This is a genomic window from Myxacorys sp., assembly GCF_059501405.1.
Genome location: NZ_JCACCM010000195.1, coordinates 1 through 57,671, shown reverse-complemented (window position 1 = coordinate 57,671; position 57,671 = coordinate 1). Strand labels below are relative to the sequence as shown.

General features: G+C 48.2%; 51 protein-coding genes and 1 tRNA gene. 20 read left to right on the top strand and 32 right to left on the bottom strand.

The genetic code is table 11. The annotated features are described in order from the left end of the window. Window positions 1-43: 43 nt before the first annotated feature. Together AC5I6P_RS28180 and AC5I6P_RS28175 are read left to right on the top strand one after the other, a co-directional pair. The gene (locus AC5I6P_RS28180; protein WP_495697100.1) at window positions 44-1,078 is read left to right on the top strand and encodes a hypothetical protein; all 1,035 of its coding nucleotides are present in this window, start codon (window positions 44-46) and stop codon (window positions 1,076-1,078) included. Between the two features lie 126 nt (window positions 1,079-1,204). Then, window positions 1,205-2,359: a pyridoxal-phosphate-dependent aminotransferase family protein gene (locus tag AC5I6P_RS28175; RefSeq protein WP_495697099.1), complete on the top strand. Its 1,155-nt coding sequence runs from the start codon at window positions 1,205-1,207 to the stop codon at window positions 2,357-2,359. Between the two features lie 178 nt (window positions 2,360-2,537). On the opposite strand, the gene AC5I6P_RS28170 is transcribed toward AC5I6P_RS28175, so the two are convergent. From AC5I6P_RS28170 to AC5I6P_RS28120, 11 genes are all read right to left on the bottom strand, one after another. Further along, a complete protein-coding gene (locus tag AC5I6P_RS28170) occupies window positions 2,538-3,077 on the bottom strand; it encodes a hypothetical protein (RefSeq protein ID WP_495697098.1) in 540 nt (179 codons plus the stop codon). 135 nt (window positions 3,078-3,212) lie between these two features. After that, window positions 3,213-3,977: a class I SAM-dependent methyltransferase gene (locus AC5I6P_RS28165; protein WP_495697097.1), complete on the bottom strand. Its 765-nt coding sequence runs from the start codon at window positions 3,975-3,977 to the stop codon at window positions 3,213-3,215. A 270-nt stretch (window positions 3,978-4,247) separates the two neighbouring features. Next, the gene (locus tag AC5I6P_RS28160) at window positions 4,248-5,678 is read right to left on the bottom strand and encodes an O-antigen ligase domain-containing protein (RefSeq protein WP_495697096.1); all 1,431 of its coding nucleotides are present in this window, start codon (window positions 5,676-5,678) and stop codon (window positions 4,248-4,250) included. Window positions 5,679-5,716: 38 nt separating this feature from the next. Beyond that, window positions 5,717-6,862 carry a glycosyltransferase family 4 protein gene (locus tag AC5I6P_RS28155; RefSeq protein WP_495697095.1) on the bottom strand — a complete coding sequence of 382 codons (1,146 nt, stop codon included), beginning with the start codon at window positions 6,860-6,862 and terminating at the stop codon, window positions 5,717-5,719. Then, window positions 6,859-8,040, bottom strand: coding sequence for a glycosyltransferase family 4 protein (locus AC5I6P_RS28150; protein WP_495697094.1), 1,182 nt, complete (start codon window positions 8,038-8,040; stop codon window positions 6,859-6,861). Before AC5I6P_RS28150 ends, AC5I6P_RS28155 begins: the two co-directional genes overlap by 4 nt. Beyond that, window positions 8,037-9,239 (bottom strand): glycosyltransferase family 4 protein, encoded by a 1,203-nt coding sequence (locus AC5I6P_RS28145; RefSeq protein ID WP_495697093.1) that lies wholly within the window; start codon window positions 9,237-9,239, stop codon window positions 8,037-8,039. The genes AC5I6P_RS28150 and AC5I6P_RS28145 overlap by 4 nt, the downstream gene beginning before the upstream one ends. 51 nt (window positions 9,240-9,290) lie before the next feature. Then, window positions 9,291-11,144: a heterocyst formation ABC transporter subunit HepA gene (gene hepA, locus AC5I6P_RS28140; RefSeq protein WP_495697092.1), complete on the bottom strand. Its 1,854-nt coding sequence runs from the start codon at window positions 11,142-11,144 to the stop codon at window positions 9,291-9,293. Between the two features lie 133 nt (window positions 11,145-11,277). Then, window positions 11,278-12,228 carry a heterocyst development glycosyltransferase HepC gene (hepC, locus tag AC5I6P_RS28135; RefSeq protein WP_495697091.1) on the bottom strand — a complete coding sequence of 317 codons (951 nt, stop codon included), beginning with the start codon at window positions 12,226-12,228 and terminating at the stop codon, window positions 11,278-11,280. An 815-nt stretch (window positions 12,229-13,043) separates the two neighbouring features. Continuing rightward, window positions 13,044-15,266 carry a GumC family protein gene (locus AC5I6P_RS28130; RefSeq protein WP_495697090.1) on the bottom strand — a complete coding sequence of 741 codons (2,223 nt, stop codon included), beginning with the start codon at window positions 15,264-15,266 and terminating at the stop codon, window positions 13,044-13,046. Window positions 15,267-15,345: 79 nt separating this feature from the next. Next, window positions 15,346-16,434: a glycosyltransferase gene (locus tag AC5I6P_RS28125; RefSeq protein WP_495697089.1), complete on the bottom strand. Its 1,089-nt coding sequence runs from the start codon at window positions 16,432-16,434 to the stop codon at window positions 15,346-15,348. 771 nt (window positions 16,435-17,205) lie between these two features. Further along, window positions 17,206-17,721 (bottom strand): phosphoribosyltransferase, encoded by a 516-nt coding sequence (locus AC5I6P_RS28120; protein WP_495697088.1) that lies wholly within the window; start codon window positions 17,719-17,721, stop codon window positions 17,206-17,208. Between the two features lie 102 nt (window positions 17,722-17,823). Here AC5I6P_RS28120 and AC5I6P_RS28115 point away from each other — a divergent pair, with 102 nt between their 5' ends. Further along, window positions 17,824-19,254, top strand: a complete 1,431-nt coding sequence (locus AC5I6P_RS28115; protein ID WP_495697087.1) for an MFS transporter — start codon at window positions 17,824-17,826, stop codon at window positions 19,252-19,254. 215 nt (window positions 19,255-19,469) lie between these two features. On the opposite strand, the gene AC5I6P_RS28110 is transcribed toward AC5I6P_RS28115, so the two are convergent. The 4 genes from AC5I6P_RS28110 to AC5I6P_RS28095 form a co-directional block, all read right to left on the bottom strand. After that, window positions 19,470-19,718: a type II toxin-antitoxin system HicA family toxin gene (locus AC5I6P_RS28110; RefSeq protein WP_495697086.1), complete on the bottom strand. Its 249-nt coding sequence runs from the start codon at window positions 19,716-19,718 to the stop codon at window positions 19,470-19,472. Then, complete coding sequence (locus AC5I6P_RS28105) at window positions 19,715-19,924, bottom strand: 2-oxoisovalerate dehydrogenase (protein WP_495697085.1); 210 nt, start codon at window positions 19,922-19,924, stop codon at window positions 19,715-19,717. Before AC5I6P_RS28105 ends, AC5I6P_RS28110 begins: the two co-directional genes overlap by 4 nt. A 26-nt stretch (window positions 19,925-19,950) precedes the next feature. Then, the gene (locus tag AC5I6P_RS28100; protein ID WP_495697084.1) at window positions 19,951-22,059 is read right to left on the bottom strand and encodes an NACHT domain-containing protein; all 2,109 of its coding nucleotides are present in this window, start codon (window positions 22,057-22,059) and stop codon (window positions 19,951-19,953) included. An 86-nt stretch (window positions 22,060-22,145) separates the two neighbouring features. After that, window positions 22,146-22,397, bottom strand: coding sequence for a hypothetical protein (locus AC5I6P_RS28095; protein WP_495697083.1), 252 nt, complete (start codon window positions 22,395-22,397; stop codon window positions 22,146-22,148). A 104-nt stretch (window positions 22,398-22,501) separates the two neighbouring features. On the opposite strand from AC5I6P_RS28095, the gene AC5I6P_RS28090 reads away from it, so the two are divergent. From AC5I6P_RS28090 to AC5I6P_RS28080, 3 genes are all read left to right on the top strand, one after another. Beyond that, the gene (locus AC5I6P_RS28090) at window positions 22,502-22,765 is read left to right on the top strand and encodes a hypothetical protein (protein ID WP_495697082.1); all 264 of its coding nucleotides are present in this window, start codon (window positions 22,502-22,504) and stop codon (window positions 22,763-22,765) included. A gap of 151 nt (window positions 22,766-22,916) precedes the next feature. Then, window positions 22,917-23,780, top strand: coding sequence for a KPN_02809 family neutral zinc metallopeptidase (gene ypfJ / locus AC5I6P_RS28085; RefSeq protein WP_495697081.1), 864 nt, complete (start codon window positions 22,917-22,919; stop codon window positions 23,778-23,780). A 137-nt stretch (window positions 23,781-23,917) separates the two neighbouring features. After that, window positions 23,918-24,319, top strand: a complete 402-nt coding sequence (locus AC5I6P_RS28080) for a fasciclin domain-containing protein (protein ID WP_495697080.1) — start codon at window positions 23,918-23,920, stop codon at window positions 24,317-24,319. A 97-nt stretch (window positions 24,320-24,416) separates the two neighbouring features. Here AC5I6P_RS28080 and AC5I6P_RS28075 read toward each other — a convergent pair whose 3' ends face one another. From AC5I6P_RS28075 to AC5I6P_RS28050, 6 genes are all read right to left on the bottom strand, one after another. After that, the gene (locus AC5I6P_RS28075) at window positions 24,417-24,647 is read right to left on the bottom strand and encodes a hypothetical protein (RefSeq protein WP_495697079.1); all 231 of its coding nucleotides are present in this window, start codon (window positions 24,645-24,647) and stop codon (window positions 24,417-24,419) included. Between the two features lie 255 nt (window positions 24,648-24,902). Beyond that, the gene (gene rbp / locus AC5I6P_RS28070; RefSeq protein WP_495697078.1) at window positions 24,903-25,187 is read right to left on the bottom strand and encodes an RNA-binding regulator; all 285 of its coding nucleotides are present in this window, start codon (window positions 25,185-25,187) and stop codon (window positions 24,903-24,905) included. Between the two features lie 457 nt (window positions 25,188-25,644). Next, window positions 25,645-25,857 (bottom strand): hypothetical protein, encoded by a 213-nt coding sequence (locus tag AC5I6P_RS28065; RefSeq protein WP_495697077.1) that lies wholly within the window; start codon window positions 25,855-25,857, stop codon window positions 25,645-25,647. A gap of 506 nt (window positions 25,858-26,363) precedes the next feature. After that, window positions 26,364-26,448: transfer RNA gene (locus AC5I6P_RS28060), tRNA-Ser, on the bottom strand. A gap of 45 nt (window positions 26,449-26,493) precedes the next feature. After that, entirely contained in the window at window positions 26,494-28,722 is a 2,229-nt protein-coding gene (locus tag AC5I6P_RS28055; RefSeq protein WP_495697076.1) for a ComEC/Rec2 family competence protein, read from the bottom strand. Between the two features lie 163 nt (window positions 28,723-28,885). Further along, complete coding sequence (locus AC5I6P_RS28050; RefSeq protein ID WP_495697075.1) at window positions 28,886-29,368, bottom strand: DUF4079 domain-containing protein; 483 nt, start codon at window positions 29,366-29,368, stop codon at window positions 28,886-28,888. A 178-nt stretch (window positions 29,369-29,546) separates the two neighbouring features. On the opposite strand from AC5I6P_RS28050, the gene AC5I6P_RS28045 reads away from it, so the two are divergent. Beyond that, window positions 29,547-29,891 (top strand): hypothetical protein, encoded by a 345-nt coding sequence (locus AC5I6P_RS28045; RefSeq protein ID WP_495697074.1) that lies wholly within the window; start codon window positions 29,547-29,549, stop codon window positions 29,889-29,891. A 186-nt stretch (window positions 29,892-30,077) separates the two neighbouring features. On the opposite strand, the gene glyQ is transcribed toward AC5I6P_RS28045, so the two are convergent. Together glyQ and AC5I6P_RS28035 are read right to left on the bottom strand one after the other, a co-directional pair. Next, window positions 30,078-30,965, bottom strand: coding sequence for a glycine--tRNA ligase subunit alpha (gene glyQ, locus AC5I6P_RS28040; RefSeq protein ID WP_495697073.1), 888 nt, complete (start codon window positions 30,963-30,965; stop codon window positions 30,078-30,080). A 7-nt stretch (window positions 30,966-30,972) separates the two neighbouring features. Further along, a complete protein-coding gene (locus tag AC5I6P_RS28035) occupies window positions 30,973-31,575 on the bottom strand; it encodes a Uma2 family endonuclease (protein ID WP_495697072.1) in 603 nt (200 codons plus the stop codon). 82 nt (window positions 31,576-31,657) lie between these two features. Here AC5I6P_RS28035 and AC5I6P_RS28030 point away from each other — a divergent pair, with 82 nt between their 5' ends. After that, window positions 31,658-32,437, top strand: a complete 780-nt coding sequence (locus tag AC5I6P_RS28030; protein ID WP_495697071.1) for a photosystem II electron transport protein, Sll1252 family — start codon at window positions 31,658-31,660, stop codon at window positions 32,435-32,437. Between the two features lie 123 nt (window positions 32,438-32,560). On the opposite strand, the gene AC5I6P_RS28025 is transcribed toward AC5I6P_RS28030, so the two are convergent. Then, a complete protein-coding gene (locus tag AC5I6P_RS28025; protein WP_495697070.1) occupies window positions 32,561-34,843 on the bottom strand; it encodes a glycoside hydrolase family 65 protein in 2,283 nt (760 codons plus the stop codon). 398 nt (window positions 34,844-35,241) lie between these two features. Here AC5I6P_RS28025 and AC5I6P_RS28020 point away from each other — a divergent pair, with 398 nt between their 5' ends. After that, window positions 35,242-36,873 (top strand): B12-binding domain-containing radical SAM protein, encoded by a 1,632-nt coding sequence (locus tag AC5I6P_RS28020; protein ID WP_495697069.1) that lies wholly within the window; start codon window positions 35,242-35,244, stop codon window positions 36,871-36,873. A gap of 145 nt (window positions 36,874-37,018) precedes the next feature. Continuing rightward, on the top strand, window positions 37,019-37,825 hold the full coding sequence (locus tag AC5I6P_RS28015; protein WP_495697068.1) for a GH25 family lysozyme: 807 nt from the start codon (window positions 37,019-37,021) through the stop codon (window positions 37,823-37,825). Between the two features lie 203 nt (window positions 37,826-38,028). Here AC5I6P_RS28015 and AC5I6P_RS28010 read toward each other — a convergent pair whose 3' ends face one another. The 6 genes from AC5I6P_RS28010 to upp form a co-directional block, all read right to left on the bottom strand. Continuing rightward, complete coding sequence (locus AC5I6P_RS28010; protein ID WP_495697067.1) at window positions 38,029-38,181, bottom strand: hypothetical protein; 153 nt, start codon at window positions 38,179-38,181, stop codon at window positions 38,029-38,031. A gap of 118 nt (window positions 38,182-38,299) precedes the next feature. Continuing rightward, window positions 38,300-40,003, bottom strand: coding sequence for an AAA-like domain-containing protein (locus tag AC5I6P_RS28005; RefSeq protein ID WP_495697066.1), 1,704 nt, complete (start codon window positions 40,001-40,003; stop codon window positions 38,300-38,302). A gap of 404 nt (window positions 40,004-40,407) precedes the next feature. Then, window positions 40,408-41,901 carry a DASH family cryptochrome gene (locus AC5I6P_RS28000; protein ID WP_495697065.1) on the bottom strand — a complete coding sequence of 498 codons (1,494 nt, stop codon included), beginning with the start codon at window positions 41,899-41,901 and terminating at the stop codon, window positions 40,408-40,410. A 165-nt stretch (window positions 41,902-42,066) separates the two neighbouring features. Beyond that, window positions 42,067-42,372, bottom strand: coding sequence for a YggT family protein (locus AC5I6P_RS27995; RefSeq protein WP_495697064.1), 306 nt, complete (start codon window positions 42,370-42,372; stop codon window positions 42,067-42,069). Window positions 42,373-42,454: 82 nt separating this feature from the next. Further along, complete coding sequence (locus AC5I6P_RS27990) at window positions 42,455-42,820, bottom strand: ssl2009 family thylakoid membrane protein (protein WP_495697063.1); 366 nt, start codon at window positions 42,818-42,820, stop codon at window positions 42,455-42,457. Window positions 42,821-42,919: 99 nt separating this feature from the next. Next, window positions 42,920-43,576: a uracil phosphoribosyltransferase gene (gene upp, locus AC5I6P_RS27985; protein ID WP_495697062.1), complete on the bottom strand. Its 657-nt coding sequence runs from the start codon at window positions 43,574-43,576 to the stop codon at window positions 42,920-42,922. 326 nt (window positions 43,577-43,902) lie between these two features. Between upp and AC5I6P_RS27980 the strand changes: the two genes are divergently transcribed. Both AC5I6P_RS27980 and AC5I6P_RS27975 read left to right on the top strand, forming a co-directional pair. Further along, the gene (locus AC5I6P_RS27980; RefSeq protein ID WP_495697061.1) at window positions 43,903-44,046 is read left to right on the top strand and encodes a hypothetical protein; all 144 of its coding nucleotides are present in this window, start codon (window positions 43,903-43,905) and stop codon (window positions 44,044-44,046) included. Window positions 44,047-44,418: 372 nt separating this feature from the next. Beyond that, the gene (locus AC5I6P_RS27975) at window positions 44,419-45,849 is read left to right on the top strand and encodes an IS110 family RNA-guided transposase (protein WP_495697060.1); all 1,431 of its coding nucleotides are present in this window, start codon (window positions 44,419-44,421) and stop codon (window positions 45,847-45,849) included. A gap of 542 nt (window positions 45,850-46,391) precedes the next feature. Here the strand turns inward: AC5I6P_RS27975 and AC5I6P_RS27970 are convergent. Next, window positions 46,392-46,568 (bottom strand): hypothetical protein, encoded by a 177-nt coding sequence (locus AC5I6P_RS27970; RefSeq protein WP_495697059.1) that lies wholly within the window; start codon window positions 46,566-46,568, stop codon window positions 46,392-46,394. Between the two features lie 210 nt (window positions 46,569-46,778). Beyond that, window positions 46,779-47,021: a hypothetical protein gene (locus AC5I6P_RS27965; RefSeq protein WP_495697058.1), complete on the bottom strand. Its 243-nt coding sequence runs from the start codon at window positions 47,019-47,021 to the stop codon at window positions 46,779-46,781. Between the two features lie 28 nt (window positions 47,022-47,049). On the opposite strand from AC5I6P_RS27965, the gene AC5I6P_RS27960 reads away from it, so the two are divergent. The 8 genes from AC5I6P_RS27960 (at window position 47,050) to AC5I6P_RS27925 (ending at window position 57,609) form a co-directional block, all read left to right on the top strand. Beyond that, window positions 47,050-48,090, top strand: a complete 1,041-nt coding sequence (locus AC5I6P_RS27960; protein WP_495697057.1) for an alpha/beta hydrolase — start codon at window positions 47,050-47,052, stop codon at window positions 48,088-48,090. An 88-nt stretch (window positions 48,091-48,178) separates the two neighbouring features. Continuing rightward, window positions 48,179-49,888, top strand: coding sequence for a phosphatidylglycerol lysyltransferase domain-containing protein (locus AC5I6P_RS27955; protein ID WP_495697056.1), 1,710 nt, complete (start codon window positions 48,179-48,181; stop codon window positions 49,886-49,888). Between the two features lie 266 nt (window positions 49,889-50,154). Beyond that, a complete protein-coding gene (locus tag AC5I6P_RS27950) occupies window positions 50,155-51,228 on the top strand; it encodes a 30S ribosomal protein S1 (protein ID WP_495697055.1) in 1,074 nt (357 codons plus the stop codon). A gap of 199 nt (window positions 51,229-51,427) precedes the next feature. Continuing rightward, complete coding sequence (hflX, locus tag AC5I6P_RS27945; RefSeq protein ID WP_495697054.1) at window positions 51,428-53,122, top strand: GTPase HflX; 1,695 nt, start codon at window positions 51,428-51,430, stop codon at window positions 53,120-53,122. Continuing rightward, window positions 53,119-53,730: a 2OG-Fe(II) oxygenase gene (locus AC5I6P_RS27940; protein ID WP_495697053.1), complete on the top strand. Its 612-nt coding sequence runs from the start codon at window positions 53,119-53,121 to the stop codon at window positions 53,728-53,730. Before hflX ends, AC5I6P_RS27940 begins: the two co-directional genes overlap by 4 nt. Window positions 53,731-53,766: 36 nt before the next feature. Then, window positions 53,767-54,033, top strand: a complete 267-nt coding sequence (gene grxC / locus AC5I6P_RS27935; protein ID WP_495697052.1) for a glutaredoxin 3 — start codon at window positions 53,767-53,769, stop codon at window positions 54,031-54,033. A gap of 122 nt (window positions 54,034-54,155) precedes the next feature. Beyond that, entirely contained in the window at window positions 54,156-55,118 is a 963-nt protein-coding gene (gene gshB, locus AC5I6P_RS27930) for a glutathione synthase (RefSeq protein ID WP_495697051.1), read from the top strand. Between the two features lie 292 nt (window positions 55,119-55,410). Next, window positions 55,411-57,609 (top strand): CHASE2 domain-containing protein, encoded by a 2,199-nt coding sequence (locus AC5I6P_RS27925; RefSeq protein WP_495697050.1) that lies wholly within the window; start codon window positions 55,411-55,413, stop codon window positions 57,607-57,609. The last annotated feature ends 62 nt before the right edge of the window (window positions 57,610-57,671 follow it).

Sequence of the window (57,671 nt, the reverse complement as noted above, 5' to 3'; positions counted from 1 at the left end):
GCTGGGTGTCCGGGAGGATCGTTTTGAGGAGGGATCGATCGAAGTGGCTGAGCCAAATCATGCAAAGCAGGCTGAGTTTGAGGCAGATGTCCTCGAACTAGCTGTGCCTGCCAGCGCACTGGTTCAACCCCAGGTCAGTCCAGAGAACACATCGGAGGACACGAGGGATTTGACGCAGATGCAAGAGTGTGTGCAGCGTCAGATTAATCGCATTCGAGATTTAGAACATGCGTTAGATCAGTCGCTTGCCAGTTTGGATGAGTTGCGCCTGCAAATTGTCGATCAAAACTTTTTAGAGCATCAGTTGGCTTCGACAGAAGAGTATGCCAATGTGCAAGAGCAGGCGATTCATCAGTTACGGCTGCAATTTGAGAGTCAAAAAGCTGAGCTAGAAGCGCAGATTCGGCAAACTCAAGACCAGTTGGGAGCCGCCGAAGCCCTAGCGCAAACGCAGCAACTTGAGCTAGAACGACTCCGCACCCGTAGCATCCCGCTCCCGGAAGACGCACCAGAGCAACTGGGCAAGAATGCAACTGAGACAGAACCAAAGCCACGGGGGTTGCAAAAAGCAAAGCCTCATGAGTGGCTGACGCCAAAAGACTGGCTGCGTCACACGCCAAAAGAGCGAGTGGTCGAGCTGGAAAACCAGGTTCAAGAATTAGAAGTTCAAGTTGCCAAGCAGATTACAACCCAAGCGATGTTGCAGCAGGCCTGTCAGGAATTAGAGCGCGATCGCGAACATAGCCAGCATCGCATCGCTGAACTAGAACAGTATGCCGCCGAGATGCAGGAACAAATTTTGAGCCAAGCGCAGCAGGCAAGTGAGTATGAAACGGCAGTTCAGCACTGGAAGAATCGGTTTTATGACATTCAGGATCAGGCGCTGGCGCTGAAAAAATGGCTGGAAGAGCAGGGCTCAGCGCTACCCGAGGAAATAACGGAGTTTTTGGCGTCGCTAGAAGAGGTGCCGACAGCGGAACCTCAATCGACTCCGCGCCGAAATCCGTTTAATGAAGATCTCAAAATTGATTTGCCGGACTTTCTAGCCCGTCGCCGCAATCGAAAATTCGGTTCGTAATGTTCCATTCGTCGCCCTGAGGACGGGTACGAATTACAAAGTACGAATTACGAATTTCAGATATTGTGTAATCCTGGATCATGCACAACAAACTGAACTTTCGTACCTAAAAAAGGACGCATTCTCATGGACGATAAGCTAATGCTGATGATTCCGGGTCCAACGCCCGTGCCCGAACAAGTTTTGTTAGCAATGGCAAAGCATCCCATCGGGCATCGGAGCGGCGATTTTAGCAAGATTCAAGCTGAAATTGTGGAGAACTTGAAGTGGCTGCACCAGACGCAGAATGATGTGCTGATTTTGGCAGCAAGCGGCACGGGAGCGATGGAAGCCGGAATTATCAATTTTCTGAGTGCGGGCGATCGCGTGCTGGTTGGCTGTAATGGTAAGTTTGGCGACCGCTGGGCAGAAGTGTGCGACGCCTATGGCGTGCAAGCAGAACGAATTACTGCCGAATGGGGAAAGCCCCTCGATCCCGAACAGTTTCGCGAGAAATTAGAGAGCGATCGCGACAAGCAAATCAAAGCGGTGATTATCACTCACAGCGAAACGTCGGCAGGGGTAATTAACGATCTAGAAACGATTAACCGCCATGTCAAAGCGCATGGAGAAGCGTTGATCATGGTGGATACAGTAACTAGTTTGGGCGCAACGAACGTTCCGGTTGACGAGTGGGGCTTGGATGTCGTCGGGTCGGGTTCTCAGAAAGGCTACATGATTCCGCCCGGATTGGGATTTGTGAGCGTCAGCGCCAAGGCGTGGGAAGCGTATAAGACCGCTAAACTGCCCCGGTATTATTTGGATTTGGGCAAGTATCGCAAATCTGCGGCTAAAGATACGACCCCATTTACGCCTGCCATTAATATGTTCTTTGCTCTGCAAGCGGCATTGCGGATGATGAAAGCGGAAGGATTGGAGAATATCTTTGCGCGGCATCATCGGCAGTCGAAGGCAACTCGCGCCGCGATCGCGGCATTGGGTTTGCCGCTGTTTACTGCCGACGAATGTTCTAGTCCGGCGATCACGGCCGTTGCGCCAGATCGGGTAGAGGCTGAGCAAATCCGCTCGATTATGCGGAAGCGGTTTGATATTGCCTTAGCGGGCGGACAAGATCATCTTAAAGGAAAGATCTTCCGCATTGGGCATCTGGGTTTTGTGGCAGACCGAGATATTTTGAGCGCGATCGGGGCCTTAGAAGTGACGCTCCAAGAGTTGGGTTACGAGAGCTTTAGTCCAGGTGCAGGGGTTGCAGCGGCAGCAAAAGCGTTCAGCACGCTGTAATTTTTCTACGCTGCACTTCTGTACAAGGGTTCTGCCTTCTCGCACGTTGAGGGCAGAACCATCAGGACTTACACAAAGTCACTTAAACGAAGTTCACTGGCACAAAAGCGTCTCGCTGCCAATGTGTCAGTCCTGACCTTTTTGCCCCTATCTTCAAACCAATAAGCCCATCTTCAAACTAACGAGTACTTGCCAGCTCTCGTTCTTCAACACGTCCCTCCTGATCCCATCGCAGCAGCCGAGGAAGTTGGATTAAATTGAAGCTGTAATTCACAATCCAAATTCCAATTTCGAGCAACAAAAGATTCCGAAACCATCCTAAATCTTCTATGGAAGTTGCACCGATGCCTTGATATAGTTGCCAAACTCGGTAGGGCAGATATAAATAGGGAATCGCGATCCAGGCAACTGTCCGAAACTGGCGCAGGAGAACAATTTCAGTAACAATCTGTAATCCTAACATCAACAGATACGACAACAGAATCGGCAACACAGGTGCATCTGCCGATGAAAATCCAGCCCAAACACTAATTCCAATGGGAACTAATACCCCAAACACTTGAACCGTGAAAAACCAAACCTTGAGCCAAGTCGGTAAAGGAAGCGGAATCTCAAACGGTTTTGTGTGACGCCAAACCCACGTCAGAAACGCGAGAAAGGACGTTGCGATCGCAAAAAAGATCAGATTTTCAGTCCAGATGAATCCAACATCACTCATGATTTTGATTGCAGGCTGAAGAGGGCAAGATTGGCGCGATCGTAAGTTACCTTTCTGAGTCTCACCTCTAGCTAAGGAGGGGTAGCCTTCCTGGTTGCGAATCGTTACCGCAAGGCGTCTCTCATGCCGCTCAAGCTATTTTGTGAAGATAAAATCTGCACTGCAAGGCAGAAGATAGCGCAACCCAGGAACAGCACTTAGCACCGCAAAATAGACAGTTTGGTTCAATCCTCGATTAGTGACAGTCGGATCAAATCGAATCTCAGTTTTTAGCCCTGCTTCTGTCGCCAGTTCCTTAATCTTGGGATAAATCAAAACATCTTCTGGCACTTCAGGACGCTTACTATTGACTCGTGCATACGCCAACGGGTGAATAAACGAGCGGCAGACCGGCTCATGCAGATATAGACAGACACCGCCTTTCTTTAGCACTCGCTGGACTTCGGCAAGCGTCTGTCGATGCTTGACAAAATGATGCGCCGCCTCGAAACAGAAGATCAAATCAACGCTCGCATCTTCCATTGGAATTTCGTAAGAGCGACAATGAGTCGTCTGATCGAGCCGAGTTTGAAAAATGTGTTCCCACTTGTGAGCAGACGCGATCGCATAGGGACTAATATCGGTTGCGATCAGTTGCTTTCCGCCAAACTGCCGCTTGACCAAACACGACGCCCAACCTTGACCCGCTCCCAGCTCTAAAATTGAGCTTGCCTGCTCAAACAGAGCGCGATGATAGTCTAGTTTCTCTAGCAAAACCTTGGCTTCACAGAATTTGTTAACCAAGTTCTCAACCGCCTCAGATTCTGGATTCTCAATCGGAGAATGTTGCCAAAACTGAATCTCGATTTGCTCTTTGTCAGCGATGTCTAAACCTACTTTTTTACGATTTGAGTATTGCATAGACGCATTAAATAATTGATCTGGAAATAATTAATCTGGGCGGCGAGTTGCTGAAAATTCACTATATATAGAGGGTTAGCACTAGGAAATAATCAAAAGACAGAAATAATCTTCGTGATGTCTGAATTGATACCTGAACGGTGGAGTGAAAATGAGGGCACTCCCTATGCTGCGCTTCCTTTAGAGCCGTGCCCACGCAATTTCGATCACCTATGTCTTTAGATCTATGCATCTTCGATCTCAATGCCGCTGCCGCGCTCTGAAGCATCGCTATCCATTAAACGGATTGATGCGTTCTGATAAATGCTGCTGAGCGGCTTGATATTGCTGAGCGTAATACACACGGGCTGCGATCGATAACCCAATGAACCCCCAAAGCACCATGCCAAACGAAGATAACATCACATTGTTCAGACTAAACTGCGAGAACGTCGCGATCGCGATCGCCCGTGCCGCGCTCACCACTGGATCAAACGTTGCCTCTCGGCTCTGCAAAATGCTGATGATTAACAAGAGCAAGCCGCCGACATAGGGCAACGTTCCCACCCAACCTAGATTCAGCAACATCGTCAGCACGCCACTATCGTTACTACCAATCGAAACATCTTCGATCTCGTACCCCAGTCCTTGCCCTTTCACTTCTGCCAGCGCTTGGCTTAAAAGCCTGTTATAGCCGTCTTGTCGCTCAGCCACACTAATATCATCTCCCCCTGATCCAAACGTTTGAATTCGAGACGCAATTACGGTTGAGAATGGTTCAATTGTCGCCAAGGGCAACACAATTAACATCATGGCCAGCAACGTCGTGACTAACCGCATTTGCAATTTTGGCTTGAGTGACGGTAGAAGCACCAAAATGCCAACAAACCAACTGAGCCAAGCAGACCGCGCTAACGACAGGAGTAACGCCAAATATCCGACGGCGGAGGCTGGAAATTTGAGGGGAGTTTTGGCGGCAAATAGGAGAAATAATCCAGCGACCATTGTTGCCGCGAACGGCTGCGGCGATTGCATCGTGCTAAATACTCGAATGCCAAATGGAGTAGGAGTTCCGAACGACTGATCGGGAATGTTTTGCAGCCAAAACCGATCCCACGGCGGCGCGATCAGAAACTGCACGACTCCATACAGTCCCATCACCAGAACGCCCCAGACAAAAACGCGCTGGGTGATTTGGCGATAGGCTGGAAATTGCCGCCAGTTTGCAAATAAGTGAAACCCAAACAGGATCGGGGGCAACCAGTTCAAGAGGGCAACGATGACAGATTTAGCGGAAAGCCCTACAACTCCAATAAAGGCACCGTAGAGAACGCTAGCGATGCACAAGATAAACGGGAGCCCGTTGCCGTAGAGCGCCACGGGCAGTTGGCGAGCTAGCGTGATGCCAGAAATAATCGTGACGAAAAAGGGCGCGAGGAGGACGGGACTGGGATCACTGAGTCCGATCGGCATTTCGATGACGCGCCGCAAAAATGCAGTGAGAAACCAGATCCACCAGGTAAACCCCACATACAAAACGGGATATCGAAAATAGAGAAATGCTCCCACCCCAAAGCAAGCGACTGGATAGGCCAGCACTAAAAGTCTGCCAAAGCTCAAGGCAATTCCCATTGTGACAAACAAGGAAAACCCGAGGATCACAAGCCACGCGATCGCAGGCTGAAACAGTTTGGTGTTAGAAACGGGTTGAGACGTAGACATAGGCAATAGCCAGTAGAGTAAAGAATCTTCGTCGCGATCTAGCGTTTGCTGGCCTCAGCTTTTTCGTAGTAGCGCAGGTTGTCTTGGGCAATGTGTGACCAACCAAACCGTTGTGCTGTTCGATAAGCACTGTGGCGCAACCGATCGAGTAAGGCGCGATCGTGAATCAGTCTTTCTAACGCTTTTTCTAGCGCGGCCTGATCGCCTACGGGAACCACGAGGGCATCCTCCCCATCTTGAACGATTCCCAGTGGCCCTGGAGTATTGGTTGTAATTGGGGCGAGTCCACACGCCATCGCTTCAACTAAGGCAATGCCAAATCCTTCTGAGACGGTCGGGAAGAATTTGATGTGATGTCCTTTGAGCAGGTTAGGCAAGGTGTCGTTGACGTAGTAGGGAATAACCTTAACGCGATCGCGCACCTCGGGCGCAAAATCAGCGTAGACCTGCTGAGCTGGACATTCGGTTCCGAGTAAACTGAGTTCGACGTGGGGATAACGGCTGAGAATTGCATTGAGTGCAGGCGTGCCGTACTGAATGCCTTTGCGAATAATATAGCTGCTGACTTGCGCGATTCGCAGTGGTTCCCCGGCGGCGGGCGTTGGCTCAAAGGGCAGATTCAGCATCGTATCTGAAATGCCATTGGCAACAATGTGAGCGCGATCGGGATGAACGCCTAATTGCTCAACGGCATAGTCGCGATCGCGCTGATTGAGCAACAAGACTAGATCGGCGCAGCGCATGGAGGTGGCGGCTTCCCATAAACGAACACTGCCGCGATACATTGAGTATTTCCAGCCTAGCTCTAGGTTGCCGCGCCTAGCTTCTTCTAAAAAATCTAGATGCTGAATGTGTTCGAGTCCATGAGATCGCGCGACGAGCAGTGGTCGTGGCTGAGATGTTTGGTGAAATCTTTGCATCAGCGTTGCCCAGATCCAGGCATCGCCTGTGCAAGTGTCAATTACATCAATGGGGTTGTGCTGAAGCTGTCGTGAAATGTGACGCGCCACAAACGCTGGAAACGACATAAACTTCAACAACGGATGCAACTTAGGTAAATCGTTTAGCGAATAGAACTCAACCTCGTGCCCTAACTGTTTAAATTCTTGCCCCAACCGCCATGTTACGCCTGCGGCTCCTGAGTTTGGATCAAACGGATACTGACAGGTAAACAATGTTTTCATCGTGGGGCTACATCTGATGTTAAGCGGTCTTTGTTCAACGCAGTTTTGCGAACGGCGGTGTTAAATAACCGTTCAAGCTGCTCAAAGTGGGTTCGGTAATTGAACTTCTGCTCTGCAACCAGCCGCCCTTTTGCACCCATAGTTCGTCTCAGATCAGGATTGTGGAGCAATCGTCTCATGCCATCGGCTAACGCGGTGCGATCGCCCGGTTCAATCAATAATCCTGTCTCCTCTTCGGCAACGATTTCAGGAATCGCATTTAAGCGAGTAGCCACGATGGGCAAGCCTGCCGCCATCGCCTCAATAAACACCCATCCAAACGGCTCAGAATAGGTTGGCATGACGAATAGATCTGCCTGCTGATAAAGCTCTAGCCATTCAGCGGTGTATGCTTTGATGTTGGTATAAATGTGAACATTCGTGTGACTGCAAGTGATCGACGCTTGAGTCACAAGATGCAGCTTAGCTTGATTTGAAAAATGTTTCAAGAACACTTCTAAAACGTCGTATCCTCCTTTGCGCTCAAAATCGCCTCCTATAAATAAAATATTGCATGGCGTTTGAGAATCAGTAACCGTTTGACGACACGGCGTGATGTGCTTAACATTCACACCAGGGTAAACCAAATCTACTTTGTCTGGTTTAATTCCATAGTCCTCAATCACAGAGCGACGAGCAGATTCTGAAAAGCTAACAATGCTCTGAGCGGCTTCAAATACTTTTTTTTCTAACCTAATGTTGGGTTGAAACGTCCAGTAGAACAAAGCGCTAGTGCGCTCTCTAGCCGCTTGCACGGTAGTGCGATCGAGACTGACGATCGCCGGTAGTTCTCGCATCAGATCGAGGCAGAAAAACGCCAAGGGCTGCGTGTGAAAATGCAGAGCGGAATATTGAGCTTGCGCTAACTTTCGGATCACCAAACGGCGCGCCATGTAAGCAAAGCCAATCTGAAATCGAAACAAATGCAGATCGACATTATTTTGCTGCACCCATCGATTGGATGAATAGTAGCTCAGCAAGCGGTTCAAAATGCGAGTATGCAGTTCCCGCTCTTCGTTAAACCAGTAGAAGTCAACCGCACAGGACTCCACCTGCTGAAAATACTCGCGCATCAGACATCCATAGGTTTGATGTCCAATATAGGCTTCGATCACAGAAAGAATGCGAGGACGATTCATGGTGATGCCTGACGAATGCGGGTACTTGCCTGACCGAACGGAACCGTTTTGAGAATGGATCGTTCCACTCCCTCGATCATACTGGTATGACTAAAATGCTTGACGACGTGATGGCGGGCGCGATCGCGCAGTTGGGGGTCGCGATCGCGCCAGTCCAACACTTGGGCAAACCGAATCGCCAAATCTTTGGCGTCGCCTGGTTCAAACAAATGCGCCGCAAACTCACCCGTCAACACTTCGGGAATGCCACCAATTCGGCTAGCCACAACTGGGGTTCCACAGGCGAGAGACTCGATCAAGCTGCGTCCAAACGGCTCTGACCACACGCTTGGTAATACGGTAACGTCGCTCGCTTGATAGAGCGAAACCGGATTGGCGAGATGTCCTAAAAAGGTGATCCGATCGCTGACTCCCAGTTGTTGCGCCAACGCTTCGAGTGATCGCTGATACTTCATGCCTTCTTGCTCGCACAGTTGCCCCTTGGAATGGCTGTAATGCACTACAGGCTTACCCGCTAGGCAGACGTGAACATCGGTTCCCTGCTCGCGCAGAATGGCGATCGCGTTGATCAGCGTTTCCAAGCCCTTCTCCGTATCGATTCTGCCAACATAGGAAATGAGTTTGGTGTGTTCTGCAATTCCCCATTGATGCCGCAACGCACCGTTATCGATCTTTAACTGAAATTTTTCGAGCGCAACTCCGTTATGAACTACATCGATTTGATCTGGGCAATAGCCCGCCTCTACCCAGTCGCGTTTGGTTTGGTGAGAAACAGCAATGAAGCGATCCACACCGCTCAAGCCTAGTTTTCGCTGTCGGTTGAAATCACACGGTGGAATTTGTAGATAACACAAATAAGGAAGGTTGCGGAACTGCGAAAGCGCATAGCCAAACAATGAAAAATGATAGTCATTGCTAAAGACAACGCTATCAGATGATGTAGAGATGGACAACGCTTGAACCAAACTTGGAAGAAACTTAAGCGTATCTTTCAGGCTACGCCGATCAAATCCAAAAGAACGAATTTTGATCATGCGATCGCAAAAGCGGCGATATGGCTCCAGCAAATTGCCCGCTTCTAGGTAGAGCAAACTGATAGAATGCCCGCGATGCGCTAATCCTTGGCAAACCTCAAACAAGTTTAATTCTTGTCCGCCGCGCAGCGACGTTAGCTCATTTTCTAGAACAATCAGGTGCATAATCTAGCCTGTCCGCAGTCCCAATACTGGGAGTTCTCCCTCGCTCAATCTTTAACCCTTAACCCTCGTTTCGTGCTGCATCTGATGATAATTCCACAGCCGACCCCGGAGGTTAAGCAGCTCTTGGTAGGTTCCCTGTTCTGCAATTTGACCCTGCTCTAGCACGACAACTTTATCTGCCCGGACAATGGTCGAGAGTCGATGCGCGATCGCAATCACCGTCCTGCCTTCAGACAACTGCTCTAGCGATTCCTGAATCAGCCGCTCCGAGACAGAATCGAGGGCGCTGGTGGCTTCATCGAGAATCAGAATTTCTGGATCGCGCAAGAGGGCGCGGGCGATGGCTAAGCGCTGCCGTTGTCCTCCAGAAAGCCGAACTCCGCGATCGCCGAGTGGCGTTTCAAACTGCTCTGGCAAATCTAGAATAAACTCCAGCGCGTTAGCTTGCTGAGCAGCTTTCCAAACCATCTCGTCGGTCACGTCGTCTAGTCCATACGCAATGTTGTAGCGTACCGACGCATTGAACACAAACGTATCCTGACTGACGATCGCCATCTTGCGCCGCAGAGATTTGATCGCAAACGATCGCACGTCTACGCCGTCAAACAATACCTGTCCAAGGGTGGGATCATAAAATCGGGGAATCAAGTCTACAAGAGTTGTTTTTCCAGCTCCCGACCCTCCCACAATTGCCGTCATTTTGCCTTTAGGAATGGTCAAGGTCACGTCCTTTAAAACCACTTGACCAGGTGCGTAGCCGAACTCGACAGCAACCAAATCGATCGCCCACTCCAAGCTCGTGTACTCGCGATCGCCATCTTGAAAGTAAGGCTTATTATCCTCGCGTAGCACTTCACTAATATTGGCAAATGCTCCACTATAACTGCTTAATTGAGCGCGATTCCCATTGATTTCGTGCAACGCTGGAACCAAACGGAACAACAGAAACAGAAACGTTAAGAGAGAAGCCGTCTGCAACGTTCCATTCGCAACAAACACCGTAATCGCCAGAATGATCATGCTAATCAAAACAGTCGTCGCTAACCCTTCTGCCATGGGTCGCACGATCGCCCAGCGTCGCGCCGCTTTCATTCCGGTTTTCAAGACGTTAGAACTCGCTTGATAGAAGCGCTTCCGCTCATAGTCCTGGGTGGCAAACGCTTGCACGGTGCGAATTCCGTTGACAAACTCCAGCGCGATCGTGGTGAACTTTCCACTAGCCGCCGTGACTGCAAAACTGCTCTCTCGCACTCGTCGGTTGAGTTTTGTTAGCCCAGCAATCACCAGCCCAAATAGCACAACCGATACAATCGTCAACTTCCAGGAGATGGCAAACAGCAAGAAGGTATAGACCAGTAGCGTTAGCCCTTTGGTGACGATGTATGCCAACAATCCAAAGGCGATTTGAATCTTGCCAATTTCTCCGGTGAGGGTATTGATCAGTTCGCCAGAATGAGTTTGGCCAAAGTAGCTGAGGTTTACCGCTTGCAGACGCTCAAACGTTTGCTTGCGCAAGCGATCGATCAGCTTTTGCTGGGATAGTTCAGTATAAATTTGGGTTAAGTAGTTAAACGCCGCTCGAATCCAGGTTGCAGATAGAATCAGAGCAGAAATTCGGTAAAGCTGCTCGGTTTTAGAGCGATCAATGCCAAGAATCTGCACATCGAACCAATCAATTCCCGTCTCGAACGGGAGAGCGGATGGGTCTCCCACCAGACTTTGCAAAAACGCTAGCAGTAATCCGAATCCAAATCCTTCAAACGCGGCTGACGCCAATGCAAAGGTAACTGCTGCGGTGACCACCCAGGGGAAGTGTTTAAACTCTCGTAGAATTAGGCGATTTTCTCGCCAAACGCTAGTTGATTTCAACACACTCCTCATCACATTGGGAAGCTTCGATCGCATGAACAGGCATACCTCTTAATTATTAGCTCTTAGGGTCAACGGGCAATCTGAGAATAAGAATATACGCGACTAGATCATTCCTAATATAGGCGCATTGACAGCCACCGTGCGTCCATCACTTAGCGTACTAAACTTAGTAGGCTCCGAATCCAGATAACACCTTAGGAACTGTCCGCAGCAGAATTTTCAAATCTCCGCTAAATGACCAGTTGCGAAGATACTCCAGATCTCGACGGTTGACGCTATCGAGATCGAGCAGCGTTGATCGAGCTTCGACTTGCCAAGCCCCTGTAATTCCGGGAAGTGCATTGAGCCGCGATCGCATGTCTGGGCGAATCCGAACGGCATCGTAAAGGGCCCAAGGGCGAGGTCCGACCAAGCTCATTTCGCCGCGCAACACGTTGAACAACTGAGGCAGTTCGTCTAGGCTATAACGGCGCAGCCACCGACCTAAGGGCGTGATGCGCGGATCGTCTTCGCGTTTGTGCAAGCAATTTTTGGCTTGACCTGCCATGACTTGGTGATGATGCTGTTCAGCGTTCACAGCCATTGTACGGAACTTCATCACCCGAAACAGTTTGCCTCGCTGCCCCACGCGCCACTGCTGAAAGAAAAGAGGACCTGGCGTATAAAGGCGCATCAGAACAATAATGGTCAGAATCACGGGACTGAGCAGGATTACCATCAAGGCAGCTATGCCCCAATCCAGCAGTCGCTTCAGCCACCAAAGATGATTAGACTGAGGAAGCTGTGCGGCTGTCGGGAGACGCAGATGAATCGCCTTGTTCGCCGCCTCGCACGCATCTGCCCACACCCGGATGTCTGCTTCGTCCAAGCTGGAGTCCACGCGTACTAACCGCACGGGTGAACGCTTCAAACGCTCAGCAATTTGAAATGGGTCTGAAGACACGGAAAGACAGCATAGCGGGTGGAGCTGCTTCGCAGTTTCCCCTTGAGGAAACCGCAACACCAGTAGCTGCTTTTGCCGCCAGTAGAGAACATATGCAGATGAATGAGGACTTCGCCGCCTCTCACGAGGAAATCGGTCTTCCTGCACGACACGAGGATTGAAAGAAGTTGTCATGGGTATTCGACTGTAAATCACTAAATAGAGCCAAGCGTGCGAACTAAAACTAAGCCAACTACGCTAGAAATTTGATGATTTCCTCTACATAATTTTGTCCCAACACTTAGGTGATCACTTTAGGTGATTGTTAGAGCCGTTTAACCATCATTTGAATAACATTTGAATCATCGAATAACCTTGAGTAACTCTAATATAGAGGGTCAATCAGGAAAGGACTCTTCAGAAAGTTAGATTCATTAATTTAAGTTTAAGTCTAGCCGTTTCAATTTCAAAATGAGTCCTTTGTCTGAAATCTGAGTAGTAATAATTGCACCCTATATAGATAGTTGTCCAAATCATCACTTAGTGGGATAGGTATGAAAAATTGCTTTGCTTTCAAGAGCGGATAGTCGAGAACTAGGAGCGCCTTGGGGAGCGGAATTTCAACCTAGTCAGCACTTTAGAAGTATTAATCCAGATCTGTGGTTACTCATATTCATAACTTCTAAGCTATTAATTTATCTGATTAGTGAGAAAACAGATTGTTTCAGTACTAAGATACGAACAATCTGCGTGTACTTTAAAGCACAAAGGCGGAGTTAAAAAGCGATTCTGACGACTTAATTAAACTGTTCAAGGTTAAAAAAAACAGCTATTTTTGCATAGGCGACAATAACCATATTCACGTCTTGACATCTATCTGAATACGGATATGCTTTAATAATTCAAATGACGGACTTAAAATAATTTGTGTAGAACAACCGCGCGATCGCACTTCACAGATTTCTCTTAGAGCGATCGCGCAGATTAGAAAGAGCTAGCGAGAGTGACGATCAGGCAATGCGATCGTAGTAATAATTGCTAGGGTTACTTGCTCCATTGGCTACAATCCCCAGCAGATTTAAACGGCTCAGCGTATTTGCTGCTTCTGTGACCTCGTGACGAGTCACACGACCCATTCGACCTACCAACAGTGCCCCATCACAGAACGATGCTGCCAAAATTGCATCCACAATCCCCAAAGTTGGTGGCGCGTCTACAATCACCAAGTCATAGCTCTGCTCAAACATGCTCATCAAGTCGCGCATCCGTTTTGAGCTGAGCAGTTTGACAGAATCCGTCGGAGTTGGGCCAGCTGTGAGTACCGATATGGGCAGGTCACTATAAGTATTGGCATTTTGTACCGCGTTTGTGCCTAAGAAGCGATCGCTCATCAGGAGGGTCGAAAGTCCTTGCTCGTTGGGCAAATCTAACTGTTTGTGGAGTCCCGGACGACGCAGATCCGCGTCGATCAGCAGCACTCGTTGATGCAGCCGCGCAGCGCTAATCGCTAGTCCTAGTGCCACCGTTGATTTTCCTTCTCCTGCCAAGGCAGACGTAATCACCAACGAATTGATCGGTGCACCGTCCGTGATTAGTTGCAGGTTTTTGTAAATCAAATCTAACGATTCTCGGAACGGTGCCCAGTGCAAGACCTGCATCGTGGATGGGTCGAGTACGTCCGATTGTCGGAACGATAGACTACGAGATCCTAACGTTACTTCGGGTAATGGCAGTTCTGGAACCAGCCCCAGCAGAGGTACAGGTAGCTGTTTGGTGAGATCTTCTGAGGTGCGGACTGAATCATCGGATGATTCGCGCATCAGCGCGGCAGCGCCGCCTAGCATTAAGCCCAATACGCCTCCTGCTAACAGGTTTTTCAGCCAGCTAGGACCCACTTTCTTGCCCAACTTCGGCTGCTCTAAAGTCTGCCAGTCATAGGCTCCACGAGCGATTTCTAACCCAAGCTCTTGCTTTGCCTTGAGTAACTGCTCTAGCGTTTCACGGTTAATTTTGACGTTTGGCTGTAAACGATTGAACTCTGCTAGCAGTGCTGGAAAGCGTTGGAGTTCGCCCTTGAGTTGAGCTTGGTTGACCGCCAAGGTGCGATCGCGAGCTTGAGCGGCAAGAAAGCTCACCTGAGCTTCGACTAATCCGCTCGCAAACTTGAGGTCGTTTTCTCCCAATTGCCCAATTGAGACTAGGTTTCCGCCAGCCGATGCCAGTGCCCCGGCATCTGCCCCTAACACTCGCTGCGCTTCTTGTCGAAGCAGCACAGCTTGCTGCTGACGCTGCTCTAGCAAGGTTTGAACAAAGGGCGTTTTCTCCGTAAAGCGCAGTTTTTGCTGCACCAATGCGACTTCGGTTTTCTGAATCTCATTCAGTAGGGCCTGATAGCGAGACGATTGACTTAACCGAGCCGCGATCGAGGCTTGACGCGGATCACGATTCAGTTGGCTCTGCAACGCTAAATACTGCGTTCGAGCCGACGCTAGGGCTGCTTGGTTGGTTTGCTGATCTTTCTGTAATGCAGCTAGCGACTCGATCAATGATTTCGACTGAAGTTCTGGATCAATGAGATCTTGCGACTTCCGAAATCGCTCCAAGGCAGATTCTGCCTGACTCACTCGCGTTTCAGCCTGCGGAATTTGCTCGTTGATAAAGGCCAATCCACGGGTCAAGCGCTGCTTTTGTTGAGACACGTTGTACTGCTCATACACCGTTTGTAGTGCCATTAAGACATCCCGCGTCTTGGCACGATTGTTATCGGTGTACGTTACTTGAAAAATACTAGTGTTGACCTTCTCGTTGCCCTTCTGCTCTTGAATCGTGGAGACGGCTAGCTTCTTCTGGAGTTTCTCAACGGTTAAATCTGAGTAGCGGGGTTTGAGACTGTCGATCGCGCGTTGCAGCAGTTGAGCGCTTCGCATGACGTTTAGCTGTGTAGCATTGTCAATCTCAACGTTGGGGTCAGCGTAAGAAAAACTTGGGTTCTCCGGCGATGCTTGTCGAGTGCGATAGTTAGAGTCCACCATCAGTTGCATGGTGCTGCGGTAGGTCGGTCTCATTACGAGCGTCACGCCTGCGGTTGCTGCTAACGTGGCAATCAGAATTCCTAGCACCCAGTTCCGTCGCCGCACCAGCACATTTAGCAGATGACCGTAGCCAGGTTCGGTCTCCACCTGCTGAGGCGGGGATGGATTTCCGTTATAGAACGTTAAATTACTCTGAGCCACGTTGGTTACTCCCTAGACTGAATGACGAAAACAGGACAATTACACCTTGATCCATATCACTTGACCGATATCACTCCAGTTACCCGGTGCTACATACCTCCCCAATGACGCGATCGACCGACTGAAAAAAGACTTCTTCAGAGAAGTGGCTGAGTGCGTGATTCCGAATGGTTTGGTAGTCCCAGTTAATAGTGCAAGCCTGTAAAAGCGCCCGATAGAGGGCGTGAGGGGTTTGCGATTTGAAGAAGACCCCGGTTTTGCCAGGAACTTGAGTATCTAGCACACCGCCTTCACCAAAGGCGATCACGGGCGTTCCGCTTGCGTTTGCCTCAATCGGCACTAACCCGTAATCTTCTAAAGCGGTCACGATCACAGAGCGAGACTTTGCGAGCAGCCACTTGCGATCGCTATCGCTCACATGTCCTAGAAACTGCACGTTCTTCATGGCTCGTGCTTGCAGGGCTTCCCGCTCAGGGCCGTCGCCTGTTATCAGCAGCGACCAGCCCAACCAGTTGAACGCTTCAACAATCACATCAATACGCTTGTAGCTCAGCAGCCGCGCTGACGCCAGATAAAAATCTTCCTTCTGGTCTGAGAAGGTGAACTGCTGACTATCGATCGGGTAGTTGATGACGATCGCTGGGCGCTTGTAGATTCGCTCAATCCGTCGGGCAACCGTGCTGGAGTTTGCGACATACAAATCGGGGCCTTGAGCATGGGCAAAATCCGCCTTTCGCATCAACCGAAAGATGCTTTCTAGAAGCGGATAAAAGCGACGGTAGGCACTGTATTCTCGCAAATACGTCTTGGTGTCCCACAGAAACCGTGTCACATTATGGCAGAAACAAATGTGCTTGGCGTCTGGGCGCTTTCTCACTGCCTTCGCAAAACTAGTCGTGCTGCTAATGATCAAATCGTAGTCTCGCAAATCCAAGGAACGAAAAGCGGAGTAATAGAAAGGAGCAAGCAGTTTGAAATACTGGGGTGCATGGGGGAGTCGCTGCAAATAGGTCGTGTGAACGACGCGATTGCCTAAATCAACCGATGACTGAGGATCATAAAGGGATGTAAAAACATCTGCATCAGGATAACGCTTGCAAAGTAGCTCGAACACTCGCTCTGCGCCACCTTTTTGTGTTAGGTAGTCATGGACTAAGGCTACTTTCATGACTGATGCAACAAGTAGAAGGGCTTCACCACAAGATCCGGATTTAGCAGAGCGGCTACTGTGCTAAGTCTCAGGCCCATCTTGAGCAGCGTTGCCCAAGCGTTGGATGAAAACCAGTTTGCTAACCCCAATTTGCTAACCCCAAGCGGTTGAAAACTACAAAAACACCCTGTAAATGCTAGTCAGCGTGTTATTACATGAATAACAGCAGCATCCTAGAACCTATCTACCGTAAAACTCTACAGAGTTATGAAGTCAGAGTTGATAGAGTCCAGCAAATTCATAAGAAGATTAAGGGCTGGGAAGACAGGCTTTCGGATTAGATCGTCACTTGGCTCTAATGACTATCAAAGAAGAACTGTAATTTTCTAACTGATGGGTGAGCATCTTCCAATTGGCAGATCTCTCTAGAGAAGGAGAACATGCCATGAGTCACAATATGAAGGATACGTGCATAAAGACCTAGTTCGCTATTCTACATATGGGAGTTGGACTCACTGTTAATGCGCGCGTCTAAGGAAATCGCAGGAGCAAGAGGTGTAATACAGTAGGCTCCGCTAGTAGCTCTCTTTAATGCTTGAGGAATTTGAACGCGACAAAGCAACTACTCATAAGCTTCAGCGAATTGGCACTTCATTTGCCGAACTTAAGTTGAACAAGTAGTAAAGAAAAGCGATAATTCAGAAATTTTAATAAGTATATTTACAGGGGTCTTGTTTCAACTAGTTCGGAGCTAGATGTTTAGGTAGTAGCGCTGATGAGTAAATCTGTTTAACCTTGAGCCGGCCATGACTGATCCAAATCTTTCGGCTCCATCTCCTCATACTTCTCAAACGGCTGGTGAATCCAAGGATTATCTGGCAAATACTCGACATAATAGTCGGGTTTGATGATGGAGCATTGCTTATACCACAGCACTGCTGTCTTAACTTCCTCAACGTAAACACCATATTGATGCTTGAGCCAAGGAATCGTCTTTTGCAACGTCACGCCCGAATCGACGAGATCATCGACGAGCAAGACCCGCGCTCCTAAATTTAGCGTTGTCATTGACAGTTCGCGCGAAAACACCAGCGCACTCCGCCCACGGCTGCCACCCCGATACGATGAGGTCGATAAGATCGCCAACGGCACACCGTAAATCCGTGCCAACACGTCTCCAACTCGTAGCCCTCCCTTAGCCAAACAGACAATTTGATCAAACTCCCAGCCAGAACGGTAGATCTGAGCCGCAAGTTTCTCAATGGTTTCGTGGTAATCAGACCAACTAACGAAAAGTTCGGGCATTGTGACAGCTAAAGATAAATAAGATTTAGAACGAACTGCGTGATCAGAAACAAAACTGAGGAAGATAATACAACTGATAACCCGGTTTCTACGACTCCTGTTATGAATAATTCTGCCGATCAACCCGGTGCAAAGAGCGAAAAATTAAGCTTTAGTACAAAATTGGCGTATGGCGCAGGGGATTTGGGCCCTGCCATTACAGCAAATATTTTAGGGGTCTTTCTACTGATCTTCTTCACGAATGTTGCCAACCTCAAACCTGGCATTGCAGGTAGCATTCTACTGATCAGCAAGATCTGGGATGCGATCAACGATCCGATCGTGGGCATGATGAGCGATCGCACTCGCAGCAGATGGGGGCGTCGCCATCCGTGGATGCTGTTTGGGGCAATTCCATTCGGTATTTTCTTTTTCTTGCAGTGGATTGTCCCTGATCTCGATCAGTGGGGATTGTTCTGGTACTACGTGGCAATCTCGATTATTTTCAATAGCTTCTATACGGCGGTCAACCTGCCATATACCGCTCTAACTCCTGAACTCACGCAAGATTACGATGAGCGCACCAGTCTTAATAGCTATCGCTTCGCTTTCTCTATTGGCGGCAGCATTCTCTCTCTTGTATTAGCACTCGTGATCTTTGGTGCATTTAAGAACGATCCGATCAAGCAGTATTGGATGCTCGGTGCAGTTTGTGCGGTTATCTCTGTATTGCCGTTGTATTGGTGTGTGTGGGGAACGCGCAAACGGGTTCGGGAAACAGAGCAGCAACGCCAAGCGGTGGCGACTGAGGAATCTTTGCCTTATCTTGAGCAACTCAAAATTGCGTTTTCTAACAAACCATTCTTGTACGTTATTGGAATCTACCTCTGCTCTTGGCTTGCGGTTCAGAATACGGTTTCGGTGATTCCGTATTTTGTCAAAAACTGGATGGGCTTGAATGACGCTGATTTTACCCAGGTGGTGATTGCTGTTCAGGTGACGGCATTAATTATGCTGTTTGTCTGGAGCGCAGTCAGCAAACGAGTTGGTAAGAAGGCTGTCTACTTCATGGGAATGACGGTCTGGATTATTGCTGAGATTGGGCTATTTACGTTGCAGCCCGGACAGATTGGCTGGATGTATGCCTTAGCTGTGTTGGCAGGCTTTGGAGTCTCGACTGCATATTTAGTTCCGTGGTCGATGATCCCAGATGTGATTGAGCTAGATGAATTGCAAACTGGACAGCGGCGCGAAGGAGTGTTTTACGGGTTTATGGTGCTGTTGCAGAAGGTGGCTCTGGCGCTTGGTCTGTTTATTGTGGGTTGGGTGCTACAACAGTCTGGATTTATTGAAAGTGGTGGTGGGCAACCTGCGCCGATTCAGCCTGCGTCGGCACTTTGGGCAATTCGGGTGTTGGTGGGTCCGGCTCCGTTGGTGGTGCTGCTGATTGGCTTGGTCTTGGCATATCTCTACCCAATTACGAAAGAAATTCATGCAGAGATTTTGCTTAAGCTTCAGGAGCGCAAACAGGAAAGGAGTGAAGGACACCTTTGATAACGCTTTGCAGTTCGGTATTGATCAGGTTTTGATATCGCGATCGCGGCTCACTGCAATCGCGGCTCATGCTTAGTAAACGGGTGGGTAAGGTCTGCGATCGTGTCACGGTTTTCTCGCTTCTAACTGCGATCGTGATTTCTATTGTGAGTCCTAATTTTTTGCTTGCCGTCTTAGCTAATCGTCATTTGTTGACAGACTGAGATTCGCTAATTTCATTTCCGAAATAGAGCTATGAGTAATTCATCGTGACTTAAGGCAACGTGTTCTGCTACATCTTTTTTGAGAATTGTAGCAAGTGTCCCAACTTTAAGAGCATCGTGGTTTGGAACAGTAATATGATGTTCACCGTTAAAACTGGTGGATAATCGCAAGTGGCTTCCGGTTTGATGATTGATTGTGTGATCAAATCTTTCTAGAAGTTTCGCCAGTTCTTTTCCAGAAAGATCTCGCGGGAGCTTCATGAGGCAATGACCTCATCTCGAATAAAGTGGAGACGGATCAATTTTGGGCGTGTTTGCTCGTTGGGGAAATGGCATCTGACGGCATCTCGAATTTCTTCTCGCAGGCGATCGAGATCATCTGCTTCTGTAAAAATGGATTCTCCTAGGGCACGGGCGATGTAGCCACCTTCGGGTGCATCTTCAATTAGAAATACAACTTCGCTCATGGTTTAAGCTCAAAATCGCAACTACTCTAATCATCGCGCATGGTTAGCATCCGAGACTCGATCGCATTCCACACCTGCGGCGACACACGCCCAGCATCTCTGCACTGCACTATTAATTCATTGGCATAAAGGTAATCTCTTAGAGAGAAGACCTCGCGCTGAGGCAAATCAACCCATTCTGGTGCTAAGCAAAGATAGTTGCACCAACTCTGCAAAATGATTTCAGTGATTTCTGAATATTCTTCAATAGATTTTTGTTTAGTAAATCTATCGTCCGGAATTATATCCTTCAAAATTCTTAGCTGTTCAAATAAAATTGAACTATCTGATTTGCGAAAGACCTTCGCTTTTTCAATTTCTTCAGCAAGCATATAAACAGTTTCAAGAAGTGCTTGAAAGGAGGTTTCACTAGTAGAAGTAGGAACAACAGAACGATAAATAATAAAATGCCCAGCTAATTCGTCTACAAACTTGAAAAGACGACCTAGCTTTCGAGAACTATCAAGTGCAGATACTAACTTAAGAGCAAGATTTTGATGATAAGTTTTATCATGTGAAAGAGCAATGAAAATAGCTACAGCACGGTTAGAAGCAGAATTGTAGTTATCTTCAGAATCAGCTGCGATTAAACTTGACCCAAGTACTAGACCATATAGATTTTCTGAACCCACTAACTTCCTAGTTTCACGTGCCATAAGCACTAGCAATTGATCTGCACTTCTCAGCGAACCTGAAACGAGCAGAAAAACTTCTCGCCAAGAGCGAGAAGTCAAATGTTGTTTTACAAGTTCTTCCAGTAATCCTTCTTCCACAATGTATTGTGCCGTGAGATACTCCTGAAAAGTCAAATGCGAGAACGAGTACTGATTTCTCGCCCGCTCTACTAAAATGCCTTGCTGAATTTGAATCGCCTTCAGAACGGCTTCTGCATCGAGATGCTTTGGTGCATTCAGAGTGCTTGTGAGAAAGGCTTTGATTTGCTTGGTTAGCTCTTTTTTCGAGAAGAATAGCTGCTGCTCAGACAAGCTTTTATAAGCGATCTCCGACAATAGAATCTGTTCATCTTCTAAACATAAATCGCGATAAATCGGATCGCGATGCACCCGTCGTTCTGTCGCCCAATTCTTCAGCCAGACTTCCAGCGCTTCCCCGTAAAGTGTTGCCCGTCGCTTTGGAAAGGTTAGCGACTCGCTATACACTGCACAAAGCAGCGTTAATAGCAGTGGCGTTTGCCCTAATTCCTTTGCAGCCGCGTACTCTGGGCTTTTTAAGGTCTCCCAACACTGATCCGCCAACTTCGGTTCGCGATGAAACCAGCGATCAATAAACGTTTTAATCTGGCGATCATCAAAATTCGCCATCGTCACATCTTTAAATCGTGGAAATCCCCCTTTGTATGCCGCAATCCGACACGACGTAATAAAGCGATTTTCATCATAGCGATCGACTAGATTTCCAATCTGCACGATCGCTCGATCGACGTGATGCGATGTCACTTCATCCAACCCATCCAGCAAAACGAGCAGCTTTCCTGCCGCTAACATCCGCTGTGTAAACGTTGCCGCTTCGGGAAATCCACACTCTTCAAACTCTGCTGCAATAAATTTCTCAATATCAGTCTGACTCGCATCAAACCGCTTTAGCTCCAAAAGCACTGGGATCACTTCATGGCGATAGCCCGATGTTTCCCACTTTAGCGCTTCGAGTCCGACCTTTTTCAGAAACGTCGATTTGCCAATTCCCGGACTGCCCAACACGACCAACCGAGGAAACTGATTCGCGACTGCAATTCCAGCTTGGCGCGTGGTCTTTTCAAACTGAAAGCCTCGCCCCAGTTCGCGAAACAGGTCTTCTAAATTTTCGTTGCTTTGGAAGTACCGAAGCTCGCGTGGTTCCAAAACCTGCACATCGGTATAGATTTCTTCGAGCCGCAGCGAATCATCCATCCGCAAGCACGCGTATTTCAGCGTGCAATGGCGTTCTTCATAAGTGCGAACATACTTTTCTATTGCGTTTCCAACTTGCTTCTGAAGCTGTTCTGTAATTTTCTCGCCCGATTGCTTCCAAACCGTGTCGATCACTAAACTAGTCAGCTTCTTAATGACTTCTAGCAAGATTGGATCGGGTGTCCACATAACTTGAGCAGCACTGCTGTAGAGGGTTCTCTCCTTTATACAGAACGATCGCGCCTCTTCCCCGACCCTTCAAGAAAATTTCCTCATCATTGCAGTTCCAAGCCCGAAACTCCGAGTTCAGATCTCGACACTCCGCCTTCCAATCTCGGCATTCCAAGCAAAAAGCCCGAAACTCCGCCTTCAACACCTGGAACTCCGCCTTCAAAGCCTGAAACTCCGCCTTCAACACCCGGAACGTCGAGCAAAAAGCCTGAAACTCCGCCTTCAAAGCCTGAAGTTCCGACCTCAGAACTTGGAACTCCGAGCAAAAAGCCCGAAACTCCGAGGTAGAAACGCATTGCTCTAACCATTGACTCTGCAAACTCTAACCCTTTACAGAGAACGCCACCCTAATTACTGCACTAGAGTTGTAACAAAACTATACAAATACAACTTTTTTGCCATGATCCCCAATTTATTACAAGCAACTAATGACTACTGGCGCAAGCTAAACGAGCTAGAAGCCGCTTACCAGCGAGGCGAAGTGTCGCTCGAAGAAGTAGATGCCAAAGTCGCCGTGTTAATCGCAGATCTCAACCAAGAGCGTCGAGAGTCTCTAGCGTTTGTCTTCAATGGGTTAAATTCTCTTTGGAACCAGCAGAAAGAAGTCGTCATTGGGCTGGGCCTAATCGGAATGCTCACCTATACCTGGATTGTGGTTAGTTAACGTAACCTCCATTTAGTTGAAAACAACCGCCTCACCCACTCATCCTTGGATAGATGACCTGACACAACCTAAATAACTACTCTGCGAATTACCGCGCATTGGTTGTAATTGTCCAGATTTGGACAGCTTTCAGAAATCTGGAGATTGCAAAATGGACTGGAAGGATGGTCGTCGGAGTACGAATGTTGAGGACAGACGGGGCAGAGGAGTCTCTGGCCCAGTGGTCGGGGGCGGCATCGGAACCATTGTTTTAGCGATCGTGGTCACCCTCTTAGGCGGCGATCCCAGTGTAATTCTCAACCAAGCCTCTAACGATCAAGCCCCTAGAGCACCCCAAACTCAGTATCCGCAGACCGGACAACCTCCAGCCAATGACCAAATGGCTGAGTTTGTTTCCGTCGTTTTAGCAGACACCGAAGACACTTGGAGCGAGATTTTTCGGCAGAATGGCAGCACATACCGAAAGCCAAAATTAGTCTTATTTTCAAGTGCAGTTGAATCTGCCTGCGGATCTGCCCGCTCTGCTATGGGCCCGTTCTACTGTCCGGCAGATCAGAAAGTTTACATTGATCTAAGTTTCTACCGCGATCTCCAAACCAAATACCAAGCACCCGGAGACTTTGCTCAAGCGTATGTCATTGCCCATGAGGTTGGGCATCATGTCCAAAATTTATTGGGCACATCAGACAAGGTGCAACGGCTGCAAAAGCAGGTCAGCAAAACAGAAGCCAATCAGCTTTCAGTAATGCTGGAATTGCAGGCAGACTGTTATGCAGGCGTTTGGGGGAATCGCGCCCAGCGATCGCGGCAAATTCTAGAGCAAGGTGACATTGAAGAAGCATTGGGTGCGGCAAGCGCGATTGGCGACGATCGGCTGCAAGAGCAAGCGAGGGGACGCGTCGTTCCAGAATCCTTTACTCATGGTAGTTCTGCTCAACGCACGCGCTGGTTTAAGCGAGGCATTGAGACGGGAGATCCGGAGCAATGCAACACCTTTGCAGCCAACAGCCTCTAAAGCATTGAGCGAGTTATTTATCCTTCAGTTCAATAGCTTCATGAGATTTCGTATCGAGTATTACAAAACACAAGCTATTTCTTAGAAAGTAGTTTACACTTATTTACAGATACGAAAAACAAAAACTAGGTGAATACGTGGCTGACATTGTTGATACTGCCGTTAATGCTGGTTCATTCAGCACCCTAGTTGCCGCAGTCAAGGCTGCCAATTTGGTTGATACGCTCAAAGGCAAAGGTCCTTTTACCGTCTTTGCACCAACGGACGAAGCATTTGCTAAGCTTCCCGAAGGAACAGTAGATGGGTTGCTCAAGGACACGGCAAAACTTAAGCAAATCTTGACCTATCATGTCGTAGAAGGTAAAGTGATGGCGGCTGATGTCGTTAAGCTGAAATCAGCTACTACGGTCCAAGGTTCAGATGTAAAAATTGATGCTTCCAGTGGTGTCAAAGTGAATGAGTCTACCGTCACAACTCCTGATGTTGCGGCTGATAATGGTGTCATTCATATTATCGATACCGTGTTGATTCCTGCATAAGCGCGATCGTCGCACTTAACCTATAGTTTCAGAGGGGCAGCAACTAGCGCTAGTTGCTGCCCCTCTGCTTTTTTATATACCTATATTCTTTAGCTACCTAAGCGCTAGTAGTTGCAGGTTCAATTTGAAGGCTTCCCATATAGACATAGCCAGCGAAACCATCAATGCTGTTCTGATAACTGAACAGTTGCGCTGAGCCGTTCTTGTCGCCTTCTTTTACTTTGTGATAATCAAATTCAAAGATTCGGAATTTCAATTCTTCTACTTCTAGGTAGTAATCATTCTTGTGAGCATGAAGTGTTCCCATTTGTCTATCTAGAGTGTGCATAGTGTTTTGCTTTGTTGTACAAGCTAATTTGTTTATGACGAGCTTCGGTTAGCTAGCTCTGCTTTTCTTAGGTAGAAATCCCAATCGCGACGATCGCACTCAACCAATTAAAAAAAGGCTCAAGCATCCCTGCCCGAGCCTCTTAAAATCAGATTTATAAGTTGGGACAAGATGACGAACAAAGCAGCAAGCCATCTTGTTCAATTCGGGGTTTAAGATCTGACCATCTCAACGTTCAATTGTTGCTTCGCAGAATTATCTGCGTCCACCACCGAAGGAGCCACCGCCACCGCGATCTTCACGGGGCTTTGCTTTGTTAACCTTCAAGTCGCGACCCATCCATTCTGCTCCGTCTAGCGCTTCGATCGCAGCGGTCTCTTCTGCATCTGCACCCATTTCTACAAACCCAAAGCCGCGCATACGGCCTGTTTCGCGATCAGTGGGAAGCTGAACTCGCTTGACCGATCCATACTCTGCAAATATGGACGTTAGACCTGCTTCTGTAACTTCATAAGATAAGTTACCTACATAAATCGACATAAGACTGTCTCCAAAATTAAAGAAGTGTGTGGAGTAAAATCTCGGAGAGAAGTCTGCCGATGAAAAACGCAAAAATCCGTTAATCCCAAAAACAAATGCTGCAACCGATACTCTATTCTCTAGTCTACTCTAACACTTTTGCAAAGCGGAGTGTTGCAAATGGACGAAAAAACTAAAATTAAACCAGGATTAGGCTAATTGCCTCCCAGCCCATCGTATCTTTTAGGGTCTTTCTTTGGCTTTTTGCCATCAGACTGGGCTTTCGGCTTTTTAGATTCCTTGTTGCCTTTCTTCTCTTTTGACATAATCCCTCCTACATTAAGTAAGCATTTCTATATAAATAGACGGCAAGCGGACAGCAGCCAGTCGCGATGCATATTATATCCATGCAAATAGTGTCTGCTGTTGACAGACAAGGTGCATCGCTGAACTGGTTACTCCCGCAGAAACGGCTTTGCTAACTCTTAGCTTGAAGTTCGACTAGCGCATCTCCGCTAAAGCGAATGACACGGGAAAGCGAGTTTCGGGAATGTTCAGTTGTAGAAACTGACAGAGTGACATTGCTCCGACCAGGCTCTAAAATGTGCTTTACCTTACAGACTTGCATCTTGTTGTTGCAGTAAGCAAGAATGCGATCGCCGACCTTAACTTCTAACGCTTGAATTTTCAATGACTGCTGAGCCTCATTAAGGAATTTAGCCTGACTAGATTTAGTTAACGCTGCCTTTTTATAGAGCAGCGGACCAATAGCTGTCTGCGAATGTGCTTTAGCAGGCGCACAGACCCTGACCGCTTTAGCTTGATGGCCCTATATAGGTGGAAAAGAAGCTACTTACTGCAAAGGCCTAACTTCTTAGGAATTGCAATACCTCTGCACTCTATCACAAATTTTTCATTAGCAAAACCCATAGTTTATTGTCAATAGAGATTTATGCTCAAAACAGCGATAAGCGTGGGTTCAAGAAAAGCAGGAGCGACAGAGGTACTACAGTTTATAGAAGCACTACAGTCTATGCGAAGCTAGCAGTAATCTTTTAGTAAGAATCTCGGCTAAGCAGGTTAGAACCGACAGAGAACCGTGTGCGATGACTCATCTCTATGCGATCGATTCTAATGGGATCTGCTTTATGCACTCACGTCAGTAGTGCTTGCCTGTCAATATTGGCTGAATTGAAACGGAGAGGGGGGGATTCGAACCCCCGTTGGGTTTCCCCAAAACGCATTTCGAGTGCGTCACCATGAACCGCTCGGACACCTCTCCAGAGCTATGAGTAAGCGTAACTCATACCCACAGCTATCCATGATACTACAAGAGTGCGGCGTCTGCTTCGCCCGATTCTAAAGTTGTCTTAAACCCTAGCTTTGGCGTCCATTGAATTGCGCCCGTTTGAGCCGTCCGGTAGACCGAGGTTCCAACGCGCTGCAACTGATTGTAGGTTCGAGAACTCACCTGAGCGTAAGCGATCGCGCTTTTTGGCGAGAGTGTCTTCAGCAGCGTTGGCGGTAACGCTTTTCCAGACCACCACAAGATTTGATTGCCTTGCAGATCGACTTCAGAAAGTTCTGTCTGATCGCTAGGAACATCTTTGAGCCACAGCCAACGCTGCTGCCCAATTTGAAACTGAACAATTGTTGGATTAAGGCTGAGCGGACGAACGGCGACCGCACCCAAAGCAATGTTTTCAGTTAGCTGAACATACTGGCTGTGCTGCTTCTCCAGCGATCGCATCGCTTGCGGATTCAAGGCAGGCTGATTTGCATCAGACAAATCATAGAACGCTTTAATCGGTAATGTGTCTAGAAGCGTAGCCCACCCATTGGGATTAGAGGGATTCGCCGCGATCGCCCAATCGATCTGATTTACGCCTTGCTTTTGCAAAAACGGCAGCACCGTCGAACTTGCAGTCGCCGCATCCCCTGTATTAACTAATCCGACTCGTCCTCCATCTTGAATAATCAGGATCGGATCGCGATTCGTTGCGATCGCGCTCACCTGCAATAAATTTGCTCTCGCATAGCCTGCCGGAATAAACACTAAACTAATGCCTACCAAAAGAATCAGCCCCCACCAACGTTGACATCGCGGCTGCAACCAAGGTAAGCAAATCAATCCATATAAGGCTAAGGTCAGCACACTAGAAATGGTTCCAAGGGCAACCGAGTTTCCAGGTAATTTGCAAAAGAAGATGACGATCGCAATCAACCAATGTGTCGGATAGTAGAATAGCCATGCCGCATAGCTGCCAATGGATTCTGATGCTAACGCTAATATCGCGCTGATAAAACCACCAATACTAAGAATAGAAATAAGTGGCGTGACAATCACATTCACTAAAATGCTATACGGCGAAACAATGCCAAAAGCATAGAGCTGTAGAGGTAATGTCCAAATATATGCAGCAATCGGGACAGCGAAGAGAGGTGCGATCGCGCTAGGTAGCCAATCTAACCATTTTGTTAATATCGGAACGGTAACGAGTAAACCTAAAGTTGCGAGAATGCTAAGCTGAAATCCTAGATTCCAGATCCAAGTCGGATAGATAAATAGCAGGATTGTCACACTTAAGAGCAATGAACCAATCGGCTTGACTTGTTTATCGGCTGCAACTCCGATTAAAATCGCAAATCCCATGAAGACGGCTCGAAGCACAGCAGGATGAACTCCTGCAAGTCCGAGAAAGATCATCAGTCCTGCCATCCCGCAAGCCACTTGCACCAGTTTAGGAAACCGCCGAGTCAGAGTTAACACAACGCTCAGAATTAACGACACTTGAAAGCCCGATGCGGCGAGAGCATGACTCAATCCAATCTTGGTAAACGCATCTTTCACATCAAACGGAATGTTGACCACGCGGCCTCCTAGCACCATTGCGCTGAGCAACGCGCCTTCGGGGCTTCCCAATCGATCTGCTTGAGATTTAATAATTCTCTGCTGAACCATCCATAGTCCCCAACCCAGTTTCTGCGTTGGTTCTAGGCGCTCTACGGTTGTTGCCTTAAATCCTGCAAAACTTTCTTCCTGAGCCAGGTATTTCTGAAAATCAAATCCGCCGGGATTCAGAGCCGGTTTAGGTTTGTAGAGCGATCCAGTGAGTGCGATCGCGGCTCCTGGATACAAATCTTTCGCCATGACTGGCGGCATCGTTACGTAAAGTTTGCCGTCCACTTTTTCGTCGGTTGACGCTACTCCACTGACCGCTAACCACACTTGCGATTTTCCACTCCGCGTCAGTCTCGGCAATTCTGCGACCCGACCGTAAACCGTCATTTCTTGTCTCGCGTCAGTGGCGAAACGACTGACATCATGAGCGCTAGGTTGGGGCGATCGCAACGGTAAATAGAAACTCGCTAGCACTCCAATCACGCCTGCAATGAGCCAGATTTTTGCTGGAAAGTATCCTGGTTTAATTCGAGGCACGATAAATGCAGCGATCGTTGCACACCCTAAAACAGCGGCTCCACCCCAGGGAAAGGCAGTTGCCATCAGCCCTAAAATGTAAGCCAAGCACCAGATTGCTACACTTGTCACAGCCATGAATTTCTTCTCTAAATCACAAAAACTGACTTAGAGTACCCCGTCTTTCTAATGGTCTGTCGATTTTGAACTAGGGGATTAAGGACGCTTGCGGCGGCACTTCTCGATAAAGAATGAGGATTGGCTTTCATCTCTCATTCCTCATTCTTTATCGAGACAACGTTTAGATAGATAATCCAAGTCTGATTCCAAAGAAGGCATGAAGCAGTAGAACACCCATTGCAGCGCTACCTAAATAAGCATGGAACATCCGTAAACTGGGTTTGTTTCCACCGAAATTAGTGAAGGCAATAATGCCATTTAGAAACAAGAAGCCTAGCGCAATGTTTGCTGTCCAAAAATGCGGACTCTCTAAAATTGGCTTTTGCTGCATCACCAATGACAATACGCCTCCGGTATACCCTAAAGCTAGAAACAGTGTCATTGCGGGCGCAATTTTACGATGCTCAAGCCGACTTTTAGCAGCAACTTCTTTATCGCTCGATAATCGACCGCGCCATCCTGTCCACGCCACAAAGCTTCCCATAACGAGAACTACGATCGCCATCATGGCAGGGTGTCCCCAATGCACAATCGGCTCTGGAATATTGAAGCTGCGAAACCACGCCGCGATCGACTCTAGAGTTTGACTCAAACTAGACGACATCGTATTCTCCTCAATTCATGCTTCTAATAATTTTTAAGATTCTACGTGAAGTTCATACAGAGCTGTCTATTCTCACTGTAAAAATAAGAACAATCACTCAAGCCTCTTCCTTAATTCATATATCAAGTAGGTATGCTGGGCACTGTAAACACGCAGAAATCTAGAGAGGCTTCTAGAAATGGATGAATTAGTAAGTAAAATTGCAGGCTTGGGAGTAGCCGGATTAGTTTTGGTGATTGTGATGGGTTTTACAGGATTTGCTGGGGCTGCTGCATTAACAACAGCACTAGCAGCATTGGGAGGACCATTTGGAATGCTGGGAGGATTAGCCATTCTTGGAATTCTCACTACTCTTTCCAGTGCGATCGCCAAGTATGGTGTTGATGAGATTGCTAAGAGTGTTGTGCAACAGATGCTAAAAGAAGGAAGAACCAGAGCATCCATCATAAAAGAAATCAATGCCTTCCCCTTAATTACTGATGACTTGAGAGCAAAGCTGCGCGACTTTGTACAACATGCATAATAATTACGAAGCAAAGAATGCCTAAAGATGCATTTGGAAGGCTTGTATTTCTTCACTTCTATTTATTTCTTCTGCAATATTTTAGAGCGAGTTACAGTTAAGAACAACTTCATTTCAGATGTCCTTTAAATAAAGATCCACGTGGAGCGCTAGCTTTTTAATGCAAAGCGATCGCAGATCTCGAAATCAATTTACAGACGCAGCCTCACCTTTTAATAGCGGAAATCCTGCTGCTTCACGCTGCTTCAAATAAAGTTGTGCAACTTGTCTTGCCAAATTGCGAACCCTACCAATGTAACGAGCACGTTCTGTTACGGAAATAACGCCTCGTGCATCTAGTAAGTTAAACGTGTGAGAGCATTTCAACACCTGATCATAAGCAGGTAGAACTAATTCTTTCTGCATCAATTGTTGGGCTTCTTGTTCATACAGTTTGAACAACGTAAACAACAATTCTGGATTCGAGGCTTCAAAGTTATAGGTAGAACTTTCAATTTCACCTTGAAGAAACACGTCTCCGTAGGTCAATTTATCGTTCCATTTAATATCAAAAATGGAGTTAACGCCTTGAAGATACATCGTTAGGCGTTCTAGCCCGTAAGTAATCTCGATCGAGACGGGACGGCAATCTAGGCCACCGCACTGCTGGAAGTAGGTAAATTGAGTAACCTCCATGCCATCGAGCCATACCTCCCAACCGACACCCCACGCGCCGACTGCCGCATCTTCCCAGTTATCTTCCACAAATCGAATATCGTGATCTTCAGGATGGATTCCTAATGTTTTCAACGACTCTAAATAGACCTCTTGAATATCATCAGGTGAAGGCTTGATCAGCACTTGATACTGATAGTAATGCTGCACTCGATTCGGGTTTTCTCCATAGCGTCCATCGCCAGGGCGGCGGCAGGGTTCTACATAAGCAACCGACCACGGTTCAGGTCCAATGGCTCTTAAAAATGTGTGCGGGCTCTTGGTTCCTGCCCCTTTTTCCGTGTCGTAGGGTTGAACAATGAGACACCCGCGATCGCTCCAAAATTGATGCAACGTAGCAATAACCGACTGAAAATTCATACTCTTCTCATTCTCCTGCTTTTAACACTTGCTCTGCGGTCAGGTGCAGATCGTCAAAGTTGGGAGAGACGATACGATCGTTGCCTCGAAACTGCGTCACCTGATACTCACTGTTGTCTAGTTCACAGACCGATATTACCTCGATTTCAGGATCAACAATCCAGTACTCAGGAACTGCGATCGCGGCATACTGCGATCTCTTTGCTACATAATCACGGTCACGCTGCAACTCGCCTGGACTTACCACTTCAACAACCAACTCGCCTGGACTTACCACTTCAACAACCAAGATAGGAGGAGCCATCGAAAGCCGAATCGTGTTGCGACGTTGCAATTGGGGCACATGCTCTTCTCGAAGAATCGTCAAATCAGGATATCGGTTGCGGGGTTCGCCTCGAACTTCAAGTTCTAGCCCATGCGGTCTAACTCTAATATGTCCGACGATCGCAGCGAACTGTAGCAGTAGAAAGACAGCAATTTCTGTATTTTGTCCTGACTCTGGGGGCACTTCGATTAATTCTCCGTTAAACAGTTCGTATAGTGCATCTGTGCCATCGTCATAAGTCAGATAGTCGTCAAAGCTTAGAAAACGCTGTTTGGCTTGAGTCATCGCAATTGCAAATAGCAGGGTTGCTCTGAGCCAGGACTATCTTCGATACAATGAAGTGTCCTAGCACGATTGAGACATTTACATGCTACCGCGAGAAGACCTGCTTAAAGGTATAGAAAATCGAGACACTGTGGCGCGAGTGATCGACCAGGCCGAACAGGCGATTAAAACGTGGGAGGTTGTTCAAAGCGATTTTCTATCGCCCCCTGAATTCGCCGAGGTGCAGCAGGCCTTTAGTCGATTGACCGAGGTGCAGTTGATTGGATGGGGCGGCTATCCGCAAGCAGAACGAAAGCGTCTTGCGATCGCCCGTCCTGACCTTCCTCTAGAAACCGATCAAGTTGAGCTTGCTGCCCTTGAAATTGCCGGAAATTTCCTCTTTGATCCCGCCTCTCATCGAGACTTCTTAGGCGCACTGCTCGGAACAGGACTAGTGCGGGAGAAAGTGGGTGACATTGTGGTACTAGGAGAACGTGGGGCACAAGCGATCGTCGTTCCAGAACTAGTGGATTTCTTACAATCTAGTTTGCAGCAAGTGCGATCGGTTCCGGTGAAAACACAAGCAATTTCGCTCAGCGAACTGAAGATTCGGGAGCCGAAGAAGAAAGAACTAACGACCGTGGAAGCGTCGATGAGACTCGATGCGATCGCGTCTGCTGGCTTTGGCATGTCGCGTAGCAAAATGGCGGATCTCATTAACAGCGGCGATGTGCGTGTGAACTGGAAAGATACCACCTCTTCTAGTCACATCGTTAAGGCCGGAGATCTGATCGCGATTCGGGGTAAGGGTCGAGTCGAAGTTGGAGATGTGATGGTGACGAAGAAGGACCGATACCGCGTTCAACTGACGCGATTTGTTTAAGGTCTCGATTTGTTTGAGGATAAGAATCGGCCCTCATCCCTAACCCCTTCTCCCACGTTTAGGGAAGGGGCTGGAACTGAGGGGCAAAGAAATTTGCAAGAAGTTTAATCAGTCTTGGCTCACTCAAACCCGATGAACCGTTACTGTATCCTTCGCGATTTCTACAGGGCGTTCTGCTGCGATCGCATCGAAAGTAACCTCAGCGTGATGGGGCGTCAGGTCAAATTCATGCCACTGAGCGCGCCACTTGAGGCGGAACTTGAGACGAGTCCAGTTAGACGGCAGATTAGGACAGGCGATTGGACCAAACTCCGTCAACCGAATGCCACCAAAGCCGAAAATTACAGTCTGCCAAACTCCACCCGCGGACGCCGCATGAATTCCTTCTGCCGCATTGAGTCGCACATCTTCCAAATCAACAAGGGCAGCCCGCAGGAAGTGACTGTAGGCATCTTCAGGTTGATTGAGGTCACACGCTAGAATCGCTTGAACGGCTGGACCCAAAGACGAACCATATTTGAGATCGGTACGGGGTGTGTAGTAATCCCAATTTGCTTGCAGTGTCTTTTGGTCAAACTGTTGCCTTAGCAAATAGATCAGCATCAGCACATCGGGTTGTTTGAGAATCTGTCGCTGATTGGTTGGCTCGATGCCCAGCAGAGCTTGCATCGAAGTCGTTCGGGGTTCGTAATCGGCGAAATTGATATCTTCTAAATCAAAGAATCCATCGAATTGCTCAATCAACCCCGTCTCGCGATCGCGGCGCATAACCAGCGATTTCGCAACGTCTGACCACTGCTCAAACCGTTCTGGTGTGAGGTTGAGCGACGTTTCTAATCGAACGGCTGCTTCTGGATACGCATGAGACAGCCAATCCCAAAGTTCAAGTGCCGATCGCAAATTCCATTGCACCATGCCGTTTGTAAAGGCGTTGTTATCCACATGCTCATGGTTCTCATCAGGACCAATTACGTCCTTGATCTCATAGGTGCGATCGCTAGCATTCCAGGTTGCGCAACTTCCCCAAAATTTAGCTGTGTCTAGTACCAGTTCTGCACCGCGATCGCGCATCCACTCATCATCGCCTGTTACTTTCCAATACTGCCACGCCGCATAGGCAACATCAGCAGAAATGTGCAGCTCAATATCACCACACCAAATCCGAATCAACTCTCCGTTTTGTCCAGGAACCCAACGGGGTGTGACCTCATCTCCACTGCCTGCGCTCTCCCAAGGAAACAGTGCGCCTTCAAATCCGGCAGCTTGCGCCTTGCAACGTGCCCCCGCCAAATTGTGATAGCGGTAGTTGAGGAGATTACGAGCAATGTGCGGCTGGGTCAGGCTAAAAAATGGAGTAACAAAGATTTCTGTATCCCAGAAGGCATGTCCTCGGTACGCATATCCAGACAGCGTTTTAGCCGGAACACTCACGCGATCGTCGCTTCCAGAGGCGGCAATTAACAACTGAAACAAGTTATATCGCACACTCACCTGAGCCGTCGGATCGCCTTCAATCTCGATATCGCAGTTCTGCCAAGTCATGCCCCAAGCCGCAATATGGGCGGCAAACGTTGTTTGGTAGCGTGCGGTTGTCGCCAATCGGTTTAGAGCCGCTTCTAACGGAGTTTCTGTATCACGCGAGGTGTAGAGCGTAACAGTCTTCTCGATGGTAATCGTTTGGTTTTCTGTAATGGAAACGGTTGTCGTCAGCGTTGGCTGACTAGACTTCCCCTGCATTGGCAAAATTCCATCTTCTGCCAACACCACAATTTTCGCCGTCATGCCTAGCTGAAGCGCCGAATGCATCGTTTCAGACAACAGCCAAATAACGTTGTTGATACTGCCCTGTTGCAGCGTTTTCCAGTGAGGCACTCCTTGCGTTTCTGGCTCTGTCTCAAAGCCAGATTCAATCTCCACATCGCCCGTAAAATTAATCGATGTGACGTGACATCGCAAGGACAGGACATGTGGATCGGCAACACTACAGAACCGCTCAAAGCGAAAATCGAGAATGTGTCCGGCGGGACTTTGCCACCGGAGAGAGCGCATGAGTAATCCGAGTCGCAGATTGAGGCGGCGATCGTAGCTCAAAATGGTTCCTGAATCGAGCCGAAATGCCTCTCCGTTGACCTTAATGGTCAGCGGCAGCCAGTTGGGACAATTGACTATTTCTGTTGTGCAGATGGCAACGTCATCAAACATTCCGTGAACCAGCGTGGCTGCATTTTCGTTGGGGTAGCCTTCTTCAAATGCACCCCGAGTTCCGAGATATCCATTGCCAATTGTAAAGACCGTTTCTTGAGCGTGGAGGCGTTGCGGGTTAAATTCTGTTTCTGAAACTGTCCAACCTGTAGGGTCAAGTGTGTAGGGGTTGATAGGAGCAGCCGAGTCGAAAGCGTTGGACATGACCAAAGATCCTTACAAAGCAGTAGGGTAGCGATTGAGGTGTGACGAATAGAATCACAGTGCGCCGTCAAAATTACTGAATTTTCCTTGAAATTCATCAGCAACCACGATGTAAGTATCCTGTCTTCATCCCTCTATAGATAGAGTCGATCAATGGTTTTAAGAAAAACGGCTACCCATACCAATCGATAGGAAGTGAAACATTTAAAAATATTACGAATAAAACTAAATCTAAGTCGCGGTTGATCGGTAACGTTCTGTCGCAATTAAAGTTGCGAAGTGATGATGATTTATTCATTCGAGAATTGTTACACTAGCGAGAAATTAGCGTAAAAGTAGCGCTCTCTTCGGCTATTTTGCCCATCTTCTTAAACCTGAACTCGTGAGGAGCAATCTCGATGACAGATATTCTAGACGCCCCCCAATCGACTTCATCTCCTCAGCAAGCCGATTTGCCTCAACGATCGCGCTACAAGCCGCAAAACCATCGACGAATTTTGTGCGTCTTCCCCAAATACAGTCGCTCGTTTGGAACCTTTCATCATGCCTACGGATTAAGGGGCGTTCAGGCATTTATGCCGCCTCAAGGTCTCTTAGTGGTGTCCGCTTATCTGCCCGAAGAATGGGACGTGCGGTTTGTCGATGAGAATATTCGAGCGGCGACGCGGGCAGAGTATGCGTGGGCAGACGTTGTGATTGTGAGCGGCATGCATATTCAGCGCCCGCAAATCAATCATATTAATGATCTAGCGCATGAAGCTGGAAAAATAACGGTGGTGGGCGGTCCGTCCGTTTCTGGGTGTCCTGAATATTATCCTGACTTCGATATTTTGCATGTTGGTGAATTGGGAGACGCGAGCGATCGCATGATTGAGTATCTCGATCAGCACTCCGAGCGTCCGACATCGCAAATTCGATTTGAAACCCGCGATCGCTTGCCGCTCACCGAGTTTCCAACTCCGGCCTATCACAAGCTCAATTTAGATCATTATTTTCTAGCCAACGTTCAGTATTCGAGTGGCTGTCCCTACCAGTGTGAATTTTGTGATATTCCAACTTTATACGGTCGCAATCCACGGTTGAAGACGCCTCAACAACTTCTGCGTGAGTTGGATGCCATGCTAGAAGCAGGAAATCCTGGTGCCGTTTATTTTGTCGATGATAACTTCATTGGTAATCGCAAAGCGATTTCAGAACTGTTACCTCATTTGATCGAATGGCAGAAAGCAAATGGTTATCCAGTGCAGTTTGCTTGCGAAGCCACATTGAATTTGGCTCAGAACCCAAAGCTGCTTGAGATGATGCGAGAAGCCTATTTTTGCACCGTGTTCTGCGGTATTGAAACACCTGATCCAGAAGCGTTACGAGCAATCTCTAAATTGCATAATCTCAGTATGCCAATTTTGGATGCGATTAAGATTATAAATAGCTATGGCATGGAGGTTGTATCTGGCATTATTTTAGGATTGGATACCGATACGCCAGAGACGTGCGATCGCATCTTAGACTTCATTCGCTTGTCTCAAATTCCAATGCTCACGATTAATCTCCTCTACGCACTGCCAAAAACGCCGCTTTGGGATCGATTGCAGCAAGAAGGGCGGATTGTGTCTGATCAGGGGCGCGAATCGAATGTCGAGTTTCTCATGCCGTATGAGCAAGTGATGGAAATGTGGCGACGCTGCATCGCGACGGCTTATGCTCCAGACTTTCTCTACGAACGTTTTGCTTATCAGTGTGAGCATACCTACCCCAATCGTATTAAGGTTCCTAACAGCCCTGCTCGCACGTCTCCTGAGAAGGTCCGTAAAGGTCTAACCATGCTGGCGAAAATCTTGTTGCAAGTAGGAGTGTTTGGAAACTATCGGAAAACGTTTTGGGCAATGGCAAAGCCAGCGCTAAAGCAAACGAAAATTGAACAAGTGATTCATGTCGGATTAGTGGCTCATCACTTGATTAAATTTACGCAAGAATGCACAAAAGGCACAGAGTCTGCGTCTTTCTATTCTCAAAAGTTGCGACAGCGTTAGCAACGCTATGAAAAAAAGATGATGAGGACAGACCGCAAAATGGCTTTTCTTAATTTAGCTAAGATTGATGCGATCGGCGACGCTTCAAAGAAACTTTAGGATCGGAATGCTCATCACTGTTATTGCTGTCATTGCCTGAATTACCATGCTGTTAGGAATTGATGTTTCAGATTATCAAGGTCGCGTCGATTGGCAAGCGGTTGCCAAGTCAGGCGTTTCTTTTGGCGTTGCCAAAGCATCAGAAGGACAAACCCTGGTGTCGGAAACCTTTGCCGCAAACTGGGCAGGCATGAAAGCCGCAGGTCTAGTGCGGGGAGCCTATCACTTCTTTCGTCCCCAAACCGATCCGGTCGCTCAAGCCAACACGTTCTTGAGAACTGCGAAAACGGCGCTCGGAGACTTGCCCCCCGTGCTAGACGTAGAAGTGAGCGATGGCGTGGGAGCGCGAGAACTCAACGATCGCATCGCTCAATGGCTACGAGTCGTTGAAACTGCCACAAAGCGCCAAGCTATTATCTATACCTCGTTGGGGTTTTGGGAAAACGCGCTCAATAACTCGGACGCGTTTCGCGGCCATCCTTTGTGGATTGCTCAATACGAGGTTGATCGACCGATACTCCCTGGAAATTGGTCGCAGTGGGTCTTTTGGCAGTATTCTGATTCTGGTCGCATTTCAGGTGTGCAGGGCGGGGTTGATGTGAATCGCTTTAATGGCCCGATCGCTTCATTGCGAGATTTTACCCAAGGCTATCTTTGGTTAGCGCAAGGGAATCGAGGCCCGCTTGTGGTGGCGTTGCAGCAAAAACTAAAACGCAAAGGATTTAATCCTGGTGCGATCGATGGTATTTTTGGCACGGCAACTCGCTCAGCGCTGATTGCCTTTCAACGCTCTGCCAAGCTCAGCCTCACTGGAGTTGCTGACGCACCCACTCAACGAGCGTTAAATAGTTGAGGGAAGGGGAGGGATGAAAAAGCCTTTGATTTCTTTCTCGTACGAGGTGTTACCGTAGGGCACTTCTCATACTTTGGTGATGTATAGCTGTCGCCATTTCCTTCAGGACAAAAGTAGAGGGATGATGCCTTCATTTAAAGTTTCTACCTCTGCTCTCTGTCCTAACCTAGGTGATAACGGCTATAGCAGTCAATGACGACGTATTACTGCTTACAAGTTTTCTTAATGTCAGGATGTGCCTCGGTGTAGTCTTTTAACTTGTCGTAGCCTTCGTTCAGCAAATCGTTTAACCCTTTGATTTTCCCCACGATCGCAGTGCCATCGTCATTTACCCATTTGGCGCGAGTTGAGTACATAGAAAATTTTCCAGCTTTTAGTGCCTCGTACAAACCATCATCGGCTTGGCGTGGATCGGTAGGCTACCACCAACCCGATAATCGTAGGCATGGTCTGGTGCAAGATTCACGGGTTCACCTACAAGCGCTCCTTAAAGTACTGGCGGTAGAGGTCACACAACGGTTCTACAGCGTTGCCCTCAAACCGAACTAATCCCATACTGGCAAGCTTAAACGCCTCTGCTGTTTTAACTCGTACAGGATGGTGAGCCGCCACAATTTGCTTAATTGCCGCCATCAAGGCTGGGTCTTCTTCTAGCTTCAGCAAATGACGGCGCAAATGCTTGGCGTATGCCCATTCTTCGGTCGGCGCAACCTCTAGCAGTTCTGATAACGTAATTTCTTTTCGTGCAATGTGGTAAAGCGCTACCCGCAATAGATAAGGATGCCCACCCACCATTGCAGTCAGTTGATCAATTTCTGTATTCGACCAATTCAAGCCATGTCGCTCAACCAAGGCTTCGACTTGCGCTCGAGTTAAAGGAGGTGGCTCGATCGGTACACCTACATTAAATGCGAATTGGTTGATATCAAGAGGAACATAAACCTCCTTAGAATGAATCATTACTAACCGCAGGTTTTGCCAAACCGGATTAATCTTCGATTCTTCATGCCAATATCGCAACAGTCCAAAAAAATCGGTTGCGATCTGGGGGCGCATGAAGACTTGATAGACTTCATCAAGGCATAACACTAGAGGTTGATTGAGTTCAGGTAATAAGTACAGTTTAAAATAGTCTGTACACTTGTCATTGCTGCTTTGGGCACCTTGCCAGTAATCAGCGACCTGATCGCTCAGCTTCAGTTTTCGAGTGATCCGCGAACAAAACCAGTGCAGAAATTGATCGAGGTCAGAAAGCGGCTGTGCACCTGCCGACCATAAATTGAGCGACGTTGATCGACAGCCTTGATTCGCTGCGTGGTTGAGAATTCTCACCATGAGTGAAGACTTTCCCATTTGCTGGGGTGCTCTAATCCGAATCAATGCACCGGGTTTGTCGATCGTTTCATAGCAGCGTGCTTCAATGGGCGGGCGTTCGATGTAAAACTTGGAATCTAGCGGGATCTGCCCTCCAGGTTCGTTCAAATTAATGAGCACCTCTGACACCGTGACTTCTGAGCTACTTTGCTTTGGCTGCTCGACAGCAACTAATTTGCGAGTTGCAGCGCTTAGTTCATTGCTAGGTGCTGGAGTAGAGTCTGGAATAGATGCGCTAGATTGCGGTATCAATACTGGAGTCAAGTGTTCTGGAATGCTCTCCATTTCAATAGCAATGCAGCCCTGTTGAAATGCTTGTTCAATCGATTCTCCTGCACCTAGAGCATCATAAAAGCCAACGGCAAACTCCAATGCGGCTCTGTCGCCAACCGCTTGATTCATCCCGATCACATAAGGAATATGCTGAGCTATCGCAGTCGCTTGAATTTCTGAATAGCAGGCATTAAGCAGCACACATTCCACTTGCTCAGCTAACTTAAACATCCCTGCCAAAGCTTCAGTACTAACGAGCTTCGCTTGCCCAGCTCCGTCTTCTAATGCCAAGCCACCTTCACCAACCCCATGTCCAGAAAAATGAACAATGTGCGGCTTCACTTCCAATACCGCTCGACGCATATCTCTAGGACGCACTGCCCATCTTTGTACTAAATCATACTGATCTCGTAGCTTAGAAAGCTTTAGCGCCTCATCGATTTCTCGAACTTCTTGATTTAGGTCTAGCGGAGTTGAGTTTCTAGGATTAGCTGCCAGAATCAAGATTCTCTTGGCGTTGTCAGTACTCATTAGGTGCTGCTTAAGAAGAATTGAAGATGAATTTGGTCAAATTATCGAGGCTCTACATCATAATCCGGGATTTTTTCAGCATTTCCACGGTTTTTAATGCCGACTTTGACTAGTAAAAGTCGCTATATTGATCCTTAATCAAAATTTTTCAGAAACCTTAACGTTATTAAGAAAACGCTTACTCAAGTAAAAGGTTTCTTGTTGGCAACAGATAATGTCTCCTTGTTTATCATCATCAACAGCTAAAAATTCTAGAAATATGTAGAAGATCTTTCCGTGACGATCATTGATGCTACATGAGCCGATGATTTGTGAAGTGTGAAGTGGACAAAATTTGTGTAGTTATGGCAAAATTCAGTCCAACTTCAACCGAAGCATACTGCAAGCGTCTCTCTCTTTATATCTCACCGCCGCCCCCTCACTCTCGACGGCTTACCAAATGCTTGTCCCTGGTTGTAGAGCTTCTCGTTTGCCTCGGCTGACTTAAACAAATCTACAACCGGGTTGGGATAGTCAACGCCGAGTCTCACTCCAAACCGATCTTGCTCCACAGAAGCAAGCTTCCACGGCTCATGCACTTTCGCGGTAGGCACATTGGCGAGTTCGGGCAACCAGTGTTTCACATACTCCCCTTGAGGATCGTAATCCTTGGCTTGCTTAATGATATTGAAGAACCGAAATCCACGGGCATCGTTGCCAACTCCAGCAGTGTAGTTCCAGTTGCCCCAATTGCTGCACACGTCATAGTCAATCAGCAGCGACTCAAACCATTCGGCTCCCCATCGCCAGTCAATACCGAGATTTTTAGTCAGAAAACTCGCGACATTTTGCCGTCCCCGATTGGACATGTAGCCCGTGGCCGCAATTTCTCGCATGTTGGCATCGACAAGCGGAAAGCCGGTTTTACCCTCGCGCCAGAGATCGAATCGCGTTTCGTCTTGCTTCCACGCGATCGCTCGACCCTGCATTCCTGACGCCCGAAAAATATGGTTCCCATGCTTAGCGCAGATGAACCGAAAATAATCGCGCCACAGCAGTTCAAAAATCAGCCAATACGTCGAGTCATTGCGAATGCGCTGCGACTCGTACGCCTGCACTTGCCAATAGATATAGCGCGGCGACAAACAGCCTAGTGCTAACCAAGGTGAAAATTTCGAGGAATAGTCTGCGCCGAGCATTCCATTTCGCGTTTCTTTGTAAGTTTTGAGATGCTCTTGCGTCCAAAAATAGTGTTGTAGTCGCGCCAGTCCTTCCGTTTCTCCGCCCTTGAAGGGAAGAACGGCACGCGGATCGACTAGCGGAGGTTCTAAGCCAAAATCTGTTAGGGTCGGTAACTCACCGACTTCAACTTCCGGCAAACCCCCTAGCGTTTGCGGTGCTGGAAAGGTTTCATAAACGGTTGAAGCTTTCTCGACTTGTTTGCGAAAGCTGGTAAACAGTTCAGGAATGTCGCAAATGTCGAAGGGCAAGTCATCCACATAATAGAGCGTGTGTCCCCAAAACCGTTTGGTTTGAACTTCGATCGCGCTCAAGGCCTGCTCCAGCGCAGATTCAACCGCTCGCTCTTCAGACGTGACTTCCCCATAAAAATACACCGCCTGAACTTCCAATGCCTCGGCTAATTCAGAGATCACCTCTTCAGGCAAGCCGCGTCGCAGGATCAGATCGCTGTTCACAGCCCTTAAACTCTTTCGCAAATCGGCCACGCTTTCCAACAAAAACTGCGCTCGATATGCGCCCGTTTTTGGAAATCCGTAGGACGTTGTTCCAAATTGCCTCTCATCAAAACAATAAACAGGAACAATAGCGGCTCCTGTTTCGAGCGCTTTTATCATCGGCTCATGATCTTGAAGCCGCAAGTCATTGCGATACCAAATCAGAATTCGCTGGTCTGCCACGATCGCTTTTATGGTTCAGGTCATCTGCGATCGTAGCGGGTTCTGCTCAAAAGAGTCTCTCTCAACAAAACAAGGAGCGGACGCAACTCCAAATGAACTGCGCCCGCTCCTTATTCTCTAACTTTGACCCCTGCTGACACCTGGGAAAATGGAAACTTCCTGATGCTAAGCGGCGGGGTATGAAAGCACTAAGCCTGCAACCACTCGTGCTACAGAGGGCAGCACCACACTTTGAATGAGATTCAAGACTAAGAACCCTAAAATTGGAGAAAAATCAATTCCACCGAGCGGCGGAATGATCGAGCGAAACAGATTGAGGTAGGGATCGGTCAGTTGACTCAGAAGCGCAAAGGGCTGCTTATACCAGTCGACGTTGGGGAACCAAGTCAGCAAAATTCTAATAATCAGCAGAACGGTATAAATGCTGATAAAGCTATTTAACGTGGTTAGCAATAACGCTAAGGCTTCCATAGTTGCGGTTTCCTTTCAATGTCTAGGGGTGTTTAGCTTTGAACACAGTTTAAGCGATTCTTCTCACAATTGGCGAACCGCTTTAGGAGGTTTCTACGCTTCCGTCTGGGTTGCGCTTTGTGCCAATCGTATTCTCCTCTAGCTCGGTCGGACGACCGTTGACGCTGCCTAGCTGCTGCCGCACGTCGTCAATTGCCGTATTCAACTGCGCGATCTTGTCTTCCAAACTTTGGCGAGCCAGCTCAATATTTTGCTCAGATGAAGCTCTTAGAGAACGCCGTTTGGCTTTTAGAGCTTTGCCCTGAGCGGATTCAGCCCTAAGCAACGGTTCTTCTACCGATTTATCGCCAAGACGTTGGCTGACCAGTACGCCCAATACACCGCCGACAACACCGCCCGCGATCGCGCCTAGAAAGAAGCCACTTGAAAAGTTATCTTGTTGACTCATAGCTGACTCAAGATGCTTTCCTTATATTGTATCGATTGAGGGTCATTCATTACTCTTGCAAAAAAGGATTTTAGCGATAACTGATATCGGATTCGTCCTTTAATGCGCTGTGCCAAAGGTGCGATCGCCGGCGTCTCCCAGGCCTGGCACGATGAATCCGTGATCGTTGAGTCCTTCATCGATCGCGGCGGAATAAATATTCAAACCCGGATACGCAGCACTCAGTTTTTGCAAGGCAGGCGGTGCTGCCACCACACAAACAATTCTTACAAATGTTGGATCAATGCCTCGCTTGACTAATTCTGCCATTGCCATCATGGTCGATCCGCCCGTTGCCAACATCGGTTCAGGAATCAAAACGCGAGTTTGAGGATCAAATTGAGCGGGCAATTTGTTTAAATAGCAACTGGCTTCTAACGTTTCTTCGTTACGAACTAGACCCAAGTGATAGACCGATGCCAATGGTAAGAGAGACTGTGCCCCATCGAGTAAGGCGAGACCTGCCCGCAAGATCGGGACAACAGCGATCGGCGTTTCTGGATTAATAAACGTGGCAGGACAAGGCGCAAGCGGCGTTTCGACCGTTGTATCTAGCGTTGGCAACCATTCCCGTACCGCTTCATAAGTGAGCCACCGACCTAGCTCAGTCATGGCACTCCGAAACAGAGCCGACGGTGTGGACGCATCGCGAGCGACTCCCAACCAGTGCCGAATTAAGGGATGAGGCGGAACGTACACACGTAGTTGGAGGGTCATAGTTGTTCGTAGTCAGCAAGATCTTGTAAGTTCCAAATATAATACTCCTTCTAAACTTTTTCAGGTAACCGTTCGCTAATACTGGCTGAGACAGGTCTTGGGTGAGATTAGGCCTTTTCTACACAGCGTTGCAAATAGCGTCTCTCTTCTTAGCATTAAGACCGTCTACCAAGGCTCGGCTGACAATTGAGAATTTATTGCAGTTGTATTGACAATGATTCGCAGTAAATTTATAGTGTTCTACAGTGTTCTCCTCTCTAGAGGATCGGCTTTAGCCCAACCTACGATATCTTTGGACAAGTTGGGCTATTCTTTATCTTCTAAGAATGCAGAATGTTCTAGGCTATGGTGGTGTCAGCAAGCTGGATTACGAACAGCGGATAAGCGATGAAGAATTAGATACCGCTGCTAAACAACAGCGCGATCGATTAGAAAAAGCAGGCTGCACTGAAATATTTTTTGATATTTAGATTTTTTGATATTTAGCGAGGAACAGATGATGACCGTCCAAATTCGGCGGTTGTTGTCCCGACTGCGGAATCGGAATAAGCAAATCGCGTCTTCAATTGCGTGATCTACTTATTAGTTAGCAATCCACGCGCGGACGAACCATCAGGGTGAAAGAAACTTTTGAGAGGGGTGAGGCTGTAAAGATAAGCTGAGAGAGTTCAGACAGTTAAGACCGAAGCGACCTTGGAGTTACGAACCCGAAAGTTAGCATGGTTCCGGCGATGGATGGCTTAGGCATTGGTGGCTCAATCGAGACCCCGTTTAGGAGACTAGCAAATGTTGGAGCATCGTCGGGTCTGAGCATTTGATCATTCCCCGAACCGGAGTGTGCCATGAATCAGTCCAACCCAGCGTCGAGGGTTAAAGGCAAGTCAAAGGAGCGCCACGTAGATGCTCCTCAATTGGAGAGTTTGAAGCAAATCAATCTCGAGGCTGCTGGCTTAGATGTAGGAGCTAGCGAAATCTACGCCTGTGTTCCCGAGGGGCGCTCCCCATCGTCGTCGGTGCGAGTCTTTTCCAGCTTTACAGCGGACCTCAATGCTTTAGCAGATTGGTTGAGCCAGTGTCAGGTTAAGACAGTGGCAATGGAATCAACTGGGGTGTATTGGATTGCCATCTTCCAAATTCTAGAAGCACGAGGATTTGAAGTGTACTTGGTCAACGCTCAGTACATCAAGAATGTGACGGGAAAAAAGACCGATATTTTAGACTGTCAGTGGATACAGCAATTACTGACTTATGGCTTACTGCACAAGTCGTTTCGACCGGATGACGCGACTTGTGTCTTGCGGTCTTTGGTTCGTCATCGCGACATGCTACTGCGCTATCGTGCTAGCCATGTCCAGCATATTCAGAAAGCACTGCATCAAATGAACCTCAAACTAACCAATGTCCTCAGCGACGTGACCGGAGCGACGGGAATGCGGATCATCCGAGATATTCTGGCAGGAGTGCGTGACCCCCAGCAGTTAGCACAACATCGAGATCATCGTTGCGGCAAAAGTGCCCAAGAGATCGCTAAATCGCTCGAAGGAGATTATCGGCACGAGCATGTCTTTGCCCTCCAACAGTCAGTGGAACTCTACGACATCTACAGCGAAAAGTTGCAAGCCTGCGATGTCGAAATTGAGCAGCAGATGACTCGATTTGCACCTCGGATTGAGATTGAGCAGCATCCTTTACCCCCTGCCACTCGTCCCCGTGCCATTCGCCCCAAAAACGATCCTGTCACTGACCTGCGTCCAGCCCTTTACCAGATGGCTGGAGTTGATTTAACCCAAATTGATGGCTTGAATATTTTGAGTATTCAAGCGATTCTCTCCGAGATTGGTACAGACATGAGCCAGTGGAAGACGGTGAAGCATTTCACGTCATGGTTAGGGTTGAGTCCGCATAACGAGAAAACGGGAGGTAAAATCATTCGCAGCAAAACCAAGAAAACAGATAATCGGGCAAATCATGCATTCCGGCTAGCAGCAGCAACGCTAGGGCGAAGCCAAAGCGCACTTGGGGTCTTTTATCGACGCATGAAAGCTAAGTTAGGGACACCTAAGGCAGTGGTTGCTACAGCCCATAAGTTGCCGCGCATTGTCTATCATCTGCTCAAATACCAAGTGCCCTTCTCGGCACTTCCCCCGGAACAAGAGGATGCTCGCTATCGCGAACGAGCACTTCGCAAGCTGCAACGCAAAGCACTCAAACTGGGAGCTACGCTTGTGGTTAATCCAGCCTCTGATAGTCAGGCTCACGGGCTTGTTTCTTAGGAGCGAAGATCCACGATTAAGATTGCAAAACTACGGCAGCAGATTCCGCAACTCACAGCTTTATGTGTTGCGTTACAGCATTCGACTCAGTGTTTTCATCATTTGCTCCTTAATTTCACACGTTTGGTCTTTGATTTCAGTCATTGATCCTGTGTTCTCAACTATCTGAAGGATCACAACACTTCTATTTATTGAAATTATTCAATCACAAACTCGAATTCTGTCTTCACCGCGCAACGTGCAGCCGCAGCAAACTCAGCATCCTCTCGAACGGCTTTCTCCAGCTCATCTTTTGCATCCTTCGCTGGTAGTCCTAAAGATGTAAGGATGGCTGAAAAGCCCAGGCAGTCACGAATCTACAGCTCCATCTTTCAAGGAAAGGGCCGAAGTTTCCAGGATCAGAGCGCTGAAACGCTGCTGATTGGTTAAGTCAGTGCGCTTTTAAGTCAAAAGCAGGCCGTATACTCAAGGCGGGCGACTTCTGGCTAGATGTCTATAACGCCTGTGCAACAATTGTTTCAGGCATCATTACTTGTTTAGCACTACCCCTTCGCTAACTGCTGCAACTTGACATTACCTAACTGTTTAGCGGCTAACTGCACAACTTCGTGTAGTACTTTCAGGCTTTGCAATTGTTCAAGTCTTGCCTCTGGAAGCGATCGCTCATTCAGTTTTAAGGCATCTCTTGTCACTTTTCCTTTCTGAGTTTCGTCAATCACAAATGCAAATTCACCTCAAACCCCAAGCAAGTCTTCAGGATTCGTTCGTAAAAATAACACTTTCCATGTTGCGCTGTAATTAATGCCTGCTTCACGCTTTGATGAGCATAGATTGAGCGATCAAACGAGAATATTTTGTCTCCAGTTTGGTACGCAACTGGATTGCGAGAGTAGGAACTACAGTGCGATCGCCGTTTACGTTTGCCGTCCTCAGCTAGTTTTTGTGGAACGGTTGTCGATTTCTGAATGGAGCAATGTTGTTTTACCAACTCCGTTGTCGCCTAAAATTACTGTCCACTGTGCAGGATTATCATTGCTATCAGTCAGATCAAGAACTTGTTTATCTTTAAAGCAAAGAACCCTGTCTACTGCCAACGAAAGGAAATAGACAGGCGGCTCATAATGAGCCGCAGGTTTGCGTTTGCTTGTGGTTTTTTTAGGCTTGTCTGCCATGATTTTTGGGTCAGAACCCTACGCGCTCATGATACTGCTTATCGCTAATAGCAGTAAGGGATTGATAATCACACTTTCCGTCATCATCAGCGAAGAGGTATGCTACCGTATCCAAAGTTTCAAGCTCCAGCGACAAATGCGGCTCAAGATCAATCGACGCCAAACGATATTAACTGCCAGCGCGATCGCGCTCACCTCCATTAGCGCCCTCGTCGGTTGGTATGTGTTTATTGCAGGCGCTCCGCAACTCGATCCGCCGCCTGCTGAAACCGGAACCGGGCTTCAATTTCAAATTAAAAGTTTTTACAGCAACGCAATGGGCGAAACTCGTCGCTACGGACTTGTGTTGCCACCCGGATATGATCGCCATCCCGACCGACGCTATCCAGTCGTTGTCTTACTACACGGCGGACACGGCAACGAATGGGATTACGAGAAAAAAGCGCGGCTCACCTCGGTATTGCACGATCTTTACGGCAAAAAAGCCCTTCCGCCCTCAATTATCGTCACTCCCGATGGTAGCGACGATCGCGGCACTAGTCCATTTTGGGATCCAGACTATTACGACGGTGAAAACGGCAAAGTCGCCACGCTCATCGGCGTTGATCTCGTTAAGGAAATAGAATCGCACTATCGAACCCAGATTGAACCCCAATTTTGGGCAATGGGAGGACTTTCGTCAGGCGCATGGGGCGCGTTTAACATTGGCTTGCGCTATTTAAATGAGTTTCATATTTTCTTTAGTCACACTGGCTATTTCAAAGACACAAGCGGCGATCAAAACAGTCCGTTACTGTTCATCGATCAAATTCCAGACGAAGAGCGGCAACACCTGCGCATTTATCTTGATGCAGGAGAGGCAGACAATAAATATTTAGAGGCCACTCAAGAGTTTCATCAAACCCTCGATCGCTTAGACATTAAAAACGAATTCCGTGTGTTCCCCGGTGGACACGGTATTGTCGGTCAAGACGTCGGTTGGAACTATTGGCATCGCCACCTAAAAGATTCGTTACGCTTTGTTGGAACTCAGTTTAGAATGGCTCAGCGAAAGCAGGGCGCAAATTAATATGTTTAGCGAATTAATCACGCTCCACCGCTATTTTTTGAAACACTTCATTTTTTGAGAAAACGTGATCTCAAGCTGCACACATGGAATGAAACAGCGAAACCGGACTGATACGCTCTCTCGTCGAAGCCGACTGGGGTTATGGATCGCGACCGTACTAACCGGGGTAACAGGGTTGGTCAATTTACTTTCGGCTGTGACGCCGAGTGTTCCTAGGCGATCTGCTTTGCTAGGGCTGTTTCTCCCGTTTTCTGTACAAGCAGGAGGACATTTATTTGCCGCCCTCTCTGGATTTGTCTTAATTACCTTGGCGGTGAACTTAGCTAGACGAAAGCGAATGGCTTGGTATATTACGGTCATTCTATTGGGACTCTCGATCATTAGCCATCTGATCAAAGGCTTAGATTTTGAAGAAAGCACGCTCGCGATCGCGCTTCTCGCCCATTTGTTTTTGATTCGCAGACTCTATACCGCTCAATCCGATCCTCCATCGAGCGCTCAAGGCATTCGCATTCTGATCGTTGCCGCTCTATTTACCCTAGCGTACGGAACCGCCGGATTTTATATTCTCGATGGCTATTTCAACGTCAATGGCACTCCGGTTAACTTTAGTTTTAAAGATTCGATTCTCCAGACCTTAGCGATATTCTTTACAGCAGACAACGCTGGATTAGAACCGAAGGGACAGTTTGCGCTTTTCTTTGCCAATTCGATTTATGCAGTCGGAGCCATTACGTTAACCTATGCGTTACTCATGGTCTTGCGTCCTGTGTTGTTGCGCGGCGATCCGGCAACGCTAATCGATCGCGATCGCGCCCGCGACATTATTGATCAGCACGGACGGTCTTCTCTAGCACGCTTAGCACTGCTGCCCGACAAATCCTACTATTTTAGTCCGTCGGGTCAAAGCGTTGTGGCGTATGTTGCCAAAGGTCGAGCCGCGATCGCGCTCGGCGATCCGATTGGTCCACTTTACGATCGCTGGGAAACGTTGAAGGGGTTTCAATACTTTTGCGATCGCAACGATTGGTTTCCCACCTTCTACGAAGCAATGCCCGATCAATTGCCACTTTACAAATCGTTTGGCTACCGTTGGGTGCAAATTGGCGAAGAAGCGATCGTCGATCTGCACACCTTCAACCTCAAAGGAAAAGCCAACCAAGATTTTAGAACCGCAATCAATCGATTCACCAAAGCCGGACATCGATTTCAAGTCTACGAACCCCCGATTGACAATACTCTAATCGATCGATTAAAGCCCGTCAGTGACGAATGGCTGCAACTAAAGCAAGGATCAGAAAAGCAGTTCTCGATCGGATGGTTTGATCAAGATTACTTGCAGCAGTGTCACATCGCCGTACTTTACAACTCCAATGGCAAGATCATTGCCTTTGCCAATTTGCTCTCAAAATATCAACGTCATGAAGTCACCATTGATTTGATGCGCCATTGCCACGACGCCGAAAAAGGCACAATGGATTTTCTGTTTGCATCGCTATTGCAGCACTTCCAGCAAGCCGGATACGACAGCTTTAATTTCAGCTTATCCCCCCTTGCCGGAGTGGGAGAATCACCGAGCGCTCATCGAGTCGAGAAAGGATTGCACTACTTCTTTGAGCATCTCAATCAGTTCTACAACTTCAAAGGATTACATCAATTTAAGGAGAAGTTTCGTCCCCAGTGGGAACCGCGCTACTTGGTTTATCCCAACGTTACAACACTGCCCGATATTGCCGTAGGACTCGTCCGCGCCGATTCGGGCGATCGCTTACTTGACTATTTAAAGCCAGGAACCTAATCTGCCTCACTTCTACAACTTGGAGAAATTAAGAAAACCCTGATTTCAAAGTGTCGATCGCGCCATTCGATAACTCTCTCTAAGAAGTCAAACGCCCTGTGTTATGAGAGAGAGATTGAGCTATCATAAGAATTCTGAACTCACTAATCCGTCCAAACCGTTCCTTAGATCCTAAGGGATGAAGGTGTAGGCTGCACATTTTCCGGATGTGCATATGCATCAGCAGGAGGCGATTTTTTACGGAGACAACTAGGAAAACAATTAGCATGGTCAATCAGAACACAGTAGCTATGGATGTCGGTTTTACCCACGAAGACTTTGCGGCTTTACTAGATAAATACGACTATCATTTCAGTCCGGGAGATGTTGTAGCCGGAACCGTATTTAGCCTAGAGCCAAGAGGTGCGCTGATTGACATTGGTGCTAAGACGGCTGCCTATATTCCGATTCAGGAAATGTCGATCAACCGCGTGGATAACCCCGACGAGGTGTTGCAATCCAACGAAACGCGGGAGTTCTTCATCTTGGCAGACGAGAATGAAGATGGACAGTTAACCCTCTCAATTCGCCGGATTGAGTACATGCGAGCATGGGAGCGGGTTCGCCAACTCCAAGCCGAAGATGCTACGGTGCGATCGATTGTATTTGCCACCAACAGAGGCGGAGCGCTGGTTCGCATTGAAGGACTGCGCGGCTTTATTCCTGGCTCTCACATCAGCACTCGCAAGCCGAAGGAAGAATTAGTCGCTGAAGAGTTACCGCTCAAGTTTTTAGAAGTAGACGAAGAGCGCAACCGTCTCGTTCTGAGCCATCGTCGGGCGCTGGTTGAGCGTAAGATGAACCGTCTGGAAGTTGGCGAAGTCGTGATTGGCACGGTGCGCGGCATCAAGCCTTATGGTGCGTTCATTGATATCGGCGGTGTTAGCGGTTTGCTACACATTTCTGAAATTTCTCACGATCACATTGATACGCCCCACAGCGTGTTCAATGTGAATGACGAAGTTAAAGTCATGATCATTGATCTTGATGCTGAGCGGGGGCGGATTTCGCTCTCGACGAAGCAGCTTGAGCCAGAACCGGGCGATATGGTGAAGAACCCGAGTGTGGTGTATGAGAAAGCCGAGGAAATGGCCGCTAAGTATCGCGAAACGGTAATGCAGCAACAGCAGGGCGGGGCACCGGCTGCCGTTGCAGAAGCACCACCTGCGATCGAAGCACCTACAGAAGAGGAGGAATTAGAAATTCCTTCCGCTGTTGAGGAGCCGGAAATCCCTTCAGCCGTTGAAGAAGTGCCTGAAGCGACTCCAGAAGCAGAGTTAGTGCCTGTCACTGAAGAATAATCGCAACTCTACAAAGCGATTAACACTGTAAGAGGGAGTAATCCCTCTTTTTTTGTGAACTGATCCAAAGCACCCCGATTGGCTCTACTCGCTTCAAAAGACTGCATGCTGTAAAGATCTAATAATTCTCCGATGGAAAGACAGAACCTTGTTTAGTCGGAATCTGGAGATCTAATATAGAGACAGTAGCGTTAGGCAAGTGATCCTTATCGAAACGGTTTACGGTCATCTTCAAGGTCTCAAATCTAGTCAGTTAAAGCAGTTGCAGCGCTTGTACCATCAGCGTCTACCCGGCGATCGCATCACCACGCCAGAATTTGCTCAGCGCCTCGCTGCCATTAGTACAGATCTGAACCAGCCTGTCTGTGCTTATATCAATCGGCGCGGGCAGGTGATTCGCGTTGGCGTCGGCACACCGAGGCAAACCCAGATTCCGCCGCTAGAACTCCCTCGCTACGGGGCAGAGCGTCTGTGCGGTATTCGGTGTATTGCGACTCAACTCAAACAAGATCCGCCTGGAGAGTCAGCGCTGACGGCTATGGCAATTCAGCGACTTGATGCTCTTGTAGCGCTGACTCTCACAGGTGGCGGTTTCGAGCGGCGCGGCGGTGGCGCCACCGGATATGTGAAAGCGGCCTACCTAGCGCATTTGGTTCCTCACCCAGAAGCCAACTGGACGGTTTCGCCTGCCCTTAGTCTCGATATCGTTGCTAACCAAGATTTTCTAGACCTAGTTGAAGGACTAGAGGAAGAATTTCAGCGCGAATCGGCCGGGCAACAGGTGGATGGCGATCATGATCAGGTGTTGGTCGTGGGGGTGCAGACGGCTAATCTATCCCCGCAGCGCTTTGAGGATGGTCTACAGGAATTGGCTCGGTTGGTGGATACGGCAGGCGGAGAAGTGCTACAAACGTTGAAACAAAAACGTCCTCGTCCCCATCCTCAAACCGTAGTCGGCGAAGGAAAAGTGCAGGAAATTTCGCTCACGGCACAGACGATCGGGGCAAATTTGATTGTCTTTGATCGCGACCTGTCACCAGCGCAGGTGCGAAACTTGGAGACGCAGATCGGCATTCGAGTGGTCGATCGCACCGAAGTGATTCTCGATATTTTTGCCCAACGAGCGCGATCGGGAGCAGGTAAACTCCAAGTCGAGCTAGCTCAGCTGGAATATATGCTGCCCAGGCTTGCAGGACGCGGACAAGCCATGTCTCGATTAGGCGGCGGCATCGGCACAAGAGGCCCGGGAGAGACAAAACTTGAAACAGAACGAAGAAGCATTCAGCGACGCATTTCGCGGCTTCAGCAAGAGGTGGATCAGCTCCAGGCTCACCGCGCGCGATTGCGGCAACGCAGGCAACATCAAGAAGTCGCCTCGATCGCCGTGATTGGCTATACCAACGCTGGTAAATCTACATTGCTAAATGCGTTGACCAATGCAGAGGTCTATACCGCCGATCAACTCTTTGCTACGCTCGATCCAACGACTCGGCGGCTGATGGTTTCCAATCCAGAAACCCATGAGTCAACGTCGATGCTGCTCACTGACACCGTGGGATTTATCCATGAGTTGCCGCCTTCCCTGATGGATGCGTTCCGGGCCACATTAGAGGAAGTCACTGAAGCCGATGCCTTGCTGCATGTGGTGGATCTATCCCACCCAGCGTGGCAAAGTCAGATTCGAGCGGTGATGCAGATTTTGTCAGAAATGCCTATTTCTCCTGGTCCAGCCCTGGTCGCATTTAATAAAATTGATCAAGTCGATGGGGCAACCCTAGCGATCGCACGGGAAGAATTTCCTCAAGCCGCGTTTATCTCAGCTCACGAGCGGTTGGGCTTAGAAACGCTGCGGCAACGGCTCTGTCAATTGGTTAGCTATGCGGTATCCACATGAGCGTGATTCAGGCGGCGAAGTATCTTCAACTGGATCAGTTTCTGAACCCATCGAGGCTGCCAACCTTGCAGGGCACTTCACGTCTGCTCGATTATGTGCTGCATCAGGAATCTAACTTTGTCCCCACTACCACCTCAACGGGTGAAACGGACTATCGAAAATCAAAAATTCTCTACGAGTTTCCAGACTTGTCTCAGTGGATGGTGCAACAGGTAGAAGCGGTTTTGCCGACTGTTTTTACTCAGTTAGATCATCCACCCTTTCAGGTATCGCAGATCGAGATTCAGCTAACGGCGCACAACGATGGCGACTATTACAAAATGCACAACGACAACGGCAGCGCTGAAGTGGCCCGCCGAGAACTGTCGTATGTGTACTATTTTTACCAAGAACCGAAAGGATTTTCGGGAGGAGAGTTGCGCCTCTATGACCTCAATGTAGAAACCGGATGGTACGAATCAGCAGAAACCTCGGTGACCATCGAGCCGCGCAATAACACGATTGTCTTCTTCCCAAGCCATTATCTTCATGAAGTCTTGCCAGTGTTGTGCCCGTCCCGCGCCTTTGCCCAAAGTCGGTTCACGCTGAATGGTTGGATCTGTCATTAGCGCTTAAAATTTAAGAAATATTACTATTGAAAGACTATGGCTCCTACTGTTGAAATCTACATCTGGAGTACCTGCCCCTTCTGCATCCGGGCGAAAGCACTGCTCGATCGCAAAGGCGTTCAGTACACCGAATACAATCTAGATGGCGACGAACCTGGACGCATGAAAATGGCGGAGCGCTCAGGTGGACGGCGTTCTGTCCCACAAATTTTTATCAACGATCAGCATATTGGCGGCTGTGATGATATTCATGCCCTCGATCGGGCTGGAAAACTTGATGCACTGCTGCAAGCAGCAAGCTAAAGCAATTTGCGGTTAAAAACGGTCTCTCGTTGGCAACAGATGGGCGAGCAGGTGAGTCTTGCTCCGTTACATCCGCTGCAAAATCTGCTGCCAGCCGAATTCAAAAACTTAGGACATTGCTTGTGAAATTTGCATTCATCATCGATCCGATCCATCGTCTCGACCCCACTCATGACACCAGCGTGGCGTTTATGGAAGCCGCTCAAGAGTTAGGGCATGAAGTGTGGGTGACGCAACTCGATCGCTTAAGTGTTGTCAGTGGCAAGGCGTGGGCATTGCTCGAACCCGTGACGCTGACCCCTGTGACGCTAGGTGAAAATCGATGGGTCGCGATCGCGCAGTGGTACTCGATTGGAGAAGCGCTATTTCAACCGCTCGAAGAGATGGACGTAGTGTTCATGCGAAAAGACCCGCCGGTCGATGAGGCCTACCTTTTCGCCACTTATATTTTGGATTACATCGACCCGGCAAAAACTCAGGTGGTCAACTCGCCTAGGGGCATTCGAGCTGCCAATGAGAAAATGTATGCTCTGCAATTTACGGATGCGATTCCCGATACAATTGTCACCCAAGATAAGCAGGTGATTCGGCAGTTTTTAGACCGCGAGGGAGCGGCCGTGCTGAAACCCCTCAACGGCAAAGCGGGGGAAGGCATTTTATTTTTGCAGCCGGGCGATCGCAACTTCAATTCGTTGATCGAAATCAGCACTCAGCAGGGGAAAGTGCCAATTATGGTGCAAAGCTATTTGCCTGCCGCTAAAGATGGTGATAAACGGATCATTCTGCTGAACGGAACCCCGATTGGAGCCGTCAACCGAATTCCTACGGGCAATGAGTTTCGAGGAAATATGGCCGTGGGAGGGCGCAGCGCCCAAACCGAAATTAGCGATCGCGATCGCGAAATCTGTGCGATGTTAGCTCCCGCACTACAGCGCGATCAACTCACCTTTGTGGGCATAGATGTGATTGGCGGCTATTTAACTGAGGTGAATGTGACAAGTCCAACGGGTGTGCGAGAGGTCGATCGGCTCGATGGCAGCAAATTAGGGCATCAGGTCATTCAGCAGATTGCGCAGCCGCGTTAGGGCAGCAAATCTTTCTCGAATGGTTTAAGCAGAGGTTTAAGCAAAATCACCATAAGTGATGTGCATCAAAGCACACTTGATTTTGGCTCTTCTCTTCTCTGACCCCTTCTTGATTCCCGTGATAAAATTTCTATCAATATAGGCCCAGTCAGGAGTTGCTTGGAGAGATGTTAATGGCAGCAAGCCCCCTTGCGTAGTCAATTTGTTCTCTCTCTGATGATAATAAAACTTCAGAACGTAAAACGCGATCTATCCATGCTTGTTCTTGGTGTAACGCCGTTCTACCCAACCCATGATTAAGCATCTTGAGTGGCGACGAGTCTTGACAACCGTGCTGACCACCGTGTGGGAGAGCGGGCGAATTTGGATTACCGCTTCGGCAGTGACAAGCTGCCTGATTGGTCTGCGAGTAGGCGGCGTGCTGCAAACTTGGGAATTGAGTACGGTGGATCAGTTTTTTCGGCTGCGTCCAGCCGAACCAATCGACGATCGCATCGTCATCATTGGCATGAATGAAGAGGACATTCAGCAGTTGGGTTGGCCGCTATCCGATACACAGCTAGCGGCAGTGTTGCAAACGATTCAAGCGGCCAAGCCACGAGCTGTAGGTGTTGACTTTTATCGAGATATTCCGGTCGGGTCGGGCAATTCTAATCTGCTCAGTACGTACCAATCCATGCCCAATCTAGTAGGCATTGAGCAGCTAAAAGATCGCGAGGGGTCAGGTGTAGCAGCCTCTCCAAAGCTCAAACGGCTCGGGCAGGTTGGCTTTAACAATATTGTGTACGACAGCGATCGCAAGATTCGTCGGGCGCTTCTATATTGGACCGTAAACGGCAAGAGATATCAGAGTTTCTCGCTTAAGTTGGCATTACGGTACTTGAGCGCAGAAGGGATTCAGCCTAAACCAGGGGTGAAGCAGCCCCGCTATCTGCAATTGAGAAATGCCGTTTTTCCGCAACTGACGCCCAACGACGGAGTTTACAATCAAGCCGATGCCGGCGGCTATCAAGTACTGGCAAACTTCCGAGGAGCGGCGGGTCAATTCAAAATGTTTTCGCTGAAGCAATTGCTCAACGGAGAAGTGCCGCCGGATCAGTTGCGCGATCGCATTGTTTTAATTGGCGCGGTCGCCACTAGCCTCAAAGACTTTTCGGCAACACCCTACACCAAACTGCAGCTTGGCTCATCAGGACTGATGGCAGGCGTTGAAATTCAGGCGAATTTTATCAGTCAAATTTTGAGTGCCGCTCTCAACAATCGACCGTTGTTTCAGACCTGGACGGAACCGATCGAGTGGATTTGGATTTGGATTTGGGCGGCGATCGGCACGGGCCTAAGTTGGAAGCTGCGATCGCCGCATCGCACCGCTCTGGTAATCCTGTTTGTGGGAGTCGGATTAATTAGCATTTGCTACGGCGCGTTTTTGGTCGGGTGGATTATTCCCGTTGTGCCCAGTTTTTTAGCCTTGACTGGCTCCGCCCTAGTCATCATCAGCTACATTGCTCACACCGAAGAAGAATTGAAGCGATCAAAAGAATTTTTACATCGCGTGATTAATAGCATTCCCGATCCGGTGTTTGTTAAAGATAAACATCATCGTTGGATCGTATTGAACGAAGCGTACTCCAGATTTTTAGGAAAGCCTGTTGAAGAACTTGTCGAAAAATCGGATTACGACATTTTTCCGGCTCACGAAGCAGATATTTTCAGGCAGCAAGACGAGTTGGTGTTTCAAAACGGACATGAATTAGAACACGAGGAACAATTCACGAGTGCGGATGGTAGAACTTATCATATTGCTACGAAGCGATCGCTGCACAAAGACGCAGCAGGCAACCGATTTTTAGTTGGTGTGATTCGAGATATCACGCACCGCAAAACCATTGAAAATGAATTGCGACGAACCACGTTAGAACTATCTCGCTCAAACGCAGAATTACGTTTATCGCAAGACCGACTGAGCTATCTCGCTAATCATGATGGATTGACTGGATTACCCAATCGAAATCTATTGTACGAACGGTTAAGTCAATGCTTAGATTGGGCAAGTGAGAATGGTAAGTTAGTCGCTGTTTTGTTTCTTGATTTAGATGGATTTAAACGCATTAATGATACGTTGGGTCATGGAGTTGGGGATCTGCTACTGCAAGCGGTGGCACGGCGCTTAAGTGGATGCTTGCGAACCAGCGATATGATCGCTCGGCTCGGCGGCGATGAATTTGTTGTGATGCTGCCATCGATTCCAGACTTAAATAATGCAACAACCGTCGCTGAAAAAATTTTGCATACCCTGTCTCAAGCGTTTGCAATTTCAGGTCAGACCTTACTGGTCTCATCGAGTATTGGAATTAGTCTTTATCCAACCCATGCAGACGACCTAGAAACCCTGTTACAAAAGGCAGATGAAGCGATGTATCAGGCAAAACAAGCTGGAAAAAATCGATATGTCATTAGCGCCGTCAATTTTGAAGAAACCGCAGACGCTTGAATGGTAATAGACTTGTCGGTAAATAAGGGAGAATAGAGAACAGTGACGAGATGAGATAATGC

Coding starts and splice junctions, on each gene's coding strand:
- AC5I6P_RS28175 (WP_495697099.1), top strand. CDS start 1,205: ATGGACGATAAGCTAATGCTGATGATTCCGGGTCCAACGCCCGTGCCC.
- AC5I6P_RS28170 (WP_495697098.1), bottom strand. CDS start 3,077: ATGAGTGATGTTGGATTCATCTGGACTGAAAATCTGATCTTTTTTGCG.
- AC5I6P_RS28165 (WP_495697097.1), bottom strand. CDS start 3,977: ATGCAATACTCAAATCGTAAAAAAGTAGGTTTAGACATCGCTGACAAA.
- AC5I6P_RS28160 (WP_495697096.1), bottom strand. CDS start 5,678: ATGTCTACGTCTCAACCCGTTTCTAACACCAAACTGTTTCAGCCTGCG.
- AC5I6P_RS28155 (WP_495697095.1), bottom strand. CDS start 6,862: ATGAAAACATTGTTTACCTGTCAGTATCCGTTTGATCCAAACTCAGGA.
- AC5I6P_RS28150 (WP_495697094.1), bottom strand. CDS start 8,040: ATGAATCGTCCTCGCATTCTTTCTGTGATCGAAGCCTATATTGGACAT.
- AC5I6P_RS28145 (WP_495697093.1), bottom strand. CDS start 9,239: ATGCACCTGATTGTTCTAGAAAATGAGCTAACGTCGCTGCGCGGCGGA.
- hepA (WP_495697092.1), bottom strand. CDS start 11,144: ATGCGATCGAAGCTTCCCAATGTGATGAGGAGTGTGTTGAAATCAACT.
- hepC (WP_495697091.1), bottom strand. CDS start 12,228: ATGACAACTTCTTTCAATCCTCGTGTCGTGCAGGAAGACCGATTTCCT.
- AC5I6P_RS28125 (WP_495697089.1), bottom strand. CDS start 16,434: ATGAAAGTAGCCTTAGTCCATGACTACCTAACACAAAAAGGTGGCGCA.
- AC5I6P_RS28120 (WP_495697088.1), bottom strand. CDS start 17,721: ATGCCCGAACTTTTCGTTAGTTGGTCTGATTACCACGAAACCATTGAG.
- AC5I6P_RS28115 (WP_495697087.1), top strand. CDS start 17,824: ATGAATAATTCTGCCGATCAACCCGGTGCAAAGAGCGAAAAATTAAGC.
- AC5I6P_RS28110 (WP_495697086.1), bottom strand. CDS start 19,718: ATGAAGCTCCCGCGAGATCTTTCTGGAAAAGAACTGGCGAAACTTCTA.
- AC5I6P_RS28105 (WP_495697085.1), bottom strand. CDS start 19,924: ATGAGCGAAGTTGTATTTCTAATTGAAGATGCACCCGAAGGTGGCTAC.
- AC5I6P_RS28100 (WP_495697084.1), bottom strand. CDS start 22,059: ATGTGGACACCCGATCCAATCTTGCTAGAAGTCATTAAGAAGCTGACT.
- AC5I6P_RS28095 (WP_495697083.1), bottom strand. CDS start 22,397: ATGCGTTTCTACCTCGGAGTTTCGGGCTTTTTGCTCGGAGTTCCAAGT.
- AC5I6P_RS28090 (WP_495697082.1), top strand. CDS start 22,502: ATGATCCCCAATTTATTACAAGCAACTAATGACTACTGGCGCAAGCTA.
- ypfJ (WP_495697081.1), top strand. CDS start 22,917: ATGGACTGGAAGGATGGTCGTCGGAGTACGAATGTTGAGGACAGACGG.
- AC5I6P_RS28075 (WP_495697079.1), bottom strand. CDS start 24,647: ATGCACACTCTAGATAGACAAATGGGAACACTTCATGCTCACAAGAAT.
- rbp (WP_495697078.1), bottom strand. CDS start 25,187: ATGTCGATTTATGTAGGTAACTTATCTTATGAAGTTACAGAAGCAGGT.
- AC5I6P_RS28055 (WP_495697076.1), bottom strand. CDS start 28,722: ATGGCTGTGACAAGTGTAGCAATCTGGTGCTTGGCTTACATTTTAGGG.
- AC5I6P_RS28050 (WP_495697075.1), bottom strand. CDS start 29,368: ATGTCGTCTAGTTTGAGTCAAACTCTAGAGTCGATCGCGGCGTGGTTT.
- AC5I6P_RS28045 (WP_495697074.1), top strand. CDS start 29,547: ATGGATGAATTAGTAAGTAAAATTGCAGGCTTGGGAGTAGCCGGATTA.
- glyQ (WP_495697073.1), bottom strand. CDS start 30,965: ATGAATTTTCAGTCGGTTATTGCTACGTTGCATCAATTTTGGAGCGAT.
- AC5I6P_RS28035 (WP_495697072.1), bottom strand. CDS start 31,575: ATGACTCAAGCCAAACAGCGTTTTCTAAGCTTTGACGACTATCTGACT.
- AC5I6P_RS28030 (WP_495697071.1), top strand. CDS start 31,658: ATGCTACCGCGAGAAGACCTGCTTAAAGGTATAGAAAATCGAGACACT.
- AC5I6P_RS28025 (WP_495697070.1), bottom strand. CDS start 34,843: ATGTCCAACGCTTTCGACTCGGCTGCTCCTATCAACCCCTACACACTT.
- AC5I6P_RS28020 (WP_495697069.1), top strand. CDS start 35,242: ATGACAGATATTCTAGACGCCCCCCAATCGACTTCATCTCCTCAGCAA.
- AC5I6P_RS28015 (WP_495697068.1), top strand. CDS start 37,019: ATGCTGTTAGGAATTGATGTTTCAGATTATCAAGGTCGCGTCGATTGG.
- AC5I6P_RS28010 (WP_495697067.1), bottom strand. CDS start 38,181: ATGTACTCAACTCGCGCCAAATGGGTAAATGACGATGGCACTGCGATC.
- AC5I6P_RS28005 (WP_495697066.1), bottom strand. CDS start 40,003: ATGAGTACTGACAACGCCAAGAGAATCTTGATTCTGGCAGCTAATCCT.
- AC5I6P_RS27995 (WP_495697064.1), bottom strand. CDS start 42,372: ATGGAAGCCTTAGCGTTATTGCTAACCACGTTAAATAGCTTTATCAGC.
- AC5I6P_RS27990 (WP_495697063.1), bottom strand. CDS start 42,820: ATGAGTCAACAAGATAACTTTTCAAGTGGCTTCTTTCTAGGCGCGATC.
- upp (WP_495697062.1), bottom strand. CDS start 43,576: ATGACCCTCCAACTACGTGTGTACGTTCCGCCTCATCCCTTAATTCGG.
- AC5I6P_RS27980 (WP_495697061.1), top strand. CDS start 43,903: ATGCAGAATGTTCTAGGCTATGGTGGTGTCAGCAAGCTGGATTACGAA.
- AC5I6P_RS27975 (WP_495697060.1), top strand. CDS start 44,419: ATGAATCAGTCCAACCCAGCGTCGAGGGTTAAAGGCAAGTCAAAGGAG.
- AC5I6P_RS27965 (WP_495697058.1), bottom strand. CDS start 47,021: ATGGCAGACAAGCCTAAAAAAACCACAAGCAAACGCAAACCTGCGGCT.
- AC5I6P_RS27960 (WP_495697057.1), top strand. CDS start 47,050: ATGATACTGCTTATCGCTAATAGCAGTAAGGGATTGATAATCACACTT.
- AC5I6P_RS27955 (WP_495697056.1), top strand. CDS start 48,179: ATGAAACAGCGAAACCGGACTGATACGCTCTCTCGTCGAAGCCGACTG.
- AC5I6P_RS27950 (WP_495697055.1), top strand. CDS start 50,155: ATGGTCAATCAGAACACAGTAGCTATGGATGTCGGTTTTACCCACGAA.
- AC5I6P_RS27940 (WP_495697053.1), top strand. CDS start 53,119: ATGAGCGTGATTCAGGCGGCGAAGTATCTTCAACTGGATCAGTTTCTG.
- grxC (WP_495697052.1), top strand. CDS start 53,767: ATGGCTCCTACTGTTGAAATCTACATCTGGAGTACCTGCCCCTTCTGC.
- AC5I6P_RS27925 (WP_495697050.1), top strand. CDS start 55,411: ATGATTAAGCATCTTGAGTGGCGACGAGTCTTGACAACCGTGCTGACC.